Below are 55729 nucleotides of genomic sequence, written 5' to 3'. Positions count from 1 at the left end.
GCGCCCTCCGCGGTCCGGTTCACCGGCCGAGGGCTGGCGGTGGCCGGGATCAGCTGTGGCGCGGTGGGGGCGCTGCTCAGCCTCGTGGGCCTGGGCCTGGCGCTGCTTCTCGCCCTGACGTGAGGCTGGTGACCATCCGATCCGCCGCCTGACGCGGTTCCCGGCACCCGCCCCGGGGGCGACGGCTGGTCCCGAGGGGAAGCCGGTACACTTGTGCTCGTAGGTGCCCATCGCGGGCGACGGGGCAGGGCGAGATCGGCCGGCGGGTGTGAGACGGTCGCCGGGCCATTCCGTTTTGACCTGGGCGGTTGTGGTAGGTACTCTTCCCCCTTGTGCCCGGGCATGCCCGGGCAACTCGTGCGTGCGCTGTTTCCGGAGTCCGGACGGCGGCACGACAAGACAAGGATCCGGGGCGGGGCGACCCGCGCACCGGTGACAGACACCCGTGTAGCACGCGAAAGCGTCCGCAACGGGACCGTGATGAGGGCGACACGCCCGACCGCGGGTGCCGGGGCCTCCGCAAGGTGGCCCTGGTCGGAATGTAGGAGAGCCGGTCATCAGGCCGGCTAACGAGCAGACGGCGCGGCCGCGGATGCGGCCGAAGGGAGCGGAGAAACCCGGTGCCCACGATCCAGCAGCTGGTCCGAAAGGGCCGCAAGGCAAAGACGAGTAAGACCAAGACCCCGGCGCTGAAGGGTTCCCCTCAGCGGCGCGGCGTGTGCACCCGCGTGTACACCACCACCCCCAAGAAGCCGAACTCAGCGCTGCGCAAGGTCGCTCGTGTGAAGCTCAGCAGCCAGATCGAGGTGACCGCCTACATCCCGGGTGTTGGTCACAACCTGCAGGAGCACTCGATCGTGCTCGTTCGCGGCGGCCGGGTGAAGGACCTCCCCGGCGTGCGTTACAAGATCGTTCGCGGTTCGCTGGACACCCAGGGTGTCCGCAACCGCAAGCAGGCGCGCAGCCGTTACGGCGCCAAGAAGGAGAAGAGCTGACATGCCGCGTAAAGGACCCGCTCCGCGGCGGCCACTGGTCGCTGACCCGGTGTACAACTCGCCGCTGGTCACCCAGCTGGTAAACAAGATCCTGCTGCGCGGCAAGCGCCAGCTCGCCGAGACCATCGTGTACGCGGCCCTTGAGGGCTGCCGCGAGAAGTCCGGCACCGACCCCGTCGTCACCCTCAAGCGGGCGATGGACAACGTCAAGCCGACCCTCGAGGTGCGTAGCCGTCGTGTCGGTGGCGCCACCTACCAGGTTCCGGTCGAGGTCCGCCCGACCCGGGCGACCACCCTGGGCCTGCGCTGGCTGGTCACCTACTCCCGCGCTCGGCGGGAGAAGACCATGGTCGAGCGGCTGATGAACGAGCTGCTGGACGCGAGCAACGGCCTCGGTGCCGCCGTCAAGCGGCGCGAGGACACGCACAAGATGGCCGAGTCGAACAAGGCCTTCGCGCACTACCGCTGGTAACACCCTGGTTCCGGCGCCCACGGGCGCCGGAACCGCCACCAGTTGAGTCGAGACGACGATAAGTAGGGATTGAAGTGGCCGCCGCAGACGCGCTCGCCAACGTACGCAACATCGGCATCATGGCGCACATCGATGCCGGTAAGACCACGACCACCGAGCGAATCCTCTTCTACACCGGCATCACGTACAAGATCGGTGAGGTCCACGAGGGCGCTGCCGTCATGGACTGGATGGAGCAGGAGCAGGAGCGTGGTATCACCATCACCTCCGCTGCTACCAAGTGTGAGTGGAAGGGCCACACGATCCAGATCATCGACACGCCTGGCCACGTCGATTTCACGGTCGAGGTCGAGCGGTCGCTGCGGGTCCTGGATGGTGCGGTCGCGGTCTACGACGGCGTTGCCGGCGTGGAGCCGCAGACGGAGAACGTCTGGCGGCAGGCCGACAAGTACAACGTCCCGCGCATGTGCTTCGTCAACAAGCTCGACCGGACTGGCGCCGACTTCTTCCGCTGCGTGCAGATGATGATCGACCGGCTGAACGCCACCCCGCTGGTGCTCCAGATCCCGATCGGGCTCGAGGGCGACCACATCGGTGTCGTCGACCTGATCGGCATGCGCGCTCTCACCTGGCGTGGGGAGACCCAGAAGGGTGACGACTACGCGATCGAGGAGATCCCGGCCGACCTGGCCGACTCCGCGGCCGAGTGGCGCGAGAAGCTGCTGGAGACCCTCGCTGACGTCGACGACGCGGTGATGGAGAAGTACCTGGAGGGCGAGGAGATCTCCGCCGAGGAGATCAAGGCCGCCATCCGGCGTTCCACCATCGCCGGCAAGGCCAACCCGGTGCTCTGCGGCTCGGCGTTCAAGAACAAGGGCGTTCAGCCCATGCTCGACGCCGTGGTCGACTTCCTGCCGTCGCCGCTGGACGTTCCGGCGATCGAGGGTACGGCCACCGACGGCGAGACCCCGCTGATCCGGAAGCCGTCCAAGTCGGAGCCCTTCGCCGGCCTGGCCTTCAAGATCCAGACGGACAAGCACCTCGGCAAGCTCACCTACGTCCGGGTCTACTCCGGCCTGCTCGAGTCCGGCTCCCAGGTGGTCAACTCCACCAAGGACCGCAAGGAGCGGATCGGCAAGATCTACCAGATGCACGCCAACAAGCGGGAAGAGCGTCCGTCGGCGCAGGCCGGCGACATCATCGCCGTCCAGGGTCTCAAGCAGACCACCACCGGCGACACGCTTTCCGACCCGGCGAACCCGGTGATCCTGGAGTCGATGACCTTCCCGGAGCCGGTCATCTCGGTGGCGATCGAGCCGAAGACCAAGTCCGACCAGGAGAAGCTCGGCACCGCGATCCAGCGGCTGGCCGAGGAGGACCCGACCTTCCGCGTCCGTCTGGACGAGGAGACCGGTCAGACGGTCATCTCCGGCATGGGCGAGCTGCACCTGGACATCCTGGTCGACCGGATGCGCCGCGAGTTCAACGTCGAGGCCAACGTCGGCAAGCCGCAGGTGGCGTACCGCGAGACCATCCGCCGCAAGGTGGACAAGGTCGAGTACACCCACAAGAAGCAGACCGGTGGTTCCGGCCAGTACGCCCGCGTGATCGTGAGCGTCGAGCCGCTGCCGCTGGACAACGACTCGCCGACCTACGAGTTCGCCAACGCCGTCAGTGGCGGCCGTATCCCCCGGGAGTTCATCCCCTCGGTGGACGCCGGCGCGCAGGACGCACTGCAGTACGGCATCCTCGCGGGCTTCCCGCTGGTCGGTGTGAAGCTGACCCTGCTGGACGGCCAGTACCACGAGGTTGACTCGTCGGAAATGGCATTCAAGATCGCCGGCTCGATGGTGATGAAGGACGCGGCCCGCAAGGCCGATCCCGCACTGCTTGAGCCGATGATGGCCGTTGAAGTCACCACTCCTGAGGAGAACATGGGTGACGTCATCGGTGACCTCAACTCCCGCCGCGGCATCATCCAGGCGATGGAGGAGCGCAGTGGCGCCCGCATCGTGAAGGCTCTGGTGCCGTTGTCGGAGATGTTCGGCTACGTCGGCGACCTGCGGTCGAAGACCCAGGGCCGGGCTAGCTACAGCATGCAGTTCGACTCCTACGCCGAGGTTCCGCAGAGCGTCGCGAAGGAGATCATCGCCAAGGCAACGGGCGAGTAACTTCCCCGAGCAGGTGATTCGTGGTTGGTCGCGGGAGGGGTCACCCGCCCGCGGCCACCACGATCGGATCGCGTGAGACCGGGCCTGTAGGCTTCATCGCCGCAGAACCCACAAAGAGACTCTCCGGCCGTCAGGCCGGAAAGGCTGTCGACAGAGTCCTAAGCGCCGACCGGCGCGCCGGGCGTACGAACCAAGAAGTCCACAGGAGGACACCAGTGGCGAAGGCGAAGTTCGAGCGGACTAAGCCGCACGTCAACATCGGCACCATTGGTCACATCGACCACGGTAAGACGACGCTGACGGCGGCCATCACCAAAGTCCTGCACGACCAGTTCCCGGACCTGAACCCTTACACGCCGTTCGACGAGATCGACAAGGCGCCGGAGGAGAAGGCCCGCGGCATCACGATCTCGATCGCGCACGTCGAGTACCAGACCGAGTCGCGGCACTACGCGCACGTCGACTGCCCCGGCCACGCGGACTACATCAAGAACATGATCACCGGTGCCGCGCAGATGGACGGCGCGATCCTGGTGGTCGCGGCGACCGATGGCCCGATGCCGCAGACCCGCGAGCACGTGCTGCTGGCCCGTCAGGTTGGCGTGCCGTACATCGTCGTGGCGCTCAACAAGAGCGACATGGTCGATGACGAGGAGCTCCTGGAGCTCGTCGAGCTCGAGGTCCGTGAGCTGCTCTCCTCGCAGGAGTACCCGGGTGACGACCTGCCGGTCGTTCGGGTTTCGGCGCTGAAGGCCCTCGAGGGTGACCCCGAGTGGACCGGCAAGCTGCTGGACCTGATGACCGCGGTCGACACCTCGATCCCGCAGCCGGAGCGCGAGATCGACAAGCCGTTCCTGATGCCGGTTGAGGACGTTTTCACGATCACTGGTCGTGGCACCGTCGTCACCGGTCGCGTGGAGCGCGGCGTTCTCCTGCCGAACGAGGATGTTGAGCTCGTCGGTATCAAGGAGAAGAGCTTCAAGACCAAGGTCACCGCGATCGAGATGTTCCGGAAGACCCTGGACGACGCCCGCGCAGGCGAGAACGTCGGCCTGCTGCTGCGTGGCACCAAGCGCGACGAGGTCGAGCGCGGCATGGTCGTCGTGAAGCCGGGCTCGAACACCCCGCACACGGAGTTCGAGGCGACGGTCTACATCCTCTCCAAGGAGGAGGGCGGCCGGCACACCCCGTTCTTCCAGAACTACCGTCCGCAGTTCTACTTCCGGACCACGGACGTCACCGGTGTCGTCACCCTCCCCGAGGGCACCGAGATGGTCATGCCGGGTGACAACACCACCATGTCGGTGAAGCTGATCCAGCCCATCGCCATGGAGGAGAACCTCAAGTTCGCGATCCGCGAGGGTGGCCGTACCGTCGGCGCCGGGTTCGTCACCAAGATCTCCAAGTGAGCTAGGTAACCCCGATTAGACCGGCCGCCAGTCGTGCGGCATACTAGTCAGGTTGCGTAACGACAGTTCGTCGCCTGTGTTCGGCTTTCGCTGAACCTCCAGGTGATGGCACCGTCGAGCGTAGGGTGGTTGGCGGCCCAGTCGCCAACCACCCTCGCACGGCGTTCAGGTCGCGGTAATGCGATCGGCGCCTTGACCCCCGCGCGGTCAGCACCACTCCGGAACCACGGGGCGGAGCCCGGCCCGAGGGCGCGACACGCCCGACCGCGGGGGTCGGCGAAGTGGGCCTGTGCCAGCCGGTGCAGGCGCCCGCAACACAGCGGCATCGAGAGAAGGAACAGAAGCCACCATGGCGGGACAGAAGATCCGCATCCGGCTCAAGGCCTATGACCACGAGGTCGTCGACTCCTCGGCTCGGAAGATCGTCGAGACGGTGACGCGCACCGGGGCGCAGGTCGCGGGCCCGGTGCCGCTGCCCACGGAGATCAACCGTTTCTGCGTTATCCGCTCGCCGCACAAGTACAAGGACTCGCGCGAGCACTTCGAGATGCGCACGCACAAGCGGCTGATCGACATCATCGACCCGACCCCGAAGACGGTCGACTCGCTCATGCGCCTCGACCTGCCGGCTGGCGTCGACATCGAGATCAAGCTGTAGGGACCGGACAAATGGACAGGCAAGTCAAGGGGATCCTGGGCGCCAAGCTCGGCATGACCCAGGTCTGGGACAACAACCGTGTTGTTCCCGTGACCGTGGTCGAGGCCGGCCCGTGCGTCATCAGCCAGGTTCGTAGCGCCGAGAAGGACGGTTACTCAGCGGTCCAGCTGGCATACGGCACCATCGACCCGCGCAAGGTCAAGAAGCCGATCAGCGGGCACTACGCCAAGGCGGACGTGGCGCCGCGCCGGCACATCGTCGAGCTGCGCACCACGAACGCTGGGGAATACTCGCTCGGCCAGGAAGTCACGGTCGAGGAGTTCCCGGCCGGCGTCACCATCGACGTCACCGGCAAGACCAAGGGCAAGGGTTACGCCGGTCCGATGAAGCGGCACGGCTTCCACGGTCTGGGTGCGGGCCACGGTGTCGAGCGTAAGCACCGCTCGCCCGGCTCCATCGGTGCCTGCGCCACTCCGGGTCGTGTCTTCAAGGGCACCCGGATGGCCGGCCGGATGGGTGGCGTGCGGTACACCGTGCAGAACCTCACCGTCCAGGCGGTCGACACCGAGAAGAACCTGCTGCTCGTCCGGGGTGCCATTCCTGGTCCCAAGGGCGCGCTGGTTCTGGTCCGTACCGCGGCGAAGAGCAAGGTGAAGAAGGGCGGTGCGGCCAAGTGACCACCGTTGACGTACGCACCGTCGAAGGCACCACCAGCAGCTCGGTCGAGCTGCCGGCGGACATCTTCGACGTGCAGGCCAACGTCGCGCTGATGCACCAGGTCGTGGTGGCCCAGCTCGCGGCGGCCCGACAGGGCACGCACAAGGTCAAGACCCGCGGCGAGGTCGCCGGTGGCGGCAAGAAGCCGTACAAGCAGAAGGGCACCGGTCGCGCCCGGCAGGGCTCGATCCGCGCGCCGCAGTTCGCCGGCGGTGGCGTGGTGCACGGTCCCGTGCCGCGTGACTACAGCCAGCGGACCCCGAAGAAGATGAAGGCCGCCGCGCTGCGCGGTGCCCTCTCGGACCGGGCCCGCGCCAGCCAGGTGCACGTCGTCGAGGCGTTCGTCTCGGGCGAGAAGCCGTCGACCAAGGCGGCCCTGGCCACGCTGACCAAGCTCACCGAGGCCCGCCGGGTCCTGGTCGTGCTGAGCAGCACCGACGAGCTGAACTGGGTGTCACTGCGCAACGAGCCGCGGGTGCACCTGATCGAGTCCGGCCAGCTGAACACGTACGACGTGCTGGTGGCCGACGATGTGGTCTTCACCAAGGACGCCCTGGACGAGTTCCTGGGCGTGCCCGCCGAGACCACCGAGGAGGGTGGCAAGTGAGCACGATCGCCGACCCGCGCGACATCATCGTGGCGCCGGTCGTCTCGGAGAAGAGCTACAGCGAGCTGAACCGGAACTGGTACACCTTCCTGGTGCACCCGGACGCGAACAAGACCGAGATCAAGATCGCTATCCAGCAGATCTTCAACGTCCGCGTCCTGACGGTCAACACGCTCAACCGCCAGGGTAAGCGCAAGCGCACCAAGACCGGTTTCGGTCAGCGCAAGGCGACCAAGCGGGCGATCGTGAAGCTGGCTGACGGTGACCGTATCGAGGCCTTCGGCGGCCCGGTCAGCTGAGGGGTGTAGACAATGGCTATCCGTAAGTACAAGCCGACGACGCCGGGCCGACGTGGCTCCAGTGTCGCTGACTTCGCCGAGATCACCCGGTCCACGCCGGAGAAGTCGCTGCTGGCTCCGCTGCCGAAGAAGGGCGGGCGTAACGCCCACGGCCGGATCACCACGCGACACCACGGTGGCGGTCACAAGCGTCAGTACCGTCTGATCGACTTCAAGCGGGTCGACAAGGACGGCGTGCCGGCCAAGGTCGCTCACATCGAGTACGACCCGAACCGCACGGCGCGCATCGCGCTGCTGCACTACGCCGACGGCGAGAAGCGGTACATCATCGCGCCGAAGGACATCAAGCAGGGCGACCGCATCGAGTCCGGTCCGGGCGCCGACATCAAGCCGGGTAACAACCTGCCGCTGCGCAACATCCCGGTCGGTACCACGATCCACAACGTGGAGCTGCGTCCGGGTGGCGGGGCCAAGCTGGCCCGGTCCGCGGGCGTCGGAGTTCAGCTGCTCGGCCGCGAGGGCGCGTACGCGACCCTTCGTATGCCGTCCGGCGAGATCCGGCGTGTGGACGTGCGCTGCCGCGCCAGCGTCGGCGAGATCGGCAACGCCGACCAGTCGAACATCAACTGGGGCAAGGCCGGCCGTATGCGGTGGAAGGGCAAGCGCCCGACCGTCCGTGGTGTCGCCATGAACCCGGTCGACCACCCGCACGGTGGTGGTGAGGGTAAGACCTCCGGTGGTCGCCACCCGGTCAACCCGCAGGGTAAGCCCGAGGGCCGCACCCGTCGTAAGGGCCAGCCGAGTGACCGGATGATCGTCCGCCGCCGCTACGCCACGCGTAAGCGCGGCTGAGGGAGATAAGACATGCCTCGCAGCCTGAAGAAGGGCCCGTTCGTAGACGACCACCTGCTCAAGAAGGTGGAAGTACAGAACGACAAGGGCTCGAAGAACGTGATCAAGACCTGGTCGCGGCGCTCGACGATCATCCCCGAGATGCTCGGGCACACGATCGCCGTGCATGACGGACGCAAGCACGTCCCGGTGTTCGTGACCGAGGCGATGGTCGGGCACAAGCTCGGCGAGTTCGCGCTGACCCGCACTTTCAAGGGTCACGAGAAGGACGACCGGAAGAGCCGTCGGCGCTGACGCCGCGGGCATACGGATAGAGGGAACAAGGGGTTACAGCGATGCCAGGAAAGGGCGACGCTCCGGTGCTTCCGGGCGCGCGGGCGGTTGCGCGGCACGTGCGCATCTCGCCGATGAAGGCGCGCCGGGTGGTCAACCTCGTCCGCGGCCTGCCCGCGAAGGAGGCGCTCACGGTGCTGCAGTTCGCGCCGCAGGCTGCGAGCGAGCAGGTGTACAAGGTGCTCGCTAGCGCGATCGCCAACGCGGAGAACAACGAGCGGCTGGACCCCGACGCGCTGCTCGTCAGCGAGGCCTTCGTGGACGAGGGCCCGACGATGAAGCGGTTCCAGCCGCGGGCGCAGGGTCGGGCGTACCGCATCCGCAAGCGCACCTGCCACATCACCGTGGCGGTCGAAGCGGTCGCGCCGGCGGCGCCGAGGAAGGCCGCGGCGAAGAAGGCCGCCCCGGCCACGGAGGCCGCACCGGCCGAAGCGCAGAGCAAGACGGAGGACGCCGAGTAATGGGTCAGAAGGTTCACCCCACTGGGTTCCGGCTCGGCATCTCGACCGACTGGAAGTCCCGCTGGTTCGCGGACAAGCTCTACAAGGACTACATCGGCGAGGATGTAAAGATCCGCCGCATGATGTCCAAGGGCCTGGAGCGCGCCGGGATTTCCAAGGTCGACATCGAGCGCACCCGCGACCGGGTTCGCGTCGACATCCACACCGCCCGGCCGGGCATCGTCATCGGCCGTAAGGGTGCGGAGGCCGACCGGATCCGCGGCGAGCTTGAGAAGCTCACCGGCAAGCAGGTTCAGCTGAACATCATCGAGGTGAAGAACCCCGAGTCGGACGCTCAGCTCGTTGCGCAGGGCGTGGCCGAGCAGCTGTCCAGCCGGGTCAGCTTCCGTCGTGCGATGCGCAAGGCCATGCAGTCGGCCATGAAGAACCCGGTCTGCAAGGGCATCCGGGTTCAGGTCTCGGGTCGCCTCGGCGGCGCCGAGATGAGCCGGACCGAGTTCTACCGTGAGGGCCGGGTTCCGCTGCACACGCTGCGGGCCAACATCGAGTACGGCTTCTTCGAGGCCCGTACCACGTTCGGCCGGATCGGTGTGAAGGTCTGGATCTACAAGGGCGACGCCGTCATGGGCCGGGAGACTCCGGCAGAAGCCGGTCCGTCCCGCCCGCGTCGTGGTGAGCGCGGCGACCGTCCCGAGCGTCCGCGCCGTGGCCGGTCCGGTTCGTCCGGCACCACGGCTGGTGGCACCGAGGCCGGCCGGGCTGCTGCGACCACCATCGCGCAGCAGGCCGAGACGCCGAGCGGCGAGCCGGTCGACAGCGCAGCTGTCGCCGCCACGGCTTCCGCTCCGGCAGAGACGCAGCAGGAGGGCTGACAGATGCTGATGCCGCGCAAGCCCCCGAAGGGCTTCCGCAAGCCGCACCACCCGGACCGCAGTGGCGCGTCCAAGGGTGGTAACCGGGTGGTGTTCGGCGAGTTCGGGATCCAGGCTCTCGAGCCGGCGTACGTGACCAACCGCCAGATCGAGTCGGCGCGTATCGCGATGACTCGTCACATCAAGCGTGGTGGCAAGGTCTGGATCACGATCTTCCCGGACCAGGCCCTCACCAAGAAGCCTGCCGAGACCCGCATGGGTTCCGGTAAGGGCTCGCCCGAGTGGTGGGTCGCCAACGTCAAGCCGGGGCGGGTTCTCTTCGAGATGTCCTTCCCCAACGAGCAGACCGCGCGAGAGGCTATGCGTCGCGCGATCCACAAGCTCCCGATGAAGTGCCGCATTGTTACGCGCGAAGTGGGTGAATCCTGATGGCAGCGGGCGTTAAGGCGACCGAGCTGCGTGAGCTCTCCGAAGAGGAGCTGGTCACGAAGCTGCGGGAGGCCAAGGCGGAGCTGTTCAACCTCCGCGTACAGGCCGCAACCGGGCAGCTGGACAACAACCGGCGGTTGCAGGTCATCCGTCGGGAGATCGCCCGGATCTACACGATCATGCGTGAGCGTGAGCTGGGGCTCTCGGCCGCGCCGACTGAGGTGACTGCATCATGACCGAAGACACCGCCACCGCCGCCGCGCGGTCCCGCCGCAAGGTCCGTGAGGGCCTGGTGGTCAGCGACAAGATGGACAAGACCATCGTTGTCGAGGTCGAGGACCGGGTTCGGCACGCGCTGTACGGCAAAATCATGCGCCGTACTCGCAAGCTGAAGGTGCACGACGAGCAGAACGCCGCCGGCATCGGCGACCGGGTCCTGATCATGGAGACCCGGCCGCTGAGCGCCACCAAGCGTTGGCGGATCGTGGAGATCCAGGAAAAGGCCAAGTAGCGAAGGCTCGACCTGCCCGGCGTTGCGTCGGGCGTAGGTTCCGCCAGGCTCCGGCCGCTCCGGCGGCCGGAGAACCGGCAGACATAGGAGATAGACGTGATTCAGCAGGAGTCGCGACTGCGCGTCGCCGACAACACGGGTGCTCGGGAGATCCTCTGCATCCGGGTTCTCGGTGGCTCCGGTCGGCGCTACGCGAGCATCGGCGACGTCATCGTGGCCACGGTCAAGGACGCGATCCCGGGTGCCGGCGTGAAGAAGGGCGACGTCGTCAAGGCGGTCATCGTTCGCACGGCCAAGGAGAGGCGGCGGCCGGACGGCTCGTACATCCGCTTCGACGAGAACGCCGCCGTCATCATCAAGGACGGCGGGGACCCGCGCGGTACCCGCATCTTCGGCCCGGTGGGCCGGGAGCTGCGGGACAAGCGGTTCATGAAGATCATTTCCCTCGCGCCGGAGGTGTTGTGACCGTGAAGGTCAAGAAGGGCGACACGGTCGTCATCATCGCCGGTAAGGACAAGGGTGCCAAGGGCAAGGTCATCATGGCCTACCCGCGGCAGGACAAGGTCCTGGTCGAGGGCGTGAACCGGGTCAAGAAGCACACCCGCATCAGCACCACCCAGCGTGGCGCCAAGACCGGCGGCATCGTCACTCAGGAGGCCCCGATCCACGTCTCGAACGTGCAGGTCCTGGACTCCGACGGCAAGCCGACCCGTGTCGGTTACCGGATCGACGACAACGGCCAGAAGGTCCGCATCGCGCGTAGCACCGGTAAGGACCTGTGATGACCACGGCTACCGAAAAGACCTTGCCGCGCCTCAAGGAGCGGTACCGCAACGAGATCGTGGCCCAGCTGCGTGAGCAGCACAGCTACGGCAACCCCATGCAGGTGCCGCGGCTGGTCAAGATCGTCGTCAATATGGGTGTCGGCGAGGCTGCTCGCGACGCCAAGCTGATCGACGGCGCGGTCCGCGACCTCGCCACGATCACCGGTCAGAAGCCGCAGGTACGGCGGGCGACCAAGTCCATCGCGCAGTTCAAGCTCCGCGAGGGCATGCCGATCGGCGCGAAGGTCACCCTTCGTGGCGACCGGATGTGGGAGTTCATGGACCGGCTGCTCTCCATCGCGCTGCCGCGTATCCGCGACTTCCGCGGCCTCGACGGGCGCAAGCTGGACGGGCACGGCAACTACACGTTCGGTCTGACCGAGCAGTCCGTGTTCCACGAGATCGACCAGGACCGGATCGATCGCCAGCGGGGCATGGACATCACGGTGGTCACGACCGCCACGACCGACGACGAGGGCCGGGCGCTGCTCAAGCTCCTGGGCTTCCCGTTCAAGGAGAACTGAGATGGCCAAGAAGGCGCTGATCATCAAGGCGGCCGCGAAGCCGAAGTTCTCGGTTCGCGCGTACACCCGCTGCCAGCGGTGCGGGCGTCCGAAGGCGGTCTACCGCAAGTTCGGGCTCTGCCGGATCTGCATCCGGGAGATGGCTCACCGTGGTGAGCTGCCGGGCGTGTCCAAGGCTTCCTGGTAAGGGCGACCGCGTCCCGGCCGTCGGCCGGGAACTCCTGCACCGATTAGGTATTGCTCTTCGCCGTAGGCCCGGGGCTGATGCCCCGGGAACCCCGGCGAGAAAGGCTGACGAAATCCATGACGATGACCGACCCGATCGCAGACATGCTCACGCGTCTGCGTAACGCCAACCAGGCGTACCACGATCAGGTGAAGATGCCCTACTCCAAGATCAAGGCGAACATCGCCGAGGTCCTGAAGGCCGAGGGTTACATCGCAACCTGGTCGGTCGAGGAGCCCGAGGAGGGCGCCGTCGGCAAGCGACTGGTCGTCGAGCTGAAGTACGGCCAGAGCCGCGAGCGGAGCCTGGCCGGCATCAAGCGCGTGTCCAAGCCCGGTCTCCGGGTGTACGCCAAGTCGGACGGGCTCCCGCGGGTGCTCGGTGGGCTGGGCGTGGCGATCATTTCGACGTCCCAGGGGCTGCTGACCGACCGGCAGGCCCGCAAGCGGAGTGTTGGCGGGGAAGTCCTCGCCTTCGTCTGGTAACGGGAGACAGGTAGAAATGTCGCGAATTGGACGTAAGTCGATCCCGGTACCAGCCGGCGTCGACATCACGATCGACGGGCAGACCGTCAAGGTCAAAGGCCCCAAGGGCCAGCTCCAGCACACCCTCGCCGAGCCGATCAAGATCGAGCGGGCCGAGGATGGGCAGCTGAGCGTCAACCGGCCGAACGACGAGCGCAAGGCCAAGGAGCTCCACGGCCTGAGCCGTACGCTGGTTGCCAACATGATCGTCGGGGTCACCGAGGGCTACCGCAAGAGCCTGGAGATCGCCGGCACCGGTTACCGGGTCACCGCCAAGGGTTCGGACCTCGAGTTCGCGCTCGGGTTCTCGCACCCGGTGATCGTTCCCGCCCCGGCGGGCATCACCTTCACGGTGGAGCGGCCGACCCTGTTCCACGTGGCTGGCATCGACAAGCAGCAGGTCGGTGAGGTCGCCGCCAACATCCGGAAGATCCGCCCGCCGGAGCCCTACAAGGGCAAGGGCGTCAAGTACCAGGGCGAGGTCATCCGCCGCAAGGCTGGAAAGGCAGGTAAGAAGTGAGCGCCACGCTGCTCAAGCGCCGCCGCGGCGTCGCCGCCAAGCGCGCCATTGGGCGTGCGCGTCGGCACTTCCGCGTCCGCAAGAACGTCAGTGGTACGGCCGAGCGTCCGCGCCTGGTCGTCACCCGTTCGCTGCGGCACATGGTCGCCCAGGTCGTCGACGACACCAAGGGTCACACCCTGGCGTCGGCGTCGACCCTGGACGCCTCGCTGCGCGGTGCGGAGGGCGACAAGAGCGCCCTTGCCGGCAAGGTGGGCGCACTGCTCGCCGAGCGGGCCAAGGCCGCTGGCGTCTCCAAGGTCGTCTTCGACCGCGGTGGCAACCGGTACGCGGGGCGAGTCGCCGCGCTTGCCGATGCCGCCCGCGAAGCCGGGCTCGAGTTCTAACAACCCCGTCACGAGAGATAAGGAAGGCTGCTGATGCCAGGTCAACAGCGCCGTGGCGGCGGGTCCGGTGGCAACGAGGGTGGTCGCCGCGACAACCGCCGTGAGGGCGGCCGCGGAAACGCGCCCGTCGAGAAGACCCCGCACCTTGAGCGGGTCGTCGCGATCAACCGCGTCGCCAAGGTCGTGAAGGGTGGTCGTCGCTTCAGCTTCACCGCCCTGGTGATCGTTGGCGACGGCGACGGCACGGTCGGCGTGGGCTACGGGAAGGCCAAGGAGGTGCCCGCGGCCATCGCCAAGGGCGTCGAGGAGGCCAAGAAGCACTTCTTCAAGGTGCCGCGTATCGGCCAGTCGATCCCGCACCCGATCACGGGTGAGGACGCCGCTGGTGTGGTGCTGCTCAAGCCGGCCTCGGCCGGTACGGGCGTCATCGCCGGTGGTCCGGTTCGCGCCGTGCTGGAGTGCGCCGGGATCCACGACGTGCTCTCCAAGAGCCTCGGCTCGTCGAACCCGATCAACATCGTGCACGCCACCGTGGCGGCCCTGAAGGGGCTTGAGTCCCCCGAGCAGGTCGCGGCGCGTCGTGGCCTGCCGGTGGAGGACGTCGCGCCGGCCGCCATGCTGGCGTCGCGTGCGGGGGTGGCGCGCTGATGGCACGTCTGAAGGTCACCCAGCTCCGGTCCGTTATCGGGACCAAGCAGAACCAGCGTAATTCGCTGCGTTCGCTCGGTCTCAAGCGGATCAACGACGTGGTGGTCAAGGAAGACCGGCCCGAGATCCGCGGCATGATCTTCACGGTCAACCACCTCGTGAAGGTCGAGGAGGTCGAGTAATGACGATCAAGGTGCACCACCTGCGCCCGGCGCCCGGTTCCAAGACCGCGAAGACCCGCGTGGGTCGCGGTGAGGGTTCCAAGGGCAAGACCGCCGGTCGCGGTACCAAGGGTTCCAAGGCTCGCAAGAACATCTCGGCGGCGTTCGAGGGTGGGCAGATGCCCATCCACATGCGACTGCCGAAGATGAAGGGCTTCAAGAACAAGTTCAAGGTGGTCTTCCAGGTGGTCAACCTGGACCGACTCGCTGAGCTGTTCCCGAACGGCGGCCAGGTTGGCCCGCTGGAGCTCGTTGAGTCCGGCGCGGTCCGCAAGGGTCACCCGGTCAAGGTTCTCGGCACCGGGGACCTCGGCGGAGTGGCGCTCCAGGTGTCGGCGCACGCGTTCAGTGCGTCGGCCAAGGAGAAGATCGCCGCCGCCGGTGGCTCCGTCACCGAGCTGTAAGGCGTACCACCCATGGCGCCCGTCCAGTTGTGAGCAACTGGCGGGCGCCATGGTCTACCTGGGCCTCGATCGCCCGGTAATATCGGAATCAATTTATGTAGTCGGGCGCATCTGCCCGGACCGGGGTGGGGCTGTTAGAGTCCCATCCCAGCCATGGATTGCGGGCGCTCGCCCGTGATCCACCCCGACCCGCCAGGGATCACCGGCGGCCCGCCTCGCGCAGGAGGAAGAAGTTGCTGTCCGCCTTTCTCAGTGCGTTTCGTACGCCTGACCTGCGCAAGAAGCTGCTGTTCACAGTAGGCATCATCGCGGTCTACCGGCTGGGTGCAACGCTCCCCAGCCCGGGCGTCTCGTACGGCAACGTGCAGAAGTGCCTCGACACCATCCAGGGGGACACCACCGGGGTGGTGAACCTGCTCAACCTCTTCTCCGGCGGAGCGCTGCTACAGCTCTCGGTCTTCGCGCTGGGCATCATGCCCTACATCACCGCGTCGATCATTCTGCAGCTGCTGACCGTCGTGATCCCGCGCCTGGAGCAGCTCCGCAAGGAGGGCCAGGCCGGTCAGGCGAAGATCACGCAGTACACGCGCTACCTGACCCTCGGTCTCGGGGTGCTGCAGGCCTCGGCGTTCGTGGCCCTGGCCCGCTCTGGGCAGCTGTTCCAGAACCGCTGCGACCAGTTCCCGATCATTCCCACCGGCACCGGCATCCCGGACTGGCTGACCCTCGGCATCCTGGTGATGACGATGACCGCCGGCACCGGCATGGTCATGTGGCTCGGTGAGCTGATCACCGACCGGGGCGTCGGCAACGGCATGTCCGTCCTGATCTTCACCTCGATCGCGGCCCGGCTGCCCAGCGAGGGCTGGAACATCAAGACCAGCCAGGGCTGGGGCAAGTTCGCCCTGGTCATCGCGCTGGTGCTGGTCGTCATCACGGCGGTCACCTTCATCGAGCAGGCGCAGCGTCGGATCCCGGTGCAGTACGCCAAGCGGATGATCGGCCGGCGGATGTACGGCGGTACCTCGACCTACATCCCGCTCAAGGTCAACCAGGCGGGTGTGATCCCGGTCATCTTCGGGTCGTCGCTGCTCTACCTGCCGCAGTTGGCGCTGCAGTTCTTCGACCAGACCGACCCGGGCAAGACCCAGGCGTGGATCCAGAACAACCTGGTCAACCCGAGCAGCCCGATCTACATCGCGGTCTACTTCCTGCTGATCATCTTCTTCACGTACTTCTACGTCTCGATCACGTTCAATCCGACCGAGGTCGCGGACAACATGAAGAAGTACGGCGGGTTCGTGCCGGGCATCCGCCCGGGCAAGCCGACCGCCGACTACCTGGACTTCATCCTCAGCCGGATCACCCTGCCGGGCGCGATCTACCTCGGCGTCATCTCGATCCTGCCGAACTTCTTCTTCATCTGGCTGGACAACCAGCAGTACCAGAACTTCCCGTTCGGCGGCACCGCTGTGCTCATCATGGTCGGCGTCGGTCTGGAGACCGTGAAGCAGATCGAGAGCCAACTCATGCAGCGGAACTACGAAGGGTTCCTGCGGTAGATGAGACTCGTTCTGGTTGGCCCGCCGGGCGCGGGCAAGGGCACGCAGGCCGAGTTCGTCGCCGCGCACCTGTCGGTGCCCAAGATCTCGACTGGAGACATCTTCCGATCGAACGTCACCCAGGGCACGCCGCTCGGTGTCGAGGCGAAGCGGTACATGGACGCTGGCGAGCTGGTTCCGGACGAGGTCACCATCAACATGGTCCGGGACCGGCTGGCCGAGCCCGACGCCAGCGAGGGTTTCCTGCTCGACGGTTTCCCGCGGACCACTCCGCAGGCTGCCGCCCTGGACAAGCTCCTCGCCGATCTGGGCACCGCCCTGGATCTGGTCCTAGAGTTGGTGGTCGACGACGACGAGGTCATCCGGCGTCTCTCCGGCCGGCGTACCTGCCGGGGTTGCGGCAAGATCTGGCACGTCGAGTTCGACGCCACCACCCGGACGGGCATCTGTGACCGGTGCGGCGCCGAGCTGTTCCAGCGCGACGATGACAAGCCGGAGACGATCGCGACCCGGCTTCGTGAGTACAGCGAGAAGACCGCCCCCCTGGTCGACTACTACGGCGCTCAGGGCAAGTTGGTCGGGATCGACGCCACCGGCCCGGTGGAGGACGTCACCACCCGGGCCATCGACGCACTGCGGTCGTACGGCGGCTGAGGTCCGGCCGGACCACGGCGGATAGAGTGCGAACAGCGGGGTACGCGTGACGTGCCCCGCTGTTCGGCAACGAAAGGTAATCGCTCCATGCGTCGTCCCCAGCTGGACATCCAGCTGAAGACCCCTGACCAGATCGAGAAGATGCGGTCCGCCGGGCTGGTGGTGGCCGAGGCGCTTCGCCGGATGCGGGAAGCGGTCGCCCCCGGTGTGAGCACCGCCGATCTGGACGCGATCGCCGAGTCGACCATTCGCGAGGCGGGTGGCGTTCCGTCGTTCAAGGGCTACCACGGTTTTCCGGCGTCGATCTGCTCCTCGGTCAACGAGCAGGTCGTGCACGCCATCCCGTCGTCGGAGCAGGTGCTCCAGGCCGGTGATCTGATCTCCATCGACTGTGGTGCGGTGCTGGACGGGTGGCACGGCGACGCCGCGATCACCGTCGGGGTCGGCGATGTCGACCCGGCGCTGCTGAAGATGGCCGAGGTCGCCGAGGACGCGATGTGGGCCGGTATCGCCGCCGCCGCACGCGGTGCGGCCAGCGGCAAGGGGCGACTCACCGACATCTCGCACGCGGTGGAGAGCGCCGTCCGTAAGGGCGGTCGGTACGGCATCGTCGACGGCTACGGCGGGCACGGCATCGGCACCGAGATGCACCAGGACCCGCATGTGCTCAACCACGGGCGGCCGGGCAAGGGCCCACGACTGGTCACCGGCATGGCGTTGGCCATCGAGCCGATGATCACGATGGCGTCCCCGCGTACGTCCGAGTTGGCCGACGGCTGGACGGTGGTCACCCGGGACGGCTCGGTGGCGGCGCACGTCGAGCACTCGATGGCTCTGCTGCCGGACGGGGTCTGGGTGCTCACCGCGTTCGACGGGGGCCGCGCCCGACTGGGCGACCTGGTCACCGCGCGGCAGCCCGCCGCCTCAACCGCGCCCTAACCCCCCACCCCACCCCCGGGAGCGCGCCCCCGGCGCGCTCCTAGCCTCGTTGATCATGAAGTTATTGCCATGACACGCCGTTGTGCCCGGCAATAACTTCATGATCAACGGATGTTCGGGGTGGGACGCTACGGGCGTGTGGGTGGCATGCTTGCCGGCATGGACGGACGCGACGGGATGCGAGCGGCGGACGCGGACCGTGAGGCGACGGCTGACCGGTTACGGGCTGCCCTCGGCGAGGGTCGGCTGGACCTGCACGAGTACGACGAGCGTGTGCAGCGCGCCTACGCGGCGCGCACGTACGCCGAGCTGGACACCCTGCTCACCGACCTGCCGCCGGTGACACCCGCGGAGCGTTCGACGCTGATGCCGGCCGGCCCGGCCGCCGCTGCGCCGACGGGCGCTGTAGCCGGCCAGCCTGTCCCGGCTGTGGGTAGCGTCACCGCTCGTTGGCTGGCCGAGGTGTGGTTGCCGTACCTGAGGGTGATCGCGATCGTGGTGACCGTCTGGGCGGTGACCTCGCTGCTCAGCCAGGACCTGCTCTACTTCTGGCCTGCCTGGGTGGCAGGGCCATGGGGTGCGGTGCTGGTGGTGCGTACGGTCACGGGGCTGACCGGGGGAGAGCCACGGCGTCAGTCGATCGAGCGGGAGCGCCGGCGGCAGCGTAAGCGGGCGAAGCGGGAACGCCGTCGCGAGCTGCGCGCCGGTGAGCCGGATGAACGGGACGACCCTCGACCGGCTGGCTGACCGCCGACAGTGGTTCGGATCACTGCTGCCCCGTCGGGATGGACCGGCTGCCGACGACCGGGCACGCCGCCCGGCGATGGTCCTGCAGAGATCATCTGACCTCCGGATGGAATTCCGCGTCCGCCACGGCGGCCCCGGGGTGGCCGGTTTTGCGACCGCCCGCAGGCGGGCGTACACTTTCAGATCGGCGCACAGCGTCCACTCCGGCATGCCCGCCCTGCGCTTCGGCGGGACCTGGAGCCGCGGCTGGCGCGGGCTTCTGACTTTGGTCAGATCCCGTGTAAGACGTTGTGGGCCGCCCGGAGCAATCGACGTCAGGACAGCGGAGGACATGCCGAAAAAAGACGGAGCCATTGAGATCGAGGGTCGGGTCATCGAGCCCCTGCCGAACGCCATGTTCCGGGTGGAGCTCGCGAATGGCCACAAGGTGTTGGCTCACATCAGCGGCAAGATGCGGCAGCACTACATCCGCATCCTTCCGGAGGACCGGGTCGTCGTCGAACTCTCGCCGTACGACCTGACCCGCGGGCGCATCGTCTACCGCTACAAGTAGTCCTGACGACGGCCGGGAAGTCCCGTGTCCGTCTTCGACGTCCGGTCTCGCGCATCGCGCGTCCCCGGGCCAGATGGGAAGTAAGGCAACCGTGAAGGTCAAGCCGAGCGTCAAGAGGATCTGCAACAAGTGCCGGGTTATCCGTCGGCACGGCCGGGTCATGGTCATCTGCAGCGACCCGCGCCACAAGCAGCGCCAGGGCTGACTCAGCCCGTCCGGTCGGAGCACGACCGGGTGGCGTTGGTCCGGGTAGATCCTCAGCGACACACACATCACACATGCTCGTCCCAGCCACGAGCGGTACGCGAGACGTACTCCTGCGTGGCTGACCCCCGGTCGGAGGCCGGGGCCCGCTCGGGCAGCGACCGATCCCGGTCGCCGGCGCTCACCGCGTCGGAAAGACGGGACGGCCGGTAGCGGGGTGGGACGGGTCCACACCTCCGCCACATATCACGAGGAGTACGCCCGCACATGGCACGTCTAGTCGGCGTGGATCTCCCCCGCGAAAAGCGGATGGAAATCGCGCTCACCTACATCTTCGGGCTCGGTCGCACCCGTGCCCAGGAGACACTCGCCGCTACCGGGATCTCGCCGGACAAGCGCGCTCGGGACCTCACGGACGAGGAGCTCGTGCAGCTCCGCGACCACATCGAGGGCAACTACAAGGTTGAAGGCGACCTGCGCCGCGAGGTCGCCGCTGACATCCGCCGCAAGGTTGAGATCGGCTGCTACGCCGGCATCCGGCACCGCCGGGGCCTGCCTGTGCGTGGCCAGCGGACCAAGACCAACGCGCGGACCCGCAAGGGCCCGAAGCGGACCGTCGCCGGCAAGAAGAAGCCCGGCAAGAAGTAATAGGAGCGCACAGACTTATGCCACCGAAGGCTCGTGCCGGAGCCGCTGTAAAGAAGGTCCGGCGCAAGGAACGCAAGAACGTCGCCCACGGGCAGGCGCATATCAAGAGCACCTTCAACAACACCATCGTGTCCATCACGGACCCGACCGGTGCGGTCATCTCCTGGGCCTCCGCTGGCCAGGTGGGCTTCAAGGGCTCCCGCAAGTCGACTCCGTTCGCCGCGCAGCTGGCCGCCGAGGCTGCCGCGCGTCGCGCCATGGAGCACGGCATGCGCAAGGTCGACGTGTTCGTCAAGGGCCCCGGCTCCGGCCGGGAGACCGCCATCCGTTCGTTGCAGGCCGTGGGCCTCGAGGTCGGGCAGATCGCCGACGTCACCCCGCAGCCGCACAACGGATGCCGTCCGCCCAAGCGTCGCCGGGTCTGAGAGGTAGAGAGAGATGGCTCGTTACACCGGTGCTGACTGCCGCCGTTGCCGGCGGGAGAAGATGAAGCTGTTCCTCAAGGGCAGCAAGTGCGATGGTCCGAAGTGCCCGTTCGAGTCCCGGCCGTTCCCGCCCGGGCAGCACGGCCGCGGCCGCACCAAGGAGACGGAGTACCTGCTCCAGCTCCGTGAGAAGCAGAAGGCCCGTCGTGTCTACGGCGTGCTGGAGAAGCAGTTCCGCGGTTACTACGAGGAAGCCGTTGGCAAGCAGGCGAAGACCGGTGAGGTCCTCCTGCAGATCCTCGAGTCGCGGCTGGACAACGTCGTTTACCGGGCCGGCTACGCCCACTCGCGGGACATGGCCCGCCAGCTGGTCAAGCACGGTCACTTCACGGTGAACGGCAAGAAGGTCGACATCCCGTCGTACCGCGTCAAGGAGCACGACATCGTCGAGGTTCGGGGCAAGAGCAAGGAGCTCACCCCGTTCATCGTCGCGCAGGCTCAGGCCGGCTCGAAGACGGTTCCGGCGTGGCTTGAGGCCATCCCGAGCCAGATGAAGGTGCTCGTGCACTCCCTCCCGGCCCGGCAGGTCATCGACACGCAGGTCCAGGAGCAGTTGATCGTCGAGCTCTACTCCAAGTAGTCCGAGCTCGTTCGGTGGCCCGCCCTTCGGGGCGGGCCACCGGAACAGTTTGTGTCGTGGACGTCAAATAGCGGGCGTCCCGGAAGAGAAGAGAAAAGATGCTCATCAGTCAGCGACCCTCCCTCTCCGAGGAGTCGATCAACGAGACCCGGTCCCGGTTCGCCATCGAGCCGCTGGAGCCGGGCTTCGGCTACACCCTGGGTAACTCGCTGCGGCGCACGCTGCTGTCGTCGATCCCGGGTGCGGCCGTCACCTCGATCAAGATCGACGGCGTGCTGCACGAGTTCACCACGATCCCCGGTGTCAAGGAGGACGTGGTCGAGCTCGTCATGAACATCAAGGAGCTGTGCGTCAGCTCCGAGCACGACGAGCCGGTCAGCATGTACCTGCGCAAGCAGGGTCCGGGCGACGTGACCGCGGGCGACATCCAGCCGCCGGCCGGCGTCTCGGTGCACAACCCGGACCTGAAGCTCGCCACCCTCAACGGCAAGGGCCGGCTCGACATGGAGCTGACCGTCGAGCGGGGCCGGGGCTACGTGACGGCGGCACAGAACAAGCAGTCCGGCGCCGAGATCGGCCGGATCCCGGTCGACTCGATCTACTCGCCGGTGCTGAAGGTGACCTACCGCGTCGAGGCGACCCGTGTCGAGCAGCGCACCGACTTCGACCGGCTGATCATCGACGTCGAGACCAAGCCGTCGATGGGCCCGCGTACCGCGCTGGCCTCCGCCGGTTCGACGCTGGTGGAGCTGTTCGGGCTGGCCCGTGAGCTGGACGAGACCGCCGAGGGCATCGACATCGGGCCGTCCCCGCAGGACGCCCAGCTGGCGGCGGACCTCGCCCTGCCGATCGAGGAGCTGGACCTCACCGTCCGCTCCTACAACTGCCTCAAGCGCGAGGGCATCAACTCCGTTGGTGAGCTCATCGGGCGTACCGAGGCCGACCTCCTCGACATCCGCAACTTCGGTCAGAAGTCGATCGACGAGGTCAAGATGAAGCTCGCCGGGATGGGTCTCGGGCTGAAGGACTCGGCTCCGAACTTCGACCCGGCGCACGTCGTGGACACCTTCGGCGAGGCCGACTACGACACCGACGACTACCGCGAGACCGAGCAGCTCTAGTCCGCGCTGCCGCCACAACTGAGGAGCACCAAAAATGCCCACGCCCACCAAGGGCCCCCGCCTCGGCGGCAGCCCCTCGCACGAGCGGCTGATGCTGGCCAACCTGGCCACTGCGCTGTTCCAGCACGGCAAGATCCAGACCACTGAGACGAAGGCCCGGCGGCTGCGTCCGCTGGCCGAGCAGCTCATCACCAAGGCCAAGCGCGGTGACCTCGCCTCGCGGCGGCGGGTGCTGGGTGTCGTCAAGGACAAGGACGTGGTCTACGCCCTGTTCGACCAGATCGCGCCCCGCTACTCCAACCGCCCCGGCGGTTACACGCGGATCGTGAAGACCGGTCCGCGCAAGGGTGACAACGCGCCGATGGCGATCATCGAGCTGGTGGAGGAGCTTCAGGTCGCCGAGCCGAAGGCGAACAAGAAGACCGCCGCCCGCAAGGCCGCGCAGCAGGACAAGGTCGAGGCGCTCGCCCCGGCCGAGGAGACCCCGCGGTCGGCCCAGGCCGACCAGGACTCCGAGCCGCCGGTGTCGGCGTCCGGTGACACCGACGCCGCCCGCGAGGACAGCGACCTCGCCACCGAGGAGAACAAGGCCTGATCTCGGGCATCGTTCGGGCCCGGCACCCCTGAAGGGGTGTCGGGCCCGACCCGTAACTGGAGGTACGAGGTGGACGAGCGGATCCGGCTGCGGTTGGACGTCTCGTACGACGGCACGGGCTTCTCCGGCTGGGCTGCTCAGCCGACCAGGCGCACCGTCGCGGGGGTGCTCGTCGAGGCCGTGGACCTGGTCCTCGGCGCCGGCACGGCCACCGGGCTGACGGTGGCGGGACGGACCGACGCGGGGGTGCACGCCACGGGGCAGGTCTGCCACCTGGACCTGCCCGTCGACGTGTGGCGGCAGCACGAGGGGCTGCTGCTGCGCCGCTTGGCCCGTCTGCTCCCCACCGACGTGCGCGTACGGGCGATGACCGAGGTGCCCGTCGACTTCGACGCCCGGTTCTCGGCGACCTTCCGGCGCTATGAATACCGGGTCACCGATGCGCCCTTCGGCGCGGAGCCGCTGCGCCGGCACGAGGTGCTGGCCTGGCCGAAGCCGCTGGATCTGGCCGCGCTGAATGCCGCGGCGACCGGCCTGGTGGGGGAGCACGACTTCGCCGCGTACTGCCGACGCAAGGAGAACGCGACCACGCTGCGCGAGGTGACTCGGCTGGACTGGCGCCGCGACCCGGATGGCATCCTGGTCGCCACCGTGCAGGCCGACGCGTTCTGCCAGGCGATGGTGCGCAGCCTGGTGGGGGCGATGCTGGTGGCCGGGGACGGCCGTCGCCCGGTCGAGTGGCCGGGCAGCCTGCTCGCCCGTCAGGCTCGGTCCAGCGAGGTGACCGTGGCCCCCGCACATGGGCTGACCCTGGTCGCGGTCGGCTACCCGGCCGATCCCGCCGAGTACGCCCGCCGCGCCGACCTCACCCGCCGGCTGCGGGTTCCGATCGAGGGCTGACCGCCGACGGCGTGCCGGGGATCAGTCGCCCGGCAGTTCGCTATTGCCTGTGCTGCCGCCCTGGCTCCCGTTGTTGTCGGTCGGCGCGGCCGTCGGTTGCGCGGCCGTGCCACCGTCGGCCCGCTGTTGCAGCACGCCCCGGCTGAGGTGCAGCTCGATCATGTCGAACAGGATCTCGCGGACCTTGGTGTCACCCGCCTTGATCGCCGCCCCGTCCTCGCGGACCACCAGCGCGTACGCCAGGTAGTGACCACGGACCTGCCAACCGACCCGTGCCGGGGCGGTGGCCAGCACGTCGGTGCCGTCGCCGCCGGTCAGACCACGGAACCGGCCCTGCCGCTCGTCGAGCTGCTGCCGGATCCGGTCCCGGGCTCGCTCCGCGCTGACCTTGTCGGTGAGGTTGAACAAGCCGGCGGTGACCAGGTGGTCGCCGTCGGGCGTACGCAGCGTGGCCCGGACCACCTGGTTGCAGCCGAGCCGGACCAGCAGGTCGGCGACCTCGCCGGTGGCGGCGACGGCGCAACTGCCACTGGACTGTGTCTTGAGCACCTGGTAGCTCGGCTGGCCGGCGGTGAGTTTCAGTTCCTTGCCGGGAAAGAGTTCCTTGGCGGTGAGCGGGGCCTGGTCGGTGTCCCGGGAGTCGAGGGCCAGCCGTTCCGGCGCGGCGGACGTCGGGGCCGCGTTCGGCTGGTACGTCGGGGTGGCCTGTGGTTGCTGGTCGCGGTCGATGAGCAGCGCGGCGGCACCCAGGCCGCAGAGGGCGAGCAGAACCAGGACGGCCGCGCCGCCGATCACCACCTGCCACAGCCGCCCGCCGTTGCGCCGGGTGGCGGGGTCCGCCGGCTGCGCCGAGGTGTAGACCTGGCTGCGGGGCGCTGCGGGCGGAATGTCGACACGGGCCGGCGGTGGCTGCGATGAGGGCAGCGAAAGCTGATTCGCCCGGGGCAGCGACGGCGTGGGGAAGCGTGACGGAGAGGGCCCGGCCGGCGGCGGCGGCCCGGCGCCGAGCACCGACAGGTCGGACCCGGGCTCCGGGTACTCCTCGAAAGCGTCCTCATCGGACTCGTACCGATACACCATGTCGCCCAGAGTAGGAGGCATTGTCCCTTTAGGGGGTAATATTGGGGAAATGTGCGCGTGGGCCGTGTCGTGGCCCGCCCCGGCCGGTGCGAGAATTGCCGGCGTGACCGGCGACCACTACTTCACCGCTCAGCCCACCAGCGACGCTCCGGCGCGCGAGGTCGAGTTCTCCGTCGCCGACCGCGACTACCGGCTCGTCTCCGCCGGCGGGGTCTTCTCCGCCAGCCGGCTCGACCCTGGAACGGCGGTGCTTCTGCGCAAGGCCGAACTGCCCGCCGTCGAGACCAGCGGCGATCTGCTCGACCTCGGCTGCGGATTCGGGCCGATCAGCTGCGTACTGGCCGATTTCGCGCCGACGAGCACCGTCTGGGCCGTCGACGTCAACGCCCGTGCCCGCGAGCTGACGGCCGCCAACGCGGTCCGGATCGGCGCCGGTGACCGGGTCCGGGTCAGCGCGCCGGATGACGTGCCGCCAGACGTCCGGTTCGCCCAGCTCTGGTCCAACCCACCCATCCGGATCGGCAAGGACGGGCTGCACGACCTGCTGCTGCGCTGGCTGCCCCGGCTCGCACCGGACGGCGTCGGCTGGCTGGTGGTCGCCCGGCACCTCGGCGGCGACTCGCTGCAGCGCTGGCTCACCGAGCACAGCTGGCAGGTCGAGCGGTACGCCAGCCAGAAGGGCTTCCGGGTGCTGCGGGTCACCCGGTAATTGGATGTACCCCCCGAGCCCTGGTGGGGCAGGATCCCGGCGTGGGATACGTGGACGTGGCAGGGGTCGGGCACATTCTGCCCGACGGTCGGGAACTCTTCGCCGACGTGTCGTTCCGGGTCGGGGAGGGCGGCAAGGTCGCCCTGGTCGGGCCGAACGGCGCGGGGAAGACGACGCTGCTGCGGATGGTCGCCGGCGACCTGCCGGTGCGTAGCGGCGTCGTCGCACGGGCCGGTGGGCTGGGCGTGATGCGCCAGTTCATCGGCATGATCGGCGACGAGTCGACGCTCGCCGACCTGGCGTTGTCGCTGGCCCCGCCGTCGCTGCGCGACGCTGGCCGCCGGCTCGGCGAGACCGAGGCGGCCATGCGGGCGACCGAGGCCCACGGCAAGTTCAGCAACGCCGCCGGCAAGGCCCAGCTGGCGTACGCCGACGCGCTGGGCGCCTGGGGTGAGGCCGGCGGGTACGACGCCGAGGTGCTCTTCGACACCGTCGCGACCATCGTGCTCCACCTGCCCTGGGACGCCGTGCGGGACCGGCCGGTGCGTACGCTCTCCGGCGGCCAGCAGAAGCGCTTCGCGTTGGAGTTGCTGTTGCGCGGCCCGGACGAAGTGCTGCTGCTCGACGAGCCGGACAACTTCCTCGACGTGCCCGGCAAGCGCTGGCTGGAGGCGCGACTGCGCGAGTCGACCAAGTCGGTGCTCTACGTCTCGCACGATCGCGAGTTGCTGGCCCAGAGCGCCGACCGGGTGGTCGCCGTCGAGGGTGGCAGCGCCTGGGTGCACCCCGGCGGTTTCGCCAGCTGGCATTCCGCGCGAGTGGCTCGGCACGCCCGCCTGGACGAGCTGCGTCGGCGCTGGGACGAGGAGCACCAGAAGCTGCGCGAGCTGGTGCTGATGTACAAGCAGAAGGCGGCGTACAACGACGGGTTGGCCTCGCGCTACCAGGCCGCGCAGACCCGGCTGCGCAAGTTCGAGGAGGCCGGGCCGCCGCCCGTACCGCCAAAGGACCAGGACATCCGGATGCGGCTGAGCGGCGGGCGGACCGGTAAGCGCGCGGTCATCTGCGAGCAGCTGGAGCTCGACGGCCTGACCTACCCCTTCGACCTGGAGATCTGGTACGGCGATCGGGTGGCGGTGCTCGGTGCCAACGGCACCGGCAAGTCGCACTTCCTGCGGCTGCTGGCCCGGGGCGGCACCGACCCCGACCCGGCGAACGGGCCGGTCGACGGGGCGGGCGCGCTAGCCCCGGTGGCACACGACGGCATGGCCCGGCTGGGCGCCCGGGTCCGCCCCGGGCACTTCTCCCAGACCCACGACCGGCCGGAGCTGATGTCGAAGACGCTGGTCGAGATCCTCTGGCGAGGTGACGAACACCGCACGGGGATGGACCGGCACGCGGCGATGGGGGTGCTCAGCCGCTACGAGCTGGCCGCGCAGGGCGACCAACGCTTCGGCACGCTCTCCGGAGGGCAGCAAGCCCGTTTCCTGGTGCTGCTGCTGGAGTTGTCCGGGGCGACCCTGCTGCTGCTCGACGAGCCCACCGACAACCTCGACCTGGCCAGTGCGGAGGCGCTGGAGGCGGGCCTGAACGCATTCGAGGGGACGGTGGTCGCGGTCACCCACGACCGCTGGTTCACCCGCTCCTTCGACCGGTTCGTGCTGTTCGGCGGTGACAGCGAGGTGGTGGAGACCCCGGAGCCGGTCTGGGACGTCGGCTGACCGGTCCCCGGGGCATCGGTGCGTCCGACCGGCATAGGGTGGATCTCGTGACTGAGATGACCTATCGCCGGCTGGGCGACTCCGGGCTCGTGGTGTCCGTGGTCGGCATCGGCTGCAACAACTTTGGCCGCAAGCTCGACCTCGACGGCACCCGGGCGGTGGTGGACGCGGCCCTGGACGCCGGGATCACCCTCTTCGACACCGCCGACATCTACGGCGAGCCGCAGGGCGGTTCCGAGGAGCTGCTCGGGCAGGCGCTCAAGGGACGCCGGGACGACGTGGTGGTGGCCACCAAGTTCGGCATGGACATGAACGGCCTCAACGGGCCGGACTTCGGCGCTCGGGGCTCGCGGCGTTACATCGCCCGCGCGGTCGAGGCGTCGCTGCGCCGGCTCGGCACCGACCACATCGACCTCTACCAGATGCACGAGGTCGACCCGGGCACCCCGATCGACGAGACGCTGGCCGCCCTGGACGACCTGGTCCGCGACGGCAAGGTGCGCTACCTGGGCAACTCCAACTTCGCCGGGTGGCAGATCGCCGACGCGGACTGGGTCGCCTCGTCCAACGGCCGGGCCCGCTTCATCAGCGCGCAGAACCACTACAGCCTGCTGGAGCGGTCGGTGGAGACCGAGGTGATCCCGGCCTGCGAGCGGTTCGGCCTCGGCATGCTGCCGTTCTTCCCGCTCGCCAACGGCCTGCTCACCGGCAAGTACAAGCGTGCGGGTCAGCCGCCGGCCGGCAGCCGGCTCTCCGGCGGTGGCCGGTACGCCGAGCGGCTCGCCGCAGCCGACTGGGACACCATCGAGGCGATCGAGGCGTACGCGGCCGAGCGCGGGCTGACCATGCTCCAGGTGGCGATCGGCGGGCTGGCCGCTCAGCCGGCGGTGACCTCGGTGATCGCCGGTGCCACCACGCCCGAGCAGGTACGCGCCAATGCCGCCGCCGGCACCTGGGAGCCCAGCGACGAGGACCTGGCGGCGCTGCGCGCCATCCTCTGAGCCCGCGGACGGCGAGCGCGCATCGTTCCCGGAAAGCCGGAGTGCCCCGCGGTCTGGGACACCCCGGCTTTCCGGACGTCGCGTCGATCAGTCGTTCTGCGTATTGGTGCGGCGGCGGCCGAGCAGTATGCCCACGCCCATCGCGGCGGCGACGAGCACGAGGCCGGCCGCTGCGACCGTCCACCACCAGGTGATGCCCTCGGCCGCCCCACTGTCGCGGGCGGCCTTCGGCGAGGGCGACTGTCTCGGGGCCTGCGCCTGCGGCTTGGCCTGCACCGTGGCGGTGGCCTCGCTCTGATGCGGAGCGGGGGCGTTCACCTTCACCCGCCAACTGCCGGCGGAGAGCAGCGGACCGGTGGTGTAGAAGCCCTGGCCCTCGGGTGCCGGTTCGAGTTGTACCGGCCCGAGCTCTTGTCCGTCCGGGCCGGTGGCGGTGAGGATCAACCGCACCAGCTTGTCCAGCCGACGGCCATCGGCGTAGGTGGCCTGGATGGTGACCCCTTCGGCCCCGTCGCCGGCAACCGCCAGCTTGAGTTTGTCGGTCTGAGCGGCCGCCGGGGTCGCGGTGACCAGGGTCAGGGCCAGTCCGGCGAACACGGCGGCCAGCACCTTGCGGATACCCGTCACGGGCATCTCCCCACTAGGGATGAGGGAGGCCCCTCCCCGACGCCGCAGCGTCGGGGAGGGGCCTCGTCGGATCAGAGCTGGCGACCGGGTGCGAGCCGGGTGGCATCGCCACCGAGCCGTCCGGTGCCCTTGACCGGTTCGCCGTCGTTCGCCTTCACTCCGGCCTTGCTGGCCGCGCCGCCGAGCCGGACGATCATGGCATCGGCGTCCCGGATCAGGACATCCCGGATCTCCGCCTCCGGCACCAGCGTGGCGTCGGCGGCGAGCGTCCGGAACGCGGTCAGCTGCCTGACCGCCGCCTTGTCGTCGCCGGCCGCCTCAGACTTGCGGACCGCGTCGAGCTTGTTGATCAGCTGCTTGTGCGCCTTGGCCGAGAGCCGCCCCGTCGCCTTGAACCGGTCCAGCAGACCCTGCATGTCCCGGAACGAGGTGGTGACGAAGAACCGGACCGTCGAGGTGGTCTTGTTGCCCGCCTTGTCGGTCGCGGTCACGGTCAGCTCGTGCAGGCCGAGCGGCAGCTCGTACATGGCCTGCAGAGTGCCGCTGGCGTACGCGTTGCCGTCCAACTGGCCGACCACGGTCGCGATGCCCGAGGTCGGGTCGACGGCCTGCCAGGACACCCGGACGTCCTGGCTGTCGCCGTAGAGCTGGCCGTCGGCGATCCCGGACACCAGCAGCGTCGGCTTGGTGCCGTCGATGCGCAGCACCGCCGACTTGAGCGTCTCGGCGTTGCCCACCTTGTCGGTCGAGCGGAACAGCAGCTCGTGCTGCCCGTCACCGGTCACCTGGACCGGCGTCGTGTACGGCGTCCAGGCGCCACCGTCCAGCGACCACTCCACCGTCCTGACGCCGGACCCGGCATCGGTCGAGGTCAGCACGACCGGGATCGTCCCGTCGTGCCAGCCGGCGTCGTTCGCCGGAGCGAACGTCGCCGAGGTCACCGGCGCGGTGGTGTCGATCTTGACCGAGACGGTCTTCGTCGACTCCACGTTGCCCGCCTCGTCCGTCGAGCGGAACCGCAGTTCGTGCTCGCCGTCCCCGCTGACCTGCACCGGTGCCGTGTAGTCCGTCCAGGTGGTGGCCCCGTCCAGCTGGTACGCCGTGCCGGCGAGCCCGCTACCGCCGGCCTCGTCGGCACCGGTGAGCGTGATCGTCACCGGCCCGGTGTGCCACCCGTCGGTCGGGGTGCCGGAAACCGCCGCCGTGGTAACCGGTGCGGTCTCGTCGTCGGCCACCTCCGTGCTGAGCCGGAAGTAGTCGAACGAGGCGGTCTTCGAGGCCGTCTGGTTGGCGCCGAGGGTGAACAGCCCGACCTTCGGGGTGGCACCGACCGCGCTGTTGGTCAGCGCCGTCAACGCGGTCCAGGTCGTGCCGTCCGCCGAGTACGACGCGGTGAACGTGTCACCGGTGCGGGCCAGCCGCAGATGCCACACGGCATCGGTCAGGTTGGCCGCCTCCGGCTGCGGGTTCTGCACCGTCCCGGCGATCTCGCTGCGGAACTCGATCCGCCGCGTCACCGTCTGGCCGGCCTGGTTGTCCGCGATGAAGTCGAACTTCAGGTAGTTGTCGTCGTCGGCCTGCACGAGCAGACCGGCCTGCTGGTACTGCTCGTTCAGCAGGCTGCCGTCGACCTTCGTCTCCAGGGTCCAGTCGCCGGACGGCGCGGTCTGGAGGATGAAGTTCTTCGGCCCGGTGTTGTCGGTGCCGTAGATGTCACCGTTGGGCACGTCGATCCGCAGCGCGCCACCGGTGACCCGGTAACCCGTCGGGTCCTCCCGCAGGATCGCGTCCCACCGGCACTTGTCCAGCGAGCCGCCGGTGAACTCGTCCGACGGATCGACCGGCCCGGCCGGGGCGTCCGGCGTGACCCGGAACGAGTCGAAGGCCGCGTCGACCACCGGTGCCTCGGTGCCGCCGTTGAGCGCGAAGACCCCGATCCGTGGGTTGGTGATGCCGGCGAGCTCGGCCGATCGGCCGACCGGGGTGAAGGTCTGTCCGTCGCCCGAGGCGGACGCGGTCAGGTTCGTCCCGTCGCTGGTGATCCGCAGGTACACGGTGTCACCCGCCGGTGCGGCGGCGCTGTCGGCGGCATCGTTGCGCGGCGTGGCGGCCGTCTCCCGGATGAACTCCACCCGCCGACTGCCGTTGTACAGCAGGTCGAGCTTGGCGTAGTTGTCGTCGTCGCCGTACACGAGCACGCCAGCCTGCTGGTAGTTGGCCGTCACCGGCAGGGTGACCTTGGTGGTCATCTCCCAGGCGCCGGTCGGGGCCGCCTGGAGCACCAGGTTGGTGGCATCGTTGCGAGCGCCGTAGAGGTCGCCCACCCCCGTGGGCAGCCGCAGCGCGCCGCCACTGACCGAGTAGAGCTGGTTTTCCCGGACCACGCTGGTCCACCGGCCCTTGTCGAGGCTGGTGCCGTTGAAGTCGTCCGAACGTGCCCCGAAGCAGGACGTGTCGGGCGCGTCCACCCGCACCGGCACCGCGGCGTAGGCCTTGGCACCCTTGCTGTCGGTCACCGTGAGGGTGGCCGTGAAGGTGCCCGGGCTGGTGTAGGTGTGGCTGGCGTCCAGGGTGGCCGCCGTGCCTCCGTCACCGAAGTCCCAGGCGTACGTCAGAGGGGTGTCCCCCTCGGCGTCGGTGGCCGTGCCGTCGAAGGCGACGGTGACCGGCGCGGTGCCGGTGGCCGGGGTGGCGGTGGCGCTGACCACCGGCGGCGCGTTCTCGGTGACGCCGCGGCCGACGAAGTCCATCCAGTTGACGTTGAACAGCGAGCCTGTCCCGCCGTTCGGATCGCGGGCCAGGAAGTACAGCGAGCCGCTTGCGGCACCGGTGACCGGCGCGCTCACGTCCGTGTACGTCTGCCACGCGCCGGTCGCCGGCACGGTGGCCGTGGCGACCACCGGTCCGTCAACCGCGCCCGCGCGGACCTCGATCCGACCGCCAGCGGCGGCCGAGGCGGCCCGGAACCGGATCTCGGTGATGTTGGTCAGGTCCGCCGGAGCGACCGACCACCAGTCGCCGTCCTCGATGAACGCGATGTTCTGGCCGCCGCCGGCGGTGTCGGCGCCGGTCTCCCGCTGCACACCGGCGTCTCCGCCGCCGGTGCTCACCGGCGCACGCCCGGTGGCGGTGAAGTACTCGGCCTGCTTCTGCTTGGGCTGAAGGATCTCGATGGCCCGGCCGGTGAGCGGGCCGGACCCGCCAGCGCCGCCGTCGTCGGTGTAGGTGGCCTCGAAGACCGCGAAGACGTTCGCCTCGGCGCCGTGCCCGGAGGCGAGTGACGTCTGGACGGTGCCGGTGCAGCCGGTGTGCTGCTCCAGCGGGTGGGCGTGCTCGTCGTGACCGAGCAGCACCTGCAGCTGCACCCGGTCGCAGTCGATCTGCCCGTCCTCCGGGTCGGTCGCCTTGATCGTGTAGCGGACCTGGTCACCCCAGTTGAAGAAGCCTCCGTCCGGCGGGAACTCGATGGTTACCGTCGGCGCGGTGTTGCCCACGGTGACCGGCACGTTGGCCACCGCGGTACGGCCCTTCGGGTTGGTGACGGTGAGTTGGGCGGTGAAGCTGCCCGCCGTCGCGTACGTGTGCGTCGGGTTGGCCTCGGTCGAGGTCTGCCCGTCGCCGAAGGTCCAGGCGTAGGTGAGCGTGCCACCGTCCGGGTCGCGAGAGCCGGCGCTGGAGAAGGTGACCGTCAACGGGGCGGGCCCCGAGGTCGGGGTGGCGGCCGCCACCGCGATGGGCGCGCGGTCACCGGCGGTGTAGTCGATCCGGTAGATGCCGGAGTCGTCGTTGTTGCCGCCGAAGCCAGTGCCCCACTCGATCAGGTACAGCGCGCCGTCCGGGCCGAACTCGAAGTCCATCGGCCGGACCATGCTCATCCCGGTGAGCAACTGGTTGATGTCCACCAACGACTTACCGTCGGCGGTCAGCTGCATCGTGTACATCTTCGACTGGTTCCACTCGCCGAGCAGCGCCTTGCCGTCGTAGTAGGCCGGCCACTTGCGGTTGGAGTTGAGGTCCGCGTCGTACCGGTAGACCGGGCCGCCCATCGGGGCGCCGCCGCCGCCGATCTCCGGGTACCGCGCGTCACCGGCGTACCCGTAGTCGACGGTCGCCGGAACGACCGGCGGGAGGTTGGTCAGGCCGGTGTTGTTGGGCGAGTTGTTCACCGGCGCCGCGCAGTCGAACTTCGCGCCGCTCGGGCCGGACGGGAACGTGTAGTCGTTGTACGCCTCGTTCGTCCCCGTGCAGTACGGCCAGCCGTAGTTGCCGGGGGTGACGACGTTCCACTCGACCAGGCCCCGTGGGCCCCGGGTCGGGTTGTCCGCGTTGGCGTCCGGGCCGTAGTCCGCGACGTACAGCGTGTTGGTCTTCGGGTCCGTGCCGATCCGGAACGGGTTGCGGAAGCCCATCGCGTAGATCTCGGGACGGGTCTTCTCGGTGCCCGGCGCGAAGAGGTTGCCCGATGGGACGGTGTACGTCCCGTCGTCCTCCGGGTGGATCCGGATCACCTTGCCGCGCAGGTCGTTGGTGTTGGCGGAGGTGCGCTGCGAGTCGTAGTCCTGGCGGCCCGGCCGCTCGTCGAGCGGCGAGTACGCGCTCGACTCGAACGGGTTGGTGTTGTCACCGGTGGCCAGGTAGAGGTTGCCCGCGCCGTCGAAGGTCATGCTGCCGCCGGCGTGGCAGCAGGTGTTGCGCTGGGTGTCGACCCGCAGCACCTGCTTCTCACTGGCCGGGTCGATGGTGTCGCCGGTCACGGTGAACCGGGACAGCAGGTTGCGGGTGACCCCGTCGTTCGGGGCGTAGTAGAGATACACCCACTTGTTGGTGGCGAAGCCCGGGTCGAGCCGGATGCCGATGAGGCCGTCCTCGTTGCCGGTGAAGACGTCCAGGTCGACGGCGGTGACGGTGCTGCCGGTGTCCGGCTTGACGATCTGCACGCGACCGTCGCGCTCGATGTAGAAGACCCGCCCGTCGGGGGCGATGTCCAGCTCCATCGGGTTGCTGGTGTTGCTGTCCAGCGTGACCTTCTCGAAGTTCGCGGTCTTCGAGGCGCCGCAGTCGCCAGCCGCGACACCGGCCGCGGTCTGGATGCCACCGAGCAGGTGGGAGAGGAACTCGGGCTCGGCGTACGACTCCCGGGTGTGCCCGCCTCCGGTGTACCAGGATCGGCCACCGTCGAAGTCCTGGCACCAGGCGATCGGGTGGTCGGCACCCATCGCGCCGGCCCCCGCGGTGTAGCTCTTCTCGTCCAGGCTGGCCAGCACGTGCACGTCCGGCCGGGGGTTGGTCTGGTAGTTGTACCACTCGTCGAACCGGGACCAGCGGTCCGGCAGCTCGGCCGTGGACGGGTGGGCGTGGTCCTCCACCTTGACCGTGGCCTGCTGGTTCGCCGGGTGGTTGGCGAAGTACGCGCCGACCAGATCGCCGTACCAGGCCCAGCTGTACTCGGTGTCCGACGCGGCGTGGATGCCGACGTAACCGCCACCGGCACGGACGTAGCGCTCGAACGCCGCCTGCTGCTCGGCGTCGAGGACGTCACCGGTGGTGGAGAGCCAGATCACCGCCTTGTACTTCGCCAGGTTGGCGTCGCTGAATGCGGCGCCGTCCTCGGAGTTGTCCACGGTGAATCCGTTGGCGGCACCGAGCTGTTGGATGGCGGCGACCCCGGTGGGGATGGAGTCGTGCCGGAAGCCGGCGGTCTTGGAGAAGACGAGGACGGAGAAGGGATCGTCGGCGGCCTTTGCCGGCTTCGGCACCACCTGGGTGACCGGGGCTGCGGCGGGCGCCTCTCGCGGGGGGACCTGCGCGGCGGCCGGAGCCGCCTGCGCGGGCATGCCGAACAGGGTCGTCGAGGCGACAGCCAGGGAGATCAGAGTCGCGGTGATGGGTACGCGGGCACGACGAGAACGGGGCACGCCGCCTCCTATGTCGCAGTGGACAGGGATCGCGGGGCCGGCTCGCCGAAGACCGTCCCGGATGGAGCCGGTGGTGACACCGTGCCAGGGTGCCCACACCAGCATTTTGTCGAATCGCTAAACAAATTAATTCGACTTGCTCAATGTCGGGCAAGATGCGGGCGGGTAACGGTTCTGCAACGGCAGGCGACAAACCGATCAGGACCACATGAAGTGCCCCAGGTTTCTCGCTCTTTTCGGCGCGGCCCGGCCCACCGGCCGCCGCCGAACCACGCCTTGGCAGACCGGCGGATCTGTCGTACGGTGACACGCAAGTAACCCACGGGAGTCCGGTGTACCGGGCTGAGAGGGGGGCTGACAGCCCCCGACCGTCGAACCTGATCCGGGTAATGCCGGCGCAGGGAGGAGCGTTGCCGTGCCGTCCCTAGGACGACTGCATCTGATCACCGACACCCGACCGGGGCGGGACCCACTCACCGTGGTCCGGGCCGCCCTCACGGCGGCCCGCGCCGACCTCGTGGTGCAGGTCCGGGTCGAGGATTCCGCCACCGACCGCGAGGCGTACGACCTGGCCCGGCGGGTGCTGGCGCTCTGCACGCCGTACGGGGCGACCTGCCTGGTCAACGACCGGTTGCACGTGGCGCTGGCAGTGGGCGCCGCCGGCGGGCACGTCGGAGCGGACGACCTGCCGGTCGCCGCCGCCCGCCGGGTGCTCGGCCCCACCGGCGTGCTGGGAGCCACCGCCCGCGCGCCGGGAACGGCGACCGAGGCCGTCACGGCGGGCGCCAGCTACCTGGGCGTCGGGCCGTGCCACACCACCAGCACCAAGTCCGGCCTGCCGGACCCGATCGGCGCCGCGGGGGTACGCGCGGTCACCGATGCCGTCGACGTGCCGGTCATCGCGATCGGCGGAGTGACCGCCGCCCGGGTGCCGGCTCTCCGAGCCGCCGGGGCGTACGGCGTGGCGGTCGTCGGTGCCCTCTCCGCTGCCGCCGACCCGGCGCGGGCGACCGCCGAGCTGATCGAGGCCCTGACGTGCTGACCGGCCGGTTCCCGTCACCGCGATCGAGCGACCGGGCCCGGCCGGACGTGGCGGTGGTGGGGGCGGGGCCGATCGGGCTGGCGATCGCCTGGCGCTGCGCCGCCCGTGGGCTGCGGGTGGCGGTGCACGATCCGGCGTCCGGCTCGGGGGCGTCGGCGGTGGCCGCCGGCATGCTCTCCCCGGTCGCCGAGGCGTACTTCGGTGAGCGGCAGCTGACCGGACTGCTGCTGGCGTCCGCCGCCCGCTGGCCGGAGTTCGCCGCCGAGCTGGCCGAGGCGACCGGCGCCGAGATTGGCTACCGCACCGAGGGCACCCTGATGGTCGGGCTGACCAGCGACGACCTGGCCGAGGCCCGCCGGCTCTGGGCGTACCAGCAGGGTTTGGGCCTGCCCGTGACCCCTCTGCGCCCCAGCGAGCTGCGCGACCGCGAGCCGGCGCTCGCCCCACGGGTGCGCGGCGGCGCGCTCGCGCCCACCGACCACCAGGTCGACCCCCGATTGCTGGTGCCCGCGCTGCGGACGGCCGCGCAGCGGGCCGGCGCGGTGCTCGTACCGCAAGCGGTTCACCACCTGTCCGACGTGGACGCACGGATCACCGTGGTCGCCGCCGGCTGCGGGGCCGCCGCACTCACCAGCCTGCCCGTGCGGCCGGTGAAGGGCCAGATCCTCCGGCTACGCGCGCCCGATGGCGGCGCGCCGGGCTTCCGACACGTGATCCGGGGGTACGCCGACGGCGAACCCGTCTACCTGGTGCCCCGCGCCGACGGCGAGGTCGTGCTCGGCGCGACGGTCGAGGAGCGGCCGGACACCACGGTCACCGCCGGTGCCGTGCAGCGCCTGCTCCGCGCCGGCGTCGACCTGCTGCCCGAGCTGGCCGAGTACGACCTGGTCGAGGCGATCGCCGGGCTGCGCCCGGGCACCCCGGACAACGCGCCCATCCTCGGGCCGCTGCCCGGCCGGCCCGACGTCCTGGCCGCCACCGGGCACCACCGGCACGGCATCGTGCTCACCCCGATCACCGCCGACCTGATCGCCGACCTGGTGCTCACCGGCGTACCCGACCCGCTGCTCGCGCCCTTCGGGCCCGAACGGTTCCCTGCCGGCGCTACGGCCGGGTCTGGTGCGGCCGGGCCTGGTGCGGCCGGGTCGGGCGGACCTGAACCGACGATGGAGGGGGACCGGTGGAGTTGACGGTGAACGGGGCCGGACGCAGCGTCCCCGGTGGTGCGTCGGTGGCGGACCTGGTCCGCGAGATGGTGCCTGAGCAGCGTGGGGTGGCGGTCGCGGTCAACGGCGAGGTGGTTCCCCGGGCAGCATGGCCGGCCACGGTGCTGCGCGACGGCGACCTGGTCGAGGTGCTCACCGCGGCGCAGGGCGGGTGAGCGGCGTGCCCTTCGAGCTGGGTGGGGTGACGTTCACCTCGCGGTTGATCCTCGGCACCGGCGGCGCCGCGAACCTGCACGTGCTGGAGCAGGCGATCCGGGCCTCCGGCACCGAGCTGGTCACCCTCGCGCTGCGCCGGGTGGGCACGGCACCGGGCTCAACCGGCGGCCTGCTGGAGCTGCTGGACCGGTGCGGGGTACGGCTGCTGCCGAACACCGCCGGCTGCCACACCGCGACCGAGGCGGTGAAGGTGGCCCGGCTGACCCGGGACGCGTTCGACACCGAATGGATCAAGCTGGAGGTGATCGGCGACGAGCGGACGCTGCTGCCCGACGGGGTGGAGCTGCTGCGCGCCGCCGAGGAGCTGGTCGCCGACGGTTTCACCGTCCTGCCGTACACCAGCGACGACCCGGTGCTCGCCCGCCGGCTCGCCGACGTGGGCTGCGCCGCGGTGATGCCAGCCGGCTCACCGATCGGTTCGGGGCTCGGCATCGGCAACCCGCACCACATCCGGCTCATCCGTCAGGGTGTGGACGTGCCGGTGATCCTCGACGCCGGCATCGGCACCGCCTCCGACGCGGCCCTGGCCATGGAGTTGGGCTGCGACGCGGTGCTGCTGGCGAGCGCGGTAACCCGGGCCGCGGACCCGGTGGCGATGGCGACCGCGATGCGCTACGCCGTCGAGGCGGGCCAGCTGGCCGCAGGTGCCGGCCGGATCGCCCGTCGCTTCCACGCGCTTGCCTCCACCTCGGACGAGGGGAGACCCGACCTGTGACCCCCACCCCACCCCCGTCGGGCGTCGTGGTGTTGACGGATCGGCTGATGGCACGGAGAGGGCTTGAACTGGTCGTGGCGAGGGCTGTGGCCGGGGGAGTGCGCTGGGTGGTGCTGCGGGAGAAGGACCTGCCCCGCGCCGAGCGCGCCGCCCTCGCGGCCGACCTGCGCGCGATCCTCGTCGACGTCGGCGGAACCCTCATCGTGGCCGGCCCCGACCCGCTCGACGGCGATGCCGTCCACCTGCCCGCCGCCGGCCCGTACCCGCCGCCGACCCACGCGCTCGTCGGCCGCTCCTGCCACGACCACACCGAGCTGGACCGGATCACCACCGAGCACTACGCCACCGTCTCCCCGGTCTACCCCACCAGGACAAAACCCGGCTACGGCCCACCCCTCGGACCAAGCGGCCTGCAAAAGCTGGTCGAGACCAGGCCCGTACCGGTGCTGGCGCTCGGCGGAGTGGAAACACCAGAACAGGTAACGGCCTGCGTCCAAGCAGGAGCCACCGGAGTAGCAGTGCTGGGCGCACTCATGCGAGCCCAAGACCCGTGTGCGGTAGCCGCCACCCTGACCAGCGCCTATGCCGAGGCGGTCACCCCTGAGCATCTCCAAGCCCGCCGGAGGCACCCAGGTCCCCACGACGGGGGCTGCGGCCGACCGTGCCCACGCAGGGATCAAGCCTGACCGCCCGGAGTGGGCACGGTCGGCCGCAGCCCCAAACCGCAACCAGAAACGGCCCGCCGCACCCCCCAACCGCAACCAAAGAGGAAAGATGACCCCGCGCACACTCCTCACCATCGCCGGCTCGGACTCCGGCGGCGGCGCAGGCATCCAGGCCGACCTCAAGGTCTTCGCCGCGCTGGGCGCGTACGGCACCAGCGTCCTCACGGCGGTCACCGCGCAGAACACCCGGGGTGTCGACGCCGTCCTGCCGCTGCCCCCGCGCACGGTCACCGAGCAGCTGGACAGCGTGCTCACCGACTTCACGGTCTGCGCGGTCAAGACGGGGATGCTCGGCACCCCGGCGGTGGCCGACGTGGTGGCCGAGGCGGCACGGGATGGCCGGCTGCCCCAGCTCGTCGTCGACCCGGTGCTGGTCGCCACCAGTGGTCACCGGCTCGGCGTGGTGGGCGCGGTGGAGCGGCTGCTGCCGTACGCCAGGGTGGCGACGCCGAACTGCGCGGAGGCCGCGGCCATCACCGGGCACCCGGTGGACGACGTGGCCGGGATGGTCGTGGCCGCCGAGGCCCTCGGAGCCGGCGGTCCGGAGTACGTCGTGGTCACCGGCGGCGACCTGGACGGGGGAGAGGCGGTCGACGTGCTGCACGGCGACGGAGTCACCACCCTGTTGCGCGCCCCGCGGGTGGCCACCCGGCACACCCACGGCACCGGGTGCTCGTTCTCGGCTGCGGTCGCCGTGCGGCTCGCGCTGGGCGATCCGGTGCCGGTGGCGGTCGGGGCCGCCAAGGAGTACGTGCTCCGTGCGCTGACCGGCGCGCGGGGTTGGGAGCTGGGCGCGGGCCGCGGGCCGCTGAACCACTTCGGCTGGTCCGCTTGATCACCAGGGAGGCTGTCATGCACGCACGAGGCAAGGTGTACGTCGAGGGGTCGCGGCCTGATGTCCGGGTTCCGTTCGCCGAGGTGCCGCTGACCGGAGACCATCCGCCGGTACGGCTCTACGACACGTCCGGCCCCGGTTCCGACCCGGAGGTGGGGCTGCCGCCGTTGCGCGGGCCGTGGATCGCCGAGCGGGGTGACGTGGCACCGGTGCGAGGGGCGGGTACGCCGCTCGCCGGGGCGGACGGTCGCCGGCCCACGCAGCTCGCGTACGCGCGGGCCGGTGTGGTGACGCCGGAGATGGAGTTCGTGGCGATCCGGGAGAACGTCGACCCGGAACTCGTGCGGGCCGAGATCGCCGCCGGCCGGGCGGTGCTGCCGCTCAACGTGAACCACCCGGAGTGCGAGCCGGCGATCATCGGTAAGGCGTTCCTGGTCAAGGTGAACGCCAACATCGGCACCTCGGCGGTCAGCTCGTCGGTCGCCGAGGAGGTGGAGAAGCTGACCTGGGCCACCCGCTGGGGTGCGGACACCGTGATGGACCTGTCCACCGGCAAGCGGATCCACGAGACCCGCGAGGCGATCGTGCGGAACTCCCCGGTGCCGATCGGGACGGTGCCGATCTACCAGGCGCTGGAGAAGGTCGGCGGCGACCCGGTGAAGCTGAGCTGGGAGGTGTTCCGGGAAACCGTCATCGAGCAGGCCGAGCAGGGCGTGGACTACATGACGGTGCACGCCGGGGTCCTCCTGTCGTACGTGCCGCTGGCCGTGGACCGGGTGACGGGCATCGTCTCCCGAGGCGGTTCGATCATGGCGGCCTGGTGCCTGGCGCACCACGAGGAGAACTTCCTCTACACCAACTTCGCGGAGCTGTGTTCGCTGCTCGCGCAGTACGACGTGACGTTCTCCCTGGGCGACGGGCTGCGCCCCGGCTCCATCGCGGACGCCAACGACGAGGCACAGTTCGCCGAGCTGCGCACCCTTGGCGAGCTCACGAAGGTCGCCTGGGCGTACGACGTCCAGGTGATGATCGAGGGTCCGGGGCACGTGCCGATGCACAAGATCAAGGAAAACGTGGACCTCCAGCAGGAGTGGTGCCACGAGGCGCCCTTCTACACGCTCGGCCCGCTGACCACCGACATCGCGCCGGCGTACGACCACATCACCTCGGCGATCGGCGCCGCGATGATCGGAATGTTCGGCACCGCGATGCTCTGCTACGTCACCCCGAAGGAGCACCTCGGCCTGCCGGACCGTGACGATGTGAAGGCGGGCGTGATCGCGTACAAGATCGCGGCACACGCGGCCGACCTGGCCAAGGGGCACCCCGGGGCGCAGGACTGGGACGACGCGCTGTCGAAGGCGCGGTTCGAGTTCCGCTGGGAGGACCAGTTCAACCTCTCGCTGGACCCGGAGACGGCGCGCTCGTACCACGACGCGACGCTGCCCGCCGAGCCGGCGAAGACGGCGCACTTCTGCTCGATGTGCGGCCCGAAGTTCTGCTCCATGAAGATCACCCAGGAGCTCAAGGAGTACGCGGCGCGCGGCATGAAGGACAAGTCGGAGGAGTTCGTCTCCGGCGGCGGCAGGGTCTACCTGCCGCTGGCCTGACCTGTCCCACGCTCTGACAGGCGACTGGCGGACCGCCCGGCCGGTCCGACGTGCCGTCGGGGTGGGGTCAGTCGCGGTGGTGCCGACCAGTGGAGCGCAGCGACCGGCGGCCGTTCTCCTGCTCCGGCTCATTGTCCGACACCGGCTTGCTCAGACCGGCGACCCAGTCGACGAACTCCTCGTCCTGCGTCGGCAGCGGTTCCGTCGCGTCCGACGTCTCCTGGCCCTCCTCGTCGCCCCGGGACCGGTTGCGGCGGAACAGACCGCCGAGCCGTCCTCGCCGGGAGGGCTGCTCCGCCACCTTGCTGGGCGTCGACGCGCCCGATGGGGCGTCGGTGCTCGCCGGGTCGTCGGTGCTGGTGGCGGCATCGGAGGGCGCGCCAACCTGCTCCTGCACGATGGGAGACGCAGTGGCCGCCGACCGAAGTCGGGCGGCGTCGGTCGCGTGTTCGGCCGGAGCGACCGGTTCGCTCGCTGCGGCCGGGCCGGTCGGCGCCGTCCAGACAGCCGAGCTGTCCTGCGACTGCGTCGGCCGGGCGCGGCGGGCGGTGTTGAAGGCGTTCCAGGTGCCGGCCCGGCTCAGGTCCGGCAGCGGTGCCCGGTGCCGGGGCCTCGGCGTCTGCTCGGTGGGCTCATCCGGCCCGGTCGGCATCTCCGATGCCGTCGACCCCGGGTCAGGGGCCTGCGGCGGCACCGTCCACGCTGAGGTGACCGGCCAGGCCGACGGGGCCGGCGTCCACCGTTCCGCGGCCGGGTCGCTGTCGGCCGTGACCCCGAACAACCCGGCGGTGGAACCGCCCTCGGTGGCGGGCGCGCTGTCGGTCCCGCCAGCCCTGACGGCTGCGGAATCACTGGCCGATTCGGCCGGTGGCGCCGTCGGACCGGTGGTGGCCGCGTCCGCTTGTCCCGCCTTCGGGCCGGTGGTGGACGCGTCCGCCTGTCCCGCCGTCGGACCGGTGGTGGCGGTGGCCGGGGTGCGCGAGTCGGCCGCTTTCGTCATCGGGCCGGTGGTGACGGTCGGTTCGGCCGGTGCCCCCGTCGAGTCGGTGGTGGCAGCCGGGGTGGTCGGGTCGGCTGCTGCCGTCGGCGTGCCGGACGTAGCGGGCGGGATGGACTCGGTGGTCAGGCCGGGCCCGGTGCCCTGCCTCTTCCTGCTGGGCGCAGGAGTGTGAGTGGCCTCACCAGAGTCGGTGCTGTTGGCGGACCTGCCGGGCCGGGTGGTCTTTCTGGTGCGGCCGGTGGTCGGCTCGGCGGTGGCCTCCGATTCGGATGGCGGCGTGCCGTCGGGCGCGTTCGAGATGGCGGCACCCGGAACGGCCTTCGGCTTGCGGGTCCGGCGCGGCTTGGGCGTCAGCGGCGCCTCGGCGGTGCCGGGGTCGGCGGTGCCCGTGCTTGCTGTGCCCGTGCTGGTCGTGACCGCGCTGGCGGTGTCATTGCTGATGGTGCGGTCACCGGTCGGCCTGCCGCTGGTGGCCGTCGTCGCGCTGTCGGTCGTGACCGTTGTCGCGCTGTCGGTCGTGGCCGTCGTCGCGCTGCTGGTCGGCTCGTCGTCGCCGGGGCCGCCGGTCGGAGTGGCGGCATCGGCGCGCCCAGCCGTGGTGCTGGCCGACGGCTCGGTGGTGGCCAACGGCTCGGTGGTGGCCGAGGGCTCGGTGTCGGTACGGGAGGTGGCATCGTCCCGGCTCGACGTGGGCGTCTTCGTTCCGGCGGTGAACTCACCGGTCGGGTCGGTCACCCAGGCTGCGGGCGTCGCCGGAGCGGCAGGGGTCGGACCGTGCTGGCCGCTCGCCGTGGTCGCCGGCCAGTCCCAGTGCGCCGGGACGGTGCGTACGCCATCAGGGCCACCGGCGGCCCACGGAGCTGGGGCAGCCCCGGCCAGCTCCACATCGGCCGGCTTTCCGGCAGAACGATCCGTGTTGGCCAGTTGCGCACCGGCGGGCTCGGCGGTGTCCCGGTCGTTCGCCGACTTCGCCGACTCGGCGCCGGGCAGGGCCGGGCCGGCGGGCAGCGCGCGCAGAATGTCGGTGGGCTCGATCGCCTGCGGATCCGCGGTGCGGGCGCCCGCTGGCCAGCGCAGCAGGGCGGCGGCAGCCGCGCCGAGCGCGCCAGCGAGGATCGCGATCAACGAGCCGTAGTAGGGGGCGGCCTGGTAACGGTCCACCGCGTCGCCGGGGCCGGCGGTCAGGTAGGCGAACGCCACCAGCACCGGACCGGCCACCCCGGTGGCCCCGCTGACCAGTGGAGCCTGGCCCCGCCGGCGAGCCAAACCGGCGGTCGCCGCGCCGGCCAGCAGTGCCACGGTGGGCAGCAGGAGCAGCGCCAGCCGTTGTGCGGCCGCGTCGTTCAGCCAACTCGGCTCCAGCACGCCGAGCCGGGCTGTCGGCAGCGTGCCGGTCGCGCCGAGCGACGGCAGGACGGAGATCAGCGCCAGCAGCCAGACCGCGCCGGCCACAGCCGCCATGTTCCAGCCCAGCTCGGGCCGGAGCAGGACCGCGATCGCCGCGCCCGCCCCGATCACCGCACCGAGTACGGCGCAGATGCCCACCGCCCAGACCGGGTCGACGGAGATCAACTCCGCGGCGCGGGCGGGCTGCATGCAGAGCGGGGCGATGATGGTGGCGCCGAGCGCGGCCGCGCCACCGATTGCCAACTGTCGGCCGGTGCTGGCCGCAGGAGCGTCCCGGTGAGCGAGACGTCCGGTCAGGACGGCGCCGACGACGGCGGCGTTCGCGGCGAACCAGCCCACCCAGACGAGCTGGGCCGGCCACTGGTTGACGGTCGTACCGGTGAAGGCGCCGGTCAGCCGGACGATGCCGAAACCGTACGCGACGCCGAGCTGGCCGGCCCCGGCCAGCACGCTCACCCCGAGCGCCGTGAGCAGCAGTCTGCCCCAGGTCCGAAAGGCCATGTCGGGCACGTTACGCACCCGGTACACCCGATCGCCAACGGCGCGCCGCGCGGCGCGCCGGCCCGGTCTACTTGAGTTCGACCAGCCGAGCGACGTAAGTCGTGTCTCCGACATTGGTGAGCATGTGCACCGCTCCCGGGTCCCGGTAGACCACTCCACCGGTGGGCTCGTCGGCGTCGATGCGGGTGCCGTCGATGGTCTGCACGATGTTCTTCGCGCCCTCGATCGCCACCACCAGGTAGGGGTGGTCATGTCGGTGCAGCGGTTGCCGCTCGCCCGGCTCGAGCCGGATGTGCCAGACCCGGACCCGGTCGTTCTCGTACACGATCTCCTGACCCACCGGCCCGAGTTCGGTTCCGTCGATCACGTTGGTCATCGTTGTCCGTCCAGTTGGGGGAGCACCTCGGCGGCGATCAGCTCAAGGTGGTCGAGGTCAGCGAAGTCGATCAGGCGCAGGTGGACCCGGGTGGCGCCGATCGCGGCGAATTCGCCGATCCGCTGCGCGAGCTGCGCGGGTGAGCCGACCACCGGGTCCTCCGGCGGCAGCGCGCTCTTCTCGTGCAGGGGCGCGGCCCGCCGCTGGGCCTCCGCGTCGGTCCGGCCGATGGCCACGACGATCCCGGCGGAGAGCACCAACGGCTCGCGCCCGGACTCCGCCCGCCCGGTGCGCTCGCACGCCTCACGCACCCGGTCGTACGCCCCGGCGGTGTCCGCCACGGACTTGAACGGCATGTTGAACTCGTCGGCGTACCGGGCGGCCAGTTCGGGTGTGCGCTTGGGGCCGCGCCCGCCCACGATGATCGGTGGCCCGGGCACCTGCACCGGCTTGGGCAGGGCGGGCGCGTCCACCAGCCGGTAGTGGTCGCCGGTGAAGCTGTAGGTCTCGCCGGCCGGGGTCCGCCACAGCCCGGTGATCACCTCAAGCTGCTCGGCCAGCCGGTCGAAGCGCTCGCCGACCGCCGGGAACGGGATGCCGTACGAGGTGTGCTCGCGCTCGTACCAGCCGGCGCCGATGCCCAGGTCGACCCGACCGCCGCTCATCTGGTCGACCTGCGCGACCATCATCGCGAGAGGGCCGGGCAGGCGGAAGGTGGCCGACGTCACCAGGGTGCCGAGCCGGATGCGCTCGGTCTCCCGGGCGAGTGCGGCGAGGGTCAGCCAGGCATCCGTCGGGCCGGGCAGGCCCGGGTCGGCGCCCATCGACTGGTAGTGGTCGGCGCGGAGGAAGCCCTCGTAGCCGCAGGCCTCGACCAGCCGGGCGAATCGGAGCTGGGTGTCGTAGCTCGCGCCCCGGTTCGGCTCGGTGAAGACCGACACCCGCATGTTCATCGTCCTTCCGCGCCGGCCGCGGCCGGCTGGTCGCGTTCCATCAACAGCTCGTGGAGGTCGGCGCTGACCTGGGCGACATCGGCCAGGTGGGCGTTGCGGCCCAGGGTGCGAGGCCGGGGGATGGCGACGTCGACCACCTTGCGGATCCGGCCGGGGCGGGGGCTCAGCACGACCACCCGGTCGGCGAGCAGCACCGCCTCGTCGATCGAGTGGGTGACGAAGACGATGGTCGGCTTGTTCTCCATGTGGACCCGCTGGAGCTCGCCGGAGAGTTCCTCGCGGGTGAGCGCGTCCAGCGCGGAGAAGGGCTCGTCCATCAGCATCACCCGGGGCTCACCGATCAACGACCGGCACAGCGAGACCCGCTGCTGCATGCCGCCGGAGAGTTCGTGCGGCAGTCGCTTCTCGAAGCCGGCCAGGCCGGCCACGTCGAGCAGTTGCCGGGCCCGCTCGCGGTGCTTGGTGCGGCTCCAGCCGAAGACCTCCACCGGCAGCATGACGTTGTCCAGCACGGTGCGCCAGGGCAGCAACGCCGGCTTCTGGAACAGCATGGCGATGTCCTGGCGAGGGCGGACGATCGGCGTACCGGCCACGGTGATCTCGCCGGCGGTCAGCGGAAGCAGCCCGGCGATCAGCCGCAGCAGGGTCGACTTGCCGCAGCCGGAGCGGCCGAGCACGGCGACGAACTCACCCTCGGCGACGTCGAGGTCGATGCCCCGCAGCGCCTCCACCCGGCCAGATCGGCCCTCGAAGGTACGGGACACCCCGGACAGTCGGATCATCTCCGGCGGACCTCCGCTGAGTGGACGGTCAGGAATCCGACAAAGGCTAGCGGGCCTGTCTGTGTATCGCACCGTCCGGGGTGGTCGTCAGGTTGTTTCCGTTCCGCAACCCGATACGCCTGGCGTCGCAAAGGTGGGTTTCTCGTACGCTGTGCCCGCGAAGAGTCCCCTCACGACGGCGGCGTCCGGCTTCCACCCCTCCTGCCGGCCCGTCGCGACAACCCCCTCCGGTGGCCTGCCGGCCCCGGTCGGAAAGGACATGGTGCACTGATGAGAAGGCTGACCCGTACGGTCGCTACGGCCGCGCTGGCCACCGCCCTCGCCCTTGTCTCCGCCTGCAGCAGCGGGTCGGATGCCGACGAGGCCAAGGGCGGCGACAGCAAGACCCTGGAGAAGGTGACCTACCTCACCTCGTTCGGCCAGTTCGGCCGTGACTCCTACGCCTGGGTGGCGAAGGAGAAGGGCTTCTTCAAGGACGCGGGCTTCGACGTTGAGATCAAGGCCGGTCAGGGCACCGGTGGTGTGATCCAGACCGTCGTCGGTGGCCAGGCCCACTTCGGCCCGATCGACCTCACCGGCGGTCTGCTCCAGGTCGGCAACGGCCAGGCGAAGGACTTCACCGTGGTGGCCGCGATCCAGCAGCGCACCATGGCGGGCATCGCCTCGGTCGAGGGCAAGAACATCGCCTCCCCGAAGGACCTGGAGGGCAAGAAGCTCGCCGACACCCCCGGGTCCGTGGTCCGCAACCTTTTCCCGACGTACGCCCGGCTCGCCGGTGTGGACGCGAGCAAGGTGACCTGGGTCAACGGTGAGGCGCAGAACCTGATCGGCACGCTGGCCGGCGGCCAGGTGGACGGCATCGGCCAGTTCGTCGTCGGCCAGCCGACGATCGAGGCGGTGGCCAAGAAGAAGGCCGTCATGCTGCCGTACAGCAACGTGATGCAGGACCTCTACGGCAACGTGCTGATCACGTCCTCGAAGATCGCCAAGGAGAAGCCCGAGATGGTGAAGCGGTTCTCCGCGGCGCTGCTCAAGGGCCTGGAGTACAGCCTGGCCAACTCCAAGGAGGCCGGCGAGATCCTGAAGAAGAACGTCGACACCGCCAACCCGGTCGCCGCCGCCGCCGAGCTGGAGCTGATGGCCGCGTACGTCCGTTCCGGCAACACCGGCACCGCGATCGGCACCCTGGACAGCGGTCGGGTCGCCAAGAGCATCGCCATCCTGCAGGGCGCTGGCGCGCTGAAGCAGAACATCACCCCCGAGCAGATCATCGACTTCAGCCTCGCGCCGAAGGCCTGATCGTCTGGTCGTCATCACGGGGTACGTCCCGCCGATTCCGGTGGGGCGTACCCCCGTCGCTCGTCGGCCCCCGGGGGCCGTGGGATTTCGAGGAGGACAAGATGACCGACGTCCGGTCAGCGGACCCGGCGGTTGCGGCACCCCCACCGCCGGGTGCCGACCCCGAGGCGGGGCGCGCGGGTCGAGGTGCCGGCCTCCGGGCCGGGGCCGGGGTAGCGCTGCTGCCTGCGGCCGGCCTCCTGATCGCGCTGGCGGTGTGGTGGCTGGTCGCCCGGCTGGAGCTCGTCCACCCGTTTGCCCTGCCGCCGCCCGGCGACGTCCTCATTGCGTTCGTCGACAAGCCCGCCCAGATGCTGGAGCACACCTGGGCCACGCTGAAGGAGATCGTGTTCGGCTTTGCCCTGTCGGTGGCCGCAGGCATCCTGATCGGACTCTCCCTGGCGACTTCCCGCACGGTGGAGCGGATGTTCACCCCGTTGCTGGTCGCGGTGAACGCGGTGCCGAAGATCACGCTGGGCCCGCTGTTGGTGGTGGCGCTCGGCTGGGGTCAGAAGCCGATTCTGACCATGGTGTTCCTGCTCTGTTTCTTTCCGATCGTGCTCTCCACCGCGACCGGGCTGACCACCACGCCGGCCGACCTGGCCGAGTTGGTGCGCTCCTGGAACGCCTCCCGCTGGCAGGCGTTCCGCAAGGTGCGCTTCCCGGCCGCGCTGCCGCAGATCTTCGTCGGGCTCAAGGTGGCCATGCCGCTGGCCGCGATCGGCGCGGTGATCGGTGAGTTCCAGGCCGGGGAGAGTGGCCTCGGTTACATCATCCTGATGTACGCCGGAAACGGCGACGCCGCCACCGCGTGGGCGGCGATCATGTTGGTGGCGTTGGTGAGCATCCTGCTCTACTCGGCGCTCCTGCTGATCGAGCGGATCGCGCTGCCCTGGGTGCGGGAGACCACCAGCAGCCACTGACCACTGCCAGACCAACCCACCAGAACGCGCAGGGCCGGCCTCCCAGTAGGAGGCCGGCCCTTTCCATCGACGCTGCTGGCGCACAGGGTGTGGCCTACCGTGCCCGGCGGCAGGGATCAATCCTGACCCAGCGTGTTACCCCGCCAACCGCCACCGACCGTTGCGGGCGACCAGCGTGGTGAGCGCCTGCGGCATCAACCCGCTGTGGTTGTCCGGCGTCATTCGGATCGGGCCGGACAGGCCATCCATCTGGGACGTCTCCAGCACGTCCCGGATGCCGTTGCGGTCGACCTTGCCGACGGGGCCGCCGGCGCGCAGTTCGGCGTCGGCGATCAGCTGGACGGCGTCCGCGGCGAAGGACGAGGACCCGTTGTAGCCGCCGAAGCGTGCGGTGTAGTCCTGGAACCACTGCCGCCGCGCCGCCTTCGCCGGCGTGGTCGCGATCACGTCGTCGATCACCATCGTCTGGGTGAAAATCAGCGTGGCCCGCTCGGTCGCCTTGGCCGCGGCGCCGAGGAAGAGGTCGCCGGCCGCACCGGCGTCGAAGAAGAGCGACCCACGGAAGGTGGTCTGCTGGGCGCTGGTGGCGGCCAGTGTCGCCTGCTCCGGCGGGGTCCAGAGGACGAGCGCGTCGGGCTTGCCCAACGCGAGCCGTTGGATCTGCTGGCTGACGTCGGTGTCGGTGGTCTTGGCCGTCTGCTGGCGGAGCGTGATTCTGGCCTTGTCCAACTCGCTCTTGAGTGCGGCCGCGCCCTCCCGGCCATAGTCATCGTCGCTGATGAGCAGCCCCACCTTGCGCACGTTGTTGCGACGCAGTTCCGTGGTCAGTGCGGCGGCGCTGTCCGGGGCGTTGGGGCCCAGCTTGAACACGTAGCGCCGTTCCGCGACCGGGCTGGCGATCGCGCCGGAAGCGGCGAGCGCAATGGTGGGAATCCGCTTCTCGTTGATGGTGCCGACAGCACCGACCGCGCATTCGTTACAGCCGCCCATGATGATGGCGCTGACCCGGGAATCGCTGCTGAAGTCGGCGATGTTGCGAAGTGACTCGGCGGCGTCGGATCGGTTGTCCTTCACCTTCAGATCGATCTTCCGGCCGTTCAGTGCGCCGGAGGAGTTCAACTGCTCGACCTTGAGTTCCAGGGCCCGCTGGTATGTCCGGCCAACCGGAGCCGCGGCGCCGGAGAGTTCGAGGTCGGCGCGGATCACGATCGGACTCGTGTCCTGCTCCGCTCCGCCGAACTGGCAGCCGGTGAGTGTGGTGGCCACTACGGCCGATGCGAGCGCCGCGATGGTCGCGGAGCGGATGGGGCTCAACTCAGTCCTCCAGGTGCGGGCGCGGGCGCTGCCCGGTCACCGCCGCTAATCCGTCCTCAGTGGAGGGCGGGATCTCCTCTGCCGTACGGTGTGCGCGAAGCCTGCAAAACCTTGCCAATGGCCGGCGCTGTGGTCAAGCGCGGACCCCGGCAGCATTTTCGGGACGGCCATCCCACATGCTGGGGTAACGCAATGTTTGCAAAAGCTCACTTTGCACACACGCGTGACCACTCTGGAGTTACATGCCCTGTTCAGGGGCTTGCGGAAATGAAGGTATCAGTTGCCCGGATCACGGGATGCGCCCCGTCCGACCGTTTCCTACCCCACTGCGGCTTCCCAAACAGGATCTTCTCTGATGAAATCGCGGCCGTGCCGCGCGTGGTCCCCTCCGCTTACGGCATGGCTCGGCGGGTCAGGTGGGGAAGAAACGACGGAGGCGATGTCGTGAGCACCGGACCGACGACCCTGCCCGCGCTCGGCGACAGCGGTCGGCCTACGCGCCGACGGATGCCGCGACTGCGGGACGCCCGGATCCGGTCCAAGCTGGCGCTGATCCTGGTCGTCCCGGTGGCAGCGGTGATCGCGCTTGCCACGGTCCGCCTGATCTCCGTCGGCGAGGGTGCCATCGACGCCACCCGGGCCCGGTCGCTGACGGCCCTCTCCATCGACGTCAGCGCCCTCACGCAGGACCTCCAGGCCGAGCGGATGGCCGCAGCCGCCTACCTTGCCACTCGGCAGCAGTCAGCTGACGCGAACAACCCGCAGGTCCGCCGGACGCAGCAGCAGTTAGCTGACGCGTACAACCTGCGGGTCCGCCGGACGCAGCAGCAGGTGGACGAGTACCGCGCCGAGCGGGGCCGGATCGGCGAGGCGCCGGCGGCCCTACGGTCCCGGCTGGCCGCCATCGACGATCATCTGTCTACTCTGGATGGCACCCGCCAGGAAGTGTTGGACAGCCAGCAGATGGCCGTCGCCGAGGCGGTGCTCCGCTACGGAGTCATCCTCACCGACCTGGTCTCCTACGGTGACGGCCTGGCCCAGCTGCCCGGCGACGAGAGCCTGTCGGACAGCCGCCGCGCGGTCTCCGCCTTCGCCCGCGCCAAGGCCGCCGTCGCGGAGGAGGACGCGGTCGCCTTCACCGCGCTGACGACGGGCCAGCTCGACTCGGAGCAGTTCTCCTCCTTCGTGGCCACGCTGACCAGCCAGCAGGAGGCCCTGGTCGCCTTCTCCCTGGCCGCCGACCCGGCGCAACGTGCCCTGGTCGACAGCACCGTCTCCGGTGACGCGGTCGGCCTCGCCGACCGGGTGGCCGCCGACATCACCCGCTCGGTCGGGCAACGCCCGCTGGTCACCGCGCAGGACGCCACCGCTGCCATCGGCGCCGTGAACGACCTGATGCGCTGGGCCGAGATCCAACTGCAGGACCGGCTGCTCGAGCAGGCCGACCAGGCCCGCTCGGACGTCATCCGGCAGGCCGTGGTCGAGTCGATCCTGGTGCTGCTGACCCTGATCATCGCCGTGTCGCTGGCCGTGGTGCTGGCCCGCTCGCTCAACCACTCACTGCGCCGGCTGCGTGAGGGTGCCCTCTCGGTGGCCAACCACGACCTGCCCGACGCTGTGCGGCGGCTGCAGAACATGGGCAGCGTGGGCGACGGCGAGGTGGAAGAGATCGTCCGCCAGGTCCGGGACCCGATCCAGCTCACCAACCGCGATGAGGTCGGTCAGGTGGCGCTGGCCTTCAACGTCGTCCACCGGGAGGCGGTGCGGGTCGCGGCCGAGCAGGCCGCGCTGCGTACCAGCGTCTCGGCGATGTTCCTCAACCTGGCACGTCGTAGTCAGGCCCTGGTCGACCGGATGATCGGTGAGCTGGACGCGATCGAGCGCGGCGAGGAGGACCCGAAGCGGCTCGCGCAGCTCTTCGAGCTGGACCACCTGGCCACCCGAATGCGCCGCAACGACGAGAACCTGCTGGTCCTGGCCGGCGCCGACTCCGCCGTACCGCGGCGCGAGGACGCTCTGGTGGTGGACGTGCTGCGCGCCGCCCAGTCCGAGGTGGAGCTGTACAACCGCATCGAGTTCGGCACGGTGGACACCGACATCTCGGTGGCCGCGCACGCGGTCAACGACGTGGTACGCCTCGTCGCCGAACTGCTCGACAACGCCACCCGGTTCTCGCCGCCGAACACCACTGTTGTCGCCGACGGTCGCCGGATCCGCGACTACGTGCTGATCCAGATCGAGGACCGCGGGCTCGGCCTCACCGACGAACAACTCGACTCGCTCAACCGCCGGCTTGCCGCCCCGCCGAGCGTCGACGTCGCCGCGTTCCGGCTGATGGGTCTGGCCGTGGTGAGTCGGCTCGCCGTGCGCTACGGCATCCGGGTGGAGCTGCGCCGCAACGTGGAGGGCGGCACCGTCGCCCAGGTGACGTTGCCCGCCACCACCGTGGTGCTGCCCAACAACCGGGGCCGCGATCAGGTGCTCACCCGGCCGCGCCAGCCGATGGCCGTGGAGCAGACGCCACTCACCCCGGTCGGCCACGCCGAGCAGTTCGCCGGTGCCACGACCTCGGCGGCGACGCTGCCCGACCAGTGGCGGACCAACGCGCCGGCACCCGCCCAGTGGCAGTCCCCGCTGGACTCGCGGGACACCACTCCGGCCGTGCAGGCGGGCGGCTACGCCGGTATGCGCTCGACGGCGCCGCCCGCACCGGCACCGGCCGTCCAGGCACCCGCCGCGCCGCTTCCGCCGACGCAGCCCGCGTACGGCAACGGGTTGGGCGCCTCGATGGGCAACCCGACCGTGGCCTACCCGACCATCGACCCGCTGCCCCGACGCGGCTCGGCCGCGGAGGCGGCGGACGGGCGCAGCGCCCCGGGTCTGCCGGTGGGGCCGGTCGCTGGCCCCGGCGCGGTGGCACCACCTGCCGCGCCGTCGGTGCCCGCCGCACCGGTCAGCACCCGGCCCGACTTCCCCGCCGAGGCGCCGATCTTCCGGGAGATGGAGGCGGTCTGGTTCCGGTCGCACGGCGACGACGCCACCGCGATCTTCACCCGGCCCAAGTTCGACGAGCCGCCGCCGGCCACTACCGCGGCTCCGGCCGACGCCGGCCTGCGCACGGGCAACGGCGGTCACCCGAGTGCCGCGTCCGTGCCGGCCGCGCCGCCGGCCCGACCGAAGCTGCCGACCCGTACCCCGGGCAGCTCCAACACCGACGGCATCACCACGCCGGGCACCGGCGGTCGCGGCACCTCGACCGCCGGCGGGCTCGGCGCGAGGGCGTCGACCCCGCCGTCGTACACCCCGCCTCCGGCTGCCCGACCGGCGCCGGCCGCGCCCAACGCGCCCTCCGGGGATTCCGAGGCCTGGCGGACGGCGGCGGACGAGGGCTGGTCACGGGCCAGCCGGGCCGCCGAACCGGCCCCCGCCGGGACCACCCGCTCCGGGTTGCCCAAGCGGGTGCCGCAGGCACAGCTCGTGCCGGGCGGCATTGAACAGAAGAGCGGTCGGGACCGCAGCCGGCGGACCCCTGATGAAGTACGCGGTCTGTTGTCGGCCTACCACCGTGGTGTGCAGCGTGGTCGGACGGCCGGCACGGACCTGAACAGCACCTCGACCAAGGAGAGCCGATGAACAGGCCAGCTGCCATGCAGGACATGGGTTGGCTGCTCACCAACTTCGCCGACAGCGTGGCGGGCATCGCTCACGTGGTGGCGGTGTCCGCCGACGGGCTGCTGCTCGCGTCCTCCCGGGATCTGCCGGGGGACCGAGCTGACCAGCTCGCCGCGATCACCTCCGGCGTGGTGAGCCTGACCGAGGGCGCGGCCCGGATGTTCAGCGCGGGCGGCGTGTTGCAGACAGTCATCGAGATGGACAGCGGGTATCTCTTCCTGATGTCGATCAGCGACGGCTCGTCGATGGCCGTACTGGCCGCGCGCAGCTGCGACGTGGGCCAGGTGGGCTACGAGATGGCGCTGCTGGTCGAGCGGGTGGGTGCCGCGCTGGTGCCGCTGCCGCGGGACGCGGTGCGTTCGTAGCACCGGAAGGCGGCGCTTGGACCGCGCGCCGAGGCAGGGACGGGAGGCGGTACACGCCGGCTCCGCAGGTGACGAGGAGGTGATCGGGGATGGACCAACGACGCGCTGACCCGCGCGGAGCGCTGGTACGTCCATACGCGGTCACCCGTGGTCGTACCGAGCCCCGGCAGGACATCGCCCTTGAGGCCGTCCTCACCGCGTCTCCGACCCAGGTCGCCGAGTCCCGCTTCGCAGGGCATGACAAGCACCGCATCGCCACGGTCTGCGAGGGCCGAGCACAGTCGCTGGCGGAGATCGCCGCGTACACCCGGATGCCGCTGGGCGTCGCCCGGGTGTTGGTCGCCGACATGGTGGCCGAGAGCCTGCTGATGTTACACACTGCTGCTCCCGCCGAGGGGTTCGAGGAGCGGATGGAACTGCTTGGAAGGGTGCTAAGTGGACTTCGCAGGCTATGACCCCGCTGGGGGGCGGCCGGGCCGGGGAATCGTCTCCGCGAAGATCGTCGTCGCGGGCGGCTTCGGCGTCGGTAAGACGACACTGGTCGGGGCGATCTCCGAGATCACACCGCTGACCACGGAGGCGTTGATGACCGCGGCGGGTGTCGGCATCGAGGACCCGTCCAAGGTGCCGGGCAAGGAGACCACCACGGTCGCCATGGACTTCGGCCGTATCACCATGGCCCAGGACCTGATCCTGTACCTCTTCGGTACACCCGGTCAGACCCGGTTCTGGTTCATGTGGGACGAGATCATCCGGGGTGCCGTGGGTGCCGCGGTGCTGGTGGACACGCGCCGCATCACTGACGCGTTCGCCCCGCTGGACTACTTCGAGAACCGCAACCTGCCGTACGTGGTGGCGCTGAACCGGTTCGACGGCGCTCCCCAGTACGAGCTGGACGAGGTCCGCGAGGCGCTGGCCATCTCGCCGCAGGTGCCGCTGGTGATGACCGACGCCCGGCACCGGGACTCGGTCAAGCAGGTGCTGGTGACGGTGGTCGAGCACGCCATGCTCCGGCTCCAGTCCGAGCAGGGGCGCGGTTTCCCAACGCCGGTTGGCTGAACCGTCGTGTCACGGCCGGCACACCGGTCGGCCGTGACACGTCAATCGACGCGGAGCCGGTAGCCGCGCTTCACCACGGTCTGTACGACGCGGGGTGCGCGCAGGCCGGCCCGTAGCCGGGCGACGGCCATCTCCACCGCGTGCTCGTCGGCGCCCCGGGGCAGCGTCCGCAGCAGCGCCGTGCGCGACAGCACCCGACCGGGGGACTGGGCGAGCGCCCGCAACACCGCCATCGGGGCGGGAGCGAGCGGCCGCAGCTCGCCGTCGATCACCGCGGCGTGCCCCCGCAGCGTGAGCAGGTGCCCGCCGGCCTTGAAGGTCACGGTCCTGCGGGGCAACTCGTCGACGATGGTCCGTACCAGCGCGCCCAACCGCGCCCGGGCGGGTGCGCTCACCGGCACCCCGTGCCGCAGCAGCGGCTCGGCGGTCACCGCGCCGACACAGCTGGCCAGGACGTCACCGCGGAACGCGGACAGCACCGAGTCGGTGCGATCGCCGGCCGCCCGCAGCAGCGCCTCGGCCGCTGGCGCCGAGGTGAACGTCACCGCGTCCACCAGCCGGCCGAC

63 protein-coding genes and 1 riboswitch (2 of these 64 only partly in view) are annotated in these 55729 nt (G+C 69.9%); of the genes, 54 read left to right on the top strand and 9 right to left on the bottom strand.

The features are described 5' to 3' along the window. From ABZT18_RS06590 to truA, 38 genes are all read left to right on the top strand, one after another. Positions 1 to 123, top strand: the 3' portion of a protein-coding gene (locus tag ABZT18_RS06590; RefSeq protein ID WP_354995204.1) for a hypothetical protein. The gene continues 258 nt to the left of window position 1, outside the view; only the last 123 of its 381 coding nucleotides appear in the window; the start codon falls outside the window, past its left edge; its stop codon occupies positions 121 to 123. A gap of 497 nt (positions 124 to 620) precedes the next feature. Further along, complete coding sequence (gene rpsL / locus ABZT18_RS06585; protein WP_354995019.1) at positions 621 to 995, top strand: 30S ribosomal protein S12; 375 nt, start codon at positions 621 to 623, stop codon at positions 993 to 995. Position 996: 1 nt separating this feature from the next. Beyond that, the gene (gene rpsG / locus ABZT18_RS06580; protein ID WP_030489583.1) at positions 997 to 1467 is read left to right on the top strand and encodes a 30S ribosomal protein S7; all 471 of its coding nucleotides are present in this window, start codon (positions 997 to 999) and stop codon (positions 1465 to 1467) included. A gap of 74 nt (positions 1468 to 1541) precedes the next feature. Continuing rightward, positions 1542 to 3638, top strand: a complete 2097-nt coding sequence (gene fusA, locus ABZT18_RS06575; protein ID WP_354995020.1) for an elongation factor G — start codon at positions 1542 to 1544, stop codon at positions 3636 to 3638. A 215-nt stretch (positions 3639 to 3853) separates the two neighbouring features. Then, the gene (tuf, locus tag ABZT18_RS06570; RefSeq protein ID WP_354995021.1) at positions 3854 to 5047 is read left to right on the top strand and encodes an elongation factor Tu; all 1194 of its coding nucleotides are present in this window, start codon (positions 3854 to 3856) and stop codon (positions 5045 to 5047) included. 349 nt (positions 5048 to 5396) lie between these two features. After that, positions 5397 to 5705 carry a 30S ribosomal protein S10 gene (gene rpsJ / locus ABZT18_RS06565; protein WP_007073037.1) on the top strand — a complete coding sequence of 103 codons (309 nt, stop codon included), beginning with the start codon at positions 5397 to 5399 and terminating at the stop codon, positions 5703 to 5705. 11 nt (positions 5706 to 5716) lie between these two features. Further along, the gene (rplC, locus tag ABZT18_RS06560; protein WP_354995022.1) at positions 5717 to 6382 is read left to right on the top strand and encodes a 50S ribosomal protein L3; all 666 of its coding nucleotides are present in this window, start codon (positions 5717 to 5719) and stop codon (positions 6380 to 6382) included. Beyond that, entirely contained in the window at positions 6379 to 7029 is a 651-nt protein-coding gene (gene rplD, locus ABZT18_RS06555; protein WP_354995023.1) for a 50S ribosomal protein L4, read from the top strand. The genes rplC and rplD overlap by 4 nt, the downstream gene beginning before the upstream one ends. Continuing rightward, positions 7026 to 7328, top strand: coding sequence for a 50S ribosomal protein L23 (rplW, locus tag ABZT18_RS06550; RefSeq protein ID WP_007465304.1), 303 nt, complete (start codon positions 7026 to 7028; stop codon positions 7326 to 7328). The genes rplD and rplW overlap by 4 nt, the downstream gene beginning before the upstream one ends. A 12-nt stretch (positions 7329 to 7340) precedes the next feature. Then, positions 7341 to 8180, top strand: a complete 840-nt coding sequence (gene rplB / locus ABZT18_RS06545; RefSeq protein WP_354995024.1) for a 50S ribosomal protein L2 — start codon at positions 7341 to 7343, stop codon at positions 8178 to 8180. 12 nt (positions 8181 to 8192) lie between these two features. Continuing rightward, complete coding sequence (gene rpsS, locus ABZT18_RS06540) at positions 8193 to 8474, top strand: 30S ribosomal protein S19 (RefSeq protein WP_007465299.1); 282 nt, start codon at positions 8193 to 8195, stop codon at positions 8472 to 8474. Positions 8475 to 8515: 41 nt separating this feature from the next. Further along, positions 8516 to 8974, top strand: coding sequence for a 50S ribosomal protein L22 (gene rplV, locus ABZT18_RS06535; RefSeq protein WP_007465297.1), 459 nt, complete (start codon positions 8516 to 8518; stop codon positions 8972 to 8974). Further along, positions 8974 to 9846, top strand: a complete 873-nt coding sequence (rpsC, locus tag ABZT18_RS06530) for a 30S ribosomal protein S3 (RefSeq protein ID WP_272613589.1) — start codon at positions 8974 to 8976, stop codon at positions 9844 to 9846. The genes rplV and rpsC overlap by 1 nt, the downstream gene beginning before the upstream one ends. A 3-nt stretch (positions 9847 to 9849) precedes the next feature. Then, positions 9850 to 10275 carry a 50S ribosomal protein L16 gene (rplP, locus tag ABZT18_RS06525; RefSeq protein ID WP_053653940.1) on the top strand — a complete coding sequence of 142 codons (426 nt, stop codon included), beginning with the start codon at positions 9850 to 9852 and terminating at the stop codon, positions 10273 to 10275. Next, positions 10275 to 10511, top strand: coding sequence for a 50S ribosomal protein L29 (gene rpmC / locus ABZT18_RS06520; RefSeq protein ID WP_007465283.1), 237 nt, complete (start codon positions 10275 to 10277; stop codon positions 10509 to 10511). Before rplP ends, rpmC begins: the two co-directional genes overlap by 1 nt. Next, complete coding sequence (rpsQ, locus tag ABZT18_RS06515; RefSeq protein WP_354995025.1) at positions 10508 to 10786, top strand: 30S ribosomal protein S17; 279 nt, start codon at positions 10508 to 10510, stop codon at positions 10784 to 10786. Before rpmC ends, rpsQ begins: the two co-directional genes overlap by 4 nt. Before the next feature lie 96 nt (positions 10787 to 10882). Further along, positions 10883 to 11251 (top strand): 50S ribosomal protein L14, encoded by a 369-nt coding sequence (rplN, locus tag ABZT18_RS06510; RefSeq protein WP_023358185.1) that lies wholly within the window; start codon positions 10883 to 10885, stop codon positions 11249 to 11251. Then, the gene (gene rplX, locus ABZT18_RS06505) at positions 11248 to 11568 is read left to right on the top strand and encodes a 50S ribosomal protein L24 (protein WP_354995026.1); all 321 of its coding nucleotides are present in this window, start codon (positions 11248 to 11250) and stop codon (positions 11566 to 11568) included. Before rplN ends, rplX begins: the two co-directional genes overlap by 4 nt. Continuing rightward, positions 11568 to 12134: a 50S ribosomal protein L5 gene (gene rplE, locus ABZT18_RS06500; RefSeq protein ID WP_196919809.1), complete on the top strand. Its 567-nt coding sequence runs from the start codon at positions 11568 to 11570 to the stop codon at positions 12132 to 12134. The genes rplX and rplE overlap by 1 nt, the downstream gene beginning before the upstream one ends. A gap of 1 nt (position 12135) precedes the next feature. Beyond that, on the top strand, positions 12136 to 12321 hold the full coding sequence (locus tag ABZT18_RS06495) for a type Z 30S ribosomal protein S14 (RefSeq protein ID WP_272613587.1): 186 nt from the start codon (positions 12136 to 12138) through the stop codon (positions 12319 to 12321). 116 nt (positions 12322 to 12437) lie between these two features. Further along, positions 12438 to 12845, top strand: a complete 408-nt coding sequence (gene rpsH, locus ABZT18_RS06490; protein WP_272613586.1) for a 30S ribosomal protein S8 — start codon at positions 12438 to 12440, stop codon at positions 12843 to 12845. 16 nt (positions 12846 to 12861) lie between these two features. Next, a complete protein-coding gene (gene rplF, locus ABZT18_RS06485; protein WP_354995027.1) occupies positions 12862 to 13404 on the top strand; it encodes a 50S ribosomal protein L6 in 543 nt (180 codons plus the stop codon). A gap of 8 nt (positions 13405 to 13412) precedes the next feature. Beyond that, positions 13413 to 13790 (top strand): 50S ribosomal protein L18, encoded by a 378-nt coding sequence (gene rplR, locus ABZT18_RS06480; RefSeq protein WP_354995205.1) that lies wholly within the window; start codon positions 13413 to 13415, stop codon positions 13788 to 13790. A gap of 33 nt (positions 13791 to 13823) precedes the next feature. Beyond that, positions 13824 to 14438: a 30S ribosomal protein S5 gene (gene rpsE / locus ABZT18_RS06475; RefSeq protein ID WP_088950231.1), complete on the top strand. Its 615-nt coding sequence runs from the start codon at positions 13824 to 13826 to the stop codon at positions 14436 to 14438. Further along, positions 14438 to 14620, top strand: a complete 183-nt coding sequence (rpmD, locus tag ABZT18_RS06470; RefSeq protein WP_354995028.1) for a 50S ribosomal protein L30 — start codon at positions 14438 to 14440, stop codon at positions 14618 to 14620. Before rpsE ends, rpmD begins: the two co-directional genes overlap by 1 nt. Further along, complete coding sequence (rplO, locus tag ABZT18_RS06465; protein ID WP_030329906.1) at positions 14620 to 15063, top strand: 50S ribosomal protein L15; 444 nt, start codon at positions 14620 to 14622, stop codon at positions 15061 to 15063. The genes rpmD and rplO overlap by 1 nt, the downstream gene beginning before the upstream one ends. 233 nt (positions 15064 to 15296) lie before the next feature. Further along, entirely contained in the window at positions 15297 to 16625 is a 1329-nt protein-coding gene (secY, locus tag ABZT18_RS06460) for a preprotein translocase subunit SecY (protein WP_354995029.1), read from the top strand. Beyond that, a complete protein-coding gene (locus ABZT18_RS06455) occupies positions 16626 to 17279 on the top strand; it encodes an adenylate kinase (RefSeq protein ID WP_354995030.1) in 654 nt (217 codons plus the stop codon). Positions 17280 to 17366: 87 nt separating this feature from the next. Continuing rightward, complete coding sequence (map, locus tag ABZT18_RS06450; RefSeq protein WP_354995031.1) at positions 17367 to 18218, top strand: type I methionyl aminopeptidase; 852 nt, start codon at positions 17367 to 17369, stop codon at positions 18216 to 18218. Between the two features lie 159 nt (positions 18219 to 18377). Continuing rightward, complete coding sequence (locus ABZT18_RS06445; protein WP_354995032.1) at positions 18378 to 18965, top strand: DUF1707 domain-containing protein; 588 nt, start codon at positions 18378 to 18380, stop codon at positions 18963 to 18965. A 331-nt stretch (positions 18966 to 19296) separates the two neighbouring features. Further along, a complete protein-coding gene (infA, locus tag ABZT18_RS06440) occupies positions 19297 to 19518 on the top strand; it encodes a translation initiation factor IF-1 (protein WP_007073013.1) in 222 nt (73 codons plus the stop codon). A 91-nt stretch (positions 19519 to 19609) separates the two neighbouring features. Then, a complete protein-coding gene (gene rpmJ / locus ABZT18_RS06435; RefSeq protein WP_043965539.1) occupies positions 19610 to 19723 on the top strand; it encodes a 50S ribosomal protein L36 in 114 nt (37 codons plus the stop codon). Between the two features lie 266 nt (positions 19724 to 19989). Continuing rightward, entirely contained in the window at positions 19990 to 20370 is a 381-nt protein-coding gene (gene rpsM / locus ABZT18_RS06430; protein ID WP_088950226.1) for a 30S ribosomal protein S13, read from the top strand. Positions 20371 to 20387: 17 nt separating this feature from the next. After that, positions 20388 to 20795 carry a 30S ribosomal protein S11 gene (gene rpsK / locus ABZT18_RS06425; protein WP_030329919.1) on the top strand — a complete coding sequence of 136 codons (408 nt, stop codon included), beginning with the start codon at positions 20388 to 20390 and terminating at the stop codon, positions 20793 to 20795. A gap of 13 nt (positions 20796 to 20808) precedes the next feature. Then, positions 20809 to 21435, top strand: a complete 627-nt coding sequence (gene rpsD / locus ABZT18_RS06420; protein WP_355250716.1) for a 30S ribosomal protein S4 — start codon at positions 20809 to 20811, stop codon at positions 21433 to 21435. Positions 21436 to 21533: 98 nt separating this feature from the next. Continuing rightward, a complete protein-coding gene (locus ABZT18_RS06415; RefSeq protein WP_007465227.1) occupies positions 21534 to 22556 on the top strand; it encodes a DNA-directed RNA polymerase subunit alpha in 1023 nt (340 codons plus the stop codon). Positions 22557 to 22590: 34 nt separating this feature from the next. Next, on the top strand, positions 22591 to 23151 hold the full coding sequence (gene rplQ, locus ABZT18_RS06410; RefSeq protein ID WP_354995033.1) for a 50S ribosomal protein L17: 561 nt from the start codon (positions 22591 to 22593) through the stop codon (positions 23149 to 23151). Between the two features lie 69 nt (positions 23152 to 23220). After that, positions 23221 to 24051 carry a tRNA pseudouridine(38-40) synthase TruA gene (gene truA, locus ABZT18_RS06405; RefSeq protein WP_354995034.1) on the top strand — a complete coding sequence of 277 codons (831 nt, stop codon included), beginning with the start codon at positions 23221 to 23223 and terminating at the stop codon, positions 24049 to 24051. Between the two features lie 21 nt (positions 24052 to 24072). On the opposite strand, the gene ABZT18_RS06400 is transcribed toward truA, so the two are convergent. Further along, a complete protein-coding gene (locus tag ABZT18_RS06400) occupies positions 24073 to 25131 on the bottom strand; it encodes a hypothetical protein (protein WP_355250713.1) in 1059 nt (352 codons plus the stop codon). A 103-nt stretch (positions 25132 to 25234) separates the two neighbouring features. Here ABZT18_RS06400 and ABZT18_RS06395 point away from each other — a divergent pair, with 103 nt between their 5' ends. From ABZT18_RS06395 to ABZT18_RS06385, 3 genes are read left to right on the top strand one after another with little or no spacing between them, the layout of a single operon-like run. Beyond that, positions 25235 to 25840, top strand: a complete 606-nt coding sequence (locus ABZT18_RS06395) for a methyltransferase (protein WP_355250710.1) — start codon at positions 25235 to 25237, stop codon at positions 25838 to 25840. A gap of 41 nt (positions 25841 to 25881) precedes the next feature. Next, positions 25882 to 27561 (top strand): ATP-binding cassette domain-containing protein, encoded by a 1680-nt coding sequence (locus ABZT18_RS06390; protein ID WP_355250707.1) that lies wholly within the window; start codon positions 25882 to 25884, stop codon positions 27559 to 27561. Positions 27562 to 27599: 38 nt separating this feature from the next. Further along, entirely contained in the window at positions 27600 to 28562 is a 963-nt protein-coding gene (locus tag ABZT18_RS06385; RefSeq protein ID WP_355250704.1) for an aldo/keto reductase, read from the top strand. A gap of 87 nt (positions 28563 to 28649) precedes the next feature. Here the strand turns inward: ABZT18_RS06385 and ABZT18_RS06380 are convergent, their stop codons facing one another. After that, on the bottom strand, positions 28650 to 29195 hold the full coding sequence (locus ABZT18_RS06380; RefSeq protein ID WP_355250701.1) for a hypothetical protein: 546 nt from the start codon (positions 29193 to 29195) through the stop codon (positions 28650 to 28652). Positions 29196 to 29260: 65 nt separating this feature from the next. After that, a complete protein-coding gene (locus ABZT18_RS06375; protein ID WP_355250698.1) occupies positions 29261 to 35104 on the bottom strand; it encodes a ThuA domain-containing protein in 5844 nt (1947 codons plus the stop codon). Between the two features lie 311 nt (positions 35105 to 35415). After that, positions 35416 to 35525: riboswitch (TPP riboswitch) on the top strand. Here ABZT18_RS06375 and thiE point away from each other — a divergent pair. The 7 genes from thiE to thiC all read left to right on the top strand — a co-directional run bounded on the left by thiE (position 35520) and on the right by thiC (position 41473). Continuing rightward, complete coding sequence (gene thiE / locus ABZT18_RS06370) at positions 35520 to 36146, top strand: thiamine phosphate synthase (protein WP_355250695.1); 627 nt, start codon at positions 35520 to 35522, stop codon at positions 36144 to 36146. Its footprint overlaps the riboswitch before it by 6 nt. After that, positions 36143 to 37336: a glycine oxidase ThiO gene (gene thiO / locus ABZT18_RS06365; protein WP_355250741.1), complete on the top strand. Its 1194-nt coding sequence runs from the start codon at positions 36143 to 36145 to the stop codon at positions 37334 to 37336. The genes thiE and thiO overlap by 4 nt, the downstream gene beginning before the upstream one ends. Next, a complete protein-coding gene (gene thiS / locus ABZT18_RS06360) occupies positions 37327 to 37527 on the top strand; it encodes a sulfur carrier protein ThiS (RefSeq protein ID WP_354995042.1) in 201 nt (66 codons plus the stop codon). The genes thiO and thiS overlap by 10 nt, the downstream gene beginning before the upstream one ends. Continuing rightward, positions 37524 to 38303: a thiazole synthase gene (locus ABZT18_RS06355; protein WP_355250692.1), complete on the top strand. Its 780-nt coding sequence runs from the start codon at positions 37524 to 37526 to the stop codon at positions 38301 to 38303. The genes thiS and ABZT18_RS06355 overlap by 4 nt, the downstream gene beginning before the upstream one ends. Before the next feature lie 47 nt (positions 38304 to 38350). After that, on the top strand, positions 38351 to 38989 hold the full coding sequence (locus ABZT18_RS06350; protein ID WP_355250689.1) for a thiamine phosphate synthase: 639 nt from the start codon (positions 38351 to 38353) through the stop codon (positions 38987 to 38989). A gap of 88 nt (positions 38990 to 39077) precedes the next feature. Beyond that, positions 39078 to 39863, top strand: a complete 786-nt coding sequence (thiD, locus tag ABZT18_RS06345) for a bifunctional hydroxymethylpyrimidine kinase/phosphomethylpyrimidine kinase (RefSeq protein ID WP_355250686.1) — start codon at positions 39078 to 39080, stop codon at positions 39861 to 39863. A gap of 17 nt (positions 39864 to 39880) precedes the next feature. Next, positions 39881 to 41473 carry a phosphomethylpyrimidine synthase ThiC gene (thiC, locus tag ABZT18_RS06340; RefSeq protein WP_355250683.1) on the top strand — a complete coding sequence of 531 codons (1593 nt, stop codon included), beginning with the start codon at positions 39881 to 39883 and terminating at the stop codon, positions 41471 to 41473. Between the two features lie 67 nt (positions 41474 to 41540). Here thiC and ABZT18_RS06335 read toward each other — a convergent pair whose 3' ends face one another. The 4 genes from ABZT18_RS06335 to ABZT18_RS06320 form a co-directional block, all read right to left on the bottom strand. Further along, positions 41541 to 44381: a hypothetical protein gene (locus ABZT18_RS06335; protein WP_355250680.1), complete on the bottom strand. Its 2841-nt coding sequence runs from the start codon at positions 44379 to 44381 to the stop codon at positions 41541 to 41543. A gap of 67 nt (positions 44382 to 44448) precedes the next feature. After that, on the bottom strand, positions 44449 to 44757 hold the full coding sequence (locus ABZT18_RS06330; protein ID WP_354995048.1) for a cupin: 309 nt from the start codon (positions 44755 to 44757) through the stop codon (positions 44449 to 44451). Continuing rightward, positions 44754 to 45704, bottom strand: a complete 951-nt coding sequence (locus ABZT18_RS06325) for an LLM class F420-dependent oxidoreductase (protein ID WP_354995207.1) — start codon at positions 45702 to 45704, stop codon at positions 44754 to 44756. Before ABZT18_RS06325 ends, ABZT18_RS06330 begins: the two co-directional genes overlap by 4 nt. Positions 45705 to 45706: 2 nt before the next feature. Further along, entirely contained in the window at positions 45707 to 46492 is a 786-nt protein-coding gene (locus ABZT18_RS06320) for an ABC transporter ATP-binding protein (protein WP_354995049.1), read from the bottom strand. A 270-nt stretch (positions 46493 to 46762) separates the two neighbouring features. Between ABZT18_RS06320 and ABZT18_RS06315 the strand changes: the two genes are divergently transcribed. Continuing rightward, positions 46763 to 47791 (top strand): ABC transporter substrate-binding protein, encoded by a 1029-nt coding sequence (locus ABZT18_RS06315; protein ID WP_355250677.1) that lies wholly within the window; start codon positions 46763 to 46765, stop codon positions 47789 to 47791. Between the two features lie 101 nt (positions 47792 to 47892). Then, positions 47893 to 48753 carry an ABC transporter permease gene (locus ABZT18_RS06310; protein ID WP_355250674.1) on the top strand — a complete coding sequence of 287 codons (861 nt, stop codon included), beginning with the start codon at positions 47893 to 47895 and terminating at the stop codon, positions 48751 to 48753. Between the two features lie 135 nt (positions 48754 to 48888). Here ABZT18_RS06310 and ABZT18_RS06305 read toward each other — a convergent pair whose 3' ends face one another. Next, positions 48889 to 50067: an ABC transporter substrate-binding protein gene (locus ABZT18_RS06305; RefSeq protein ID WP_354995052.1), complete on the bottom strand. Its 1179-nt coding sequence runs from the start codon at positions 50065 to 50067 to the stop codon at positions 48889 to 48891. A gap of 444 nt (positions 50068 to 50511) precedes the next feature. Here ABZT18_RS06305 and ABZT18_RS06300 point away from each other — a divergent pair, with 444 nt between their 5' ends. From ABZT18_RS06300 to ABZT18_RS06285, 4 genes are all read left to right on the top strand, one after another. Beyond that, positions 50512 to 53700, top strand: coding sequence for a sensor histidine kinase (locus tag ABZT18_RS06300; protein WP_355250671.1), 3189 nt, complete (start codon positions 50512 to 50514; stop codon positions 53698 to 53700). Further along, positions 53697 to 54104 carry a roadblock/LC7 domain-containing protein gene (locus ABZT18_RS06295; protein ID WP_007465177.1) on the top strand — a complete coding sequence of 136 codons (408 nt, stop codon included), beginning with the start codon at positions 53697 to 53699 and terminating at the stop codon, positions 54102 to 54104. The genes ABZT18_RS06300 and ABZT18_RS06295 overlap by 4 nt, the downstream gene beginning before the upstream one ends. A gap of 89 nt (positions 54105 to 54193) precedes the next feature. After that, a complete protein-coding gene (locus ABZT18_RS06290; protein ID WP_204942071.1) occupies positions 54194 to 54559 on the top strand; it encodes a DUF742 domain-containing protein in 366 nt (121 codons plus the stop codon). Next, positions 54540 to 55163 (top strand): ATP/GTP-binding protein, encoded by a 624-nt coding sequence (locus tag ABZT18_RS06285; RefSeq protein ID WP_355250668.1) that lies wholly within the window; start codon positions 54540 to 54542, stop codon positions 55161 to 55163. Before ABZT18_RS06290 ends, ABZT18_RS06285 begins: the two co-directional genes overlap by 20 nt. Before the next feature lie 41 nt (positions 55164 to 55204). Here the strand turns inward: ABZT18_RS06285 and ABZT18_RS06280 are convergent, their stop codons facing one another. Continuing rightward, positions 55205 to 55729, bottom strand: partial view of a uroporphyrinogen-III synthase gene (locus ABZT18_RS06280; protein WP_354995055.1) — the 3' end only. It continues 564 nt past the right edge of the window; the window shows 525 of its 1089 coding nt (coding positions 565-1089); its start codon lies beyond the right edge, outside the window; the stop codon is at positions 55205 to 55207.

It is taken from the genome of Micromonospora sp. NPDC005291 (assembly GCF_040607415.1).
In the GTDB taxonomy this organism is placed as follows: domain Bacteria; phylum Actinomycetota; class Actinomycetes; order Mycobacteriales; family Micromonosporaceae; genus Micromonospora.
This window is presented reverse-complemented; position numbering and strand designations above follow the sequence as displayed.

Bases quoted from the DNA above. Each gene is read 5' to 3' on its own strand.
- rpsG (WP_030489583.1), top strand. From the start codon at position 997: ATGCCGCGTAAAGGACCCGCTCCGCGGCGGCCACTGGTCGCTGACCCG.
- rpsJ (WP_007073037.1), top strand. From the start codon at position 5,397: ATGGCGGGACAGAAGATCCGCATCCGGCTCAAGGCCTATGACCACGAG.
- rplC (WP_354995022.1), top strand. From the start codon at position 5,717: ATGGACAGGCAAGTCAAGGGGATCCTGGGCGCCAAGCTCGGCATGACC.
- rplB (WP_354995024.1), top strand. From the start codon at position 7,341: ATGGCTATCCGTAAGTACAAGCCGACGACGCCGGGCCGACGTGGCTCC.
- rpsS (WP_007465299.1), top strand. From the start codon at position 8,193: ATGCCTCGCAGCCTGAAGAAGGGCCCGTTCGTAGACGACCACCTGCTC.
- rplV (WP_007465297.1), top strand. From the start codon at position 8,516: ATGCCAGGAAAGGGCGACGCTCCGGTGCTTCCGGGCGCGCGGGCGGTT.
- rpsC (WP_272613589.1), top strand. From the start codon at position 8,974: ATGGGTCAGAAGGTTCACCCCACTGGGTTCCGGCTCGGCATCTCGACC.
- rplP (WP_053653940.1), top strand. From the start codon at position 9,850: ATGCTGATGCCGCGCAAGCCCCCGAAGGGCTTCCGCAAGCCGCACCAC.
- rpmC (WP_007465283.1), top strand. From the start codon at position 10,275: ATGGCAGCGGGCGTTAAGGCGACCGAGCTGCGTGAGCTCTCCGAAGAG.
- rpsQ (WP_354995025.1), top strand. From the start codon at position 10,508: ATGACCGAAGACACCGCCACCGCCGCCGCGCGGTCCCGCCGCAAGGTC.
- rplE (WP_196919809.1), top strand. From the start codon at position 11,568: ATGACCACGGCTACCGAAAAGACCTTGCCGCGCCTCAAGGAGCGGTAC.
- ABZT18_RS06495 (WP_272613587.1), top strand. From the start codon at position 12,136: ATGGCCAAGAAGGCGCTGATCATCAAGGCGGCCGCGAAGCCGAAGTTC.
- rpsH (WP_272613586.1), top strand. From the start codon at position 12,438: ATGACGATGACCGACCCGATCGCAGACATGCTCACGCGTCTGCGTAAC.
- rplF (WP_354995027.1), top strand. From the start codon at position 12,862: ATGTCGCGAATTGGACGTAAGTCGATCCCGGTACCAGCCGGCGTCGAC.
- rpsE (WP_088950231.1), top strand. From the start codon at position 13,824: ATGCCAGGTCAACAGCGCCGTGGCGGCGGGTCCGGTGGCAACGAGGGT.
- rpmD (WP_354995028.1), top strand. From the start codon at position 14,438: ATGGCACGTCTGAAGGTCACCCAGCTCCGGTCCGTTATCGGGACCAAG.
- rplO (WP_030329906.1), top strand. From the start codon at position 14,620: ATGACGATCAAGGTGCACCACCTGCGCCCGGCGCCCGGTTCCAAGACC.
- ABZT18_RS06455 (WP_354995030.1), top strand. From the start codon at position 16,626: ATGAGACTCGTTCTGGTTGGCCCGCCGGGCGCGGGCAAGGGCACGCAG.
- map (WP_354995031.1), top strand. From the start codon at position 17,367: ATGCGTCGTCCCCAGCTGGACATCCAGCTGAAGACCCCTGACCAGATC.
- ABZT18_RS06445 (WP_354995032.1), top strand. From the start codon at position 18,378: ATGGACGGACGCGACGGGATGCGAGCGGCGGACGCGGACCGTGAGGCG.
- infA (WP_007073013.1), top strand. From the start codon at position 19,297: ATGCCGAAAAAAGACGGAGCCATTGAGATCGAGGGTCGGGTCATCGAG.
- rpsM (WP_088950226.1), top strand. From the start codon at position 19,990: ATGGCACGTCTAGTCGGCGTGGATCTCCCCCGCGAAAAGCGGATGGAA.
- rpsK (WP_030329919.1), top strand. From the start codon at position 20,388: ATGCCACCGAAGGCTCGTGCCGGAGCCGCTGTAAAGAAGGTCCGGCGC.
- rpsD (WP_355250716.1), top strand. From the start codon at position 20,809: ATGGCTCGTTACACCGGTGCTGACTGCCGCCGTTGCCGGCGGGAGAAG.
- ABZT18_RS06415 (WP_007465227.1), top strand. From the start codon at position 21,534: ATGCTCATCAGTCAGCGACCCTCCCTCTCCGAGGAGTCGATCAACGAG.
- rplQ (WP_354995033.1), top strand. From the start codon at position 22,591: ATGCCCACGCCCACCAAGGGCCCCCGCCTCGGCGGCAGCCCCTCGCAC.
- ABZT18_RS06400 (WP_355250713.1), bottom strand. From the start codon at position 25,131: ATGGTGTATCGGTACGAGTCCGATGAGGACGCTTTCGAGGAGTACCCG.
- ABZT18_RS06380 (WP_355250701.1), bottom strand. From the start codon at position 29,195: ATGCCCGTGACGGGTATCCGCAAGGTGCTGGCCGCCGTGTTCGCCGGA.
- ABZT18_RS06350 (WP_355250689.1), top strand. From the start codon at position 38,351: ATGGCACGGAGAGGGCTTGAACTGGTCGTGGCGAGGGCTGTGGCCGGG.
- thiD (WP_355250686.1), top strand. From the start codon at position 39,078: ATGACCCCGCGCACACTCCTCACCATCGCCGGCTCGGACTCCGGCGGC.
- thiC (WP_355250683.1), top strand. From the start codon at position 39,881: ATGCACGCACGAGGCAAGGTGTACGTCGAGGGGTCGCGGCCTGATGTC.
- ABZT18_RS06335 (WP_355250680.1), bottom strand. From the start codon at position 44,381: ATGGCCTTTCGGACCTGGGGCAGACTGCTGCTCACGGCGCTCGGGGTG.
- ABZT18_RS06330 (WP_354995048.1), bottom strand. From the start codon at position 44,757: ATGACCAACGTGATCGACGGAACCGAACTCGGGCCGGTGGGTCAGGAG.
- ABZT18_RS06325 (WP_354995207.1), bottom strand. From the start codon at position 45,704: ATGCGGGTGTCGGTCTTCACCGAGCCGAACCGGGGCGCGAGCTACGAC.
- ABZT18_RS06320 (WP_354995049.1), bottom strand. From the start codon at position 46,492: ATGATCCGACTGTCCGGGGTGTCCCGTACCTTCGAGGGCCGATCTGGC.
- ABZT18_RS06315 (WP_355250677.1), top strand. From the start codon at position 46,763: ATGAGAAGGCTGACCCGTACGGTCGCTACGGCCGCGCTGGCCACCGCC.
- ABZT18_RS06310 (WP_355250674.1), top strand. From the start codon at position 47,893: ATGACCGACGTCCGGTCAGCGGACCCGGCGGTTGCGGCACCCCCACCG.
- ABZT18_RS06295 (WP_007465177.1), top strand. From the start codon at position 53,697: ATGAACAGGCCAGCTGCCATGCAGGACATGGGTTGGCTGCTCACCAAC.
- ABZT18_RS06290 (WP_204942071.1), top strand. From the start codon at position 54,194: ATGGACCAACGACGCGCTGACCCGCGCGGAGCGCTGGTACGTCCATAC.